This window comes from Acidithiobacillus sp. TH-A67, assembly GCF_057473545.1.
This window is the reverse complement of sequence record NZ_JBYCKU010000053.1, coordinates 1-56,844: the sequence shown is the minus strand read 5'-3', so window position 1 is coordinate 56,844 and position 56,844 is coordinate 1. Positions and strand designations below refer to the sequence as shown.

The 56,844-nt window shown below is 55.5% G+C and carries 53 protein-coding genes and 2 pseudogenes; 42 read left to right on the top strand and 13 right to left on the bottom strand.

Translation table 11 applies throughout. The annotated features are described in order from the left end of the window. The 4 genes and pseudogenes from AC2VNM_RS08415 to AC2VNM_RS08400 all read left to right on the top strand — a co-directional run. Window positions 1-809 (top strand): TniB family NTP-binding protein (locus AC2VNM_RS08415; RefSeq protein WP_486913147.1); only part of this gene is annotated, 809 nt, incomplete at its 5' end. Next, window positions 770-1,189 (top strand): annotated as a pseudogene (locus AC2VNM_RS08410) (TniQ family protein); the annotation flags it as partial. The gene AC2VNM_RS08415 and the pseudogene AC2VNM_RS08410, both read left to right, overlap by 40 nt. 198 nt (window positions 1,190-1,387) lie before the next feature. Then, window positions 1,388-1,900 (top strand): hypothetical protein, encoded by a 513-nt coding sequence (locus AC2VNM_RS08405; RefSeq protein ID WP_486913148.1) that lies wholly within the window; start codon window positions 1,388-1,390, stop codon window positions 1,898-1,900. Between the two features lie 596 nt (window positions 1,901-2,496). Continuing rightward, a complete protein-coding gene (locus AC2VNM_RS08400; protein WP_486913146.1) occupies window positions 2,497-3,357 on the top strand; it encodes a hypothetical protein in 861 nt (286 codons plus the stop codon). A gap of 1,462 nt (window positions 3,358-4,819) precedes the next feature. On the opposite strand, the gene AC2VNM_RS08395 is transcribed toward AC2VNM_RS08400, so the two are convergent. From AC2VNM_RS08395 to AC2VNM_RS08385, 3 genes and pseudogenes are all read right to left on the bottom strand, one after another. Further along, window positions 4,820-4,981 (bottom strand): transposase, encoded by a 162-nt coding sequence (locus tag AC2VNM_RS08395; protein WP_486913144.1) that lies wholly within the window; start codon window positions 4,979-4,981, stop codon window positions 4,820-4,822. A gap of 116 nt (window positions 4,982-5,097) precedes the next feature. After that, window positions 5,098-5,884: pseudogene (locus tag AC2VNM_RS08390) on the bottom strand (IS5 family transposase); the annotation flags it as partial. 58 nt (window positions 5,885-5,942) lie between these two features. After that, on the bottom strand, window positions 5,943-7,376 hold the full coding sequence (locus AC2VNM_RS08385) for a sigma-54-dependent transcriptional regulator (RefSeq protein ID WP_486913143.1): 1,434 nt from the start codon (window positions 7,374-7,376) through the stop codon (window positions 5,943-5,945). A 183-nt stretch (window positions 7,377-7,559) separates the two neighbouring features. Here AC2VNM_RS08385 and AC2VNM_RS08380 point away from each other — a divergent pair, with 183 nt between their 5' ends. The 14 genes from AC2VNM_RS08380 (at window position 7,560) to AC2VNM_RS08315 (ending at window position 23,756) form a co-directional block, all read left to right on the top strand. Beyond that, window positions 7,560-8,522 (top strand): NADH-quinone oxidoreductase subunit B family protein, encoded by a 963-nt coding sequence (locus AC2VNM_RS08380; RefSeq protein ID WP_486913142.1) that lies wholly within the window; start codon window positions 7,560-7,562, stop codon window positions 8,520-8,522. A 22-nt stretch (window positions 8,523-8,544) separates the two neighbouring features. Then, entirely contained in the window at window positions 8,545-10,143 is a 1,599-nt protein-coding gene (locus AC2VNM_RS08375) for a nickel-dependent hydrogenase large subunit (RefSeq protein ID WP_486913141.1), read from the top strand. An 801-nt stretch (window positions 10,144-10,944) separates the two neighbouring features. After that, complete coding sequence (locus tag AC2VNM_RS08370; RefSeq protein WP_486913140.1) at window positions 10,945-11,445, top strand: hydrogenase maturation protease; 501 nt, start codon at window positions 10,945-10,947, stop codon at window positions 11,443-11,445. Between the two features lie 412 nt (window positions 11,446-11,857). Beyond that, a complete protein-coding gene (locus AC2VNM_RS08365; RefSeq protein ID WP_486913139.1) occupies window positions 11,858-12,838 on the top strand; it encodes a hypothetical protein in 981 nt (326 codons plus the stop codon). 489 nt (window positions 12,839-13,327) lie between these two features. Beyond that, on the top strand, window positions 13,328-14,263 hold the full coding sequence (locus AC2VNM_RS08360) for a NifU family protein (protein WP_486913138.1): 936 nt from the start codon (window positions 13,328-13,330) through the stop codon (window positions 14,261-14,263). 2 nt (window positions 14,264-14,265) lie between these two features. After that, window positions 14,266-15,462 (top strand): NHL repeat-containing protein, encoded by a 1,197-nt coding sequence (locus AC2VNM_RS08355; protein ID WP_486913137.1) that lies wholly within the window; start codon window positions 14,266-14,268, stop codon window positions 15,460-15,462. After that, a complete protein-coding gene (gene hypF, locus AC2VNM_RS08350; RefSeq protein WP_486913136.1) occupies window positions 15,459-17,870 on the top strand; it encodes a carbamoyltransferase HypF in 2,412 nt (803 codons plus the stop codon). The genes AC2VNM_RS08355 and hypF overlap by 4 nt, the downstream gene beginning before the upstream one ends. Beyond that, window positions 17,861-18,154, top strand: a complete 294-nt coding sequence (locus AC2VNM_RS08345) for a HypC/HybG/HupF family hydrogenase formation chaperone (protein ID WP_486913135.1) — start codon at window positions 17,861-17,863, stop codon at window positions 18,152-18,154. The genes hypF and AC2VNM_RS08345 overlap by 10 nt, the downstream gene beginning before the upstream one ends. Before the next feature lie 127 nt (window positions 18,155-18,281). Beyond that, complete coding sequence (locus AC2VNM_RS08340) at window positions 18,282-18,848, top strand: D-sedoheptulose-7-phosphate isomerase (protein ID WP_486913134.1); 567 nt, start codon at window positions 18,282-18,284, stop codon at window positions 18,846-18,848. Between the two features lie 2 nt (window positions 18,849-18,850). Further along, window positions 18,851-19,999: a hydrogenase formation protein HypD gene (hypD, locus tag AC2VNM_RS08335; protein WP_486913133.1), complete on the top strand. Its 1,149-nt coding sequence runs from the start codon at window positions 18,851-18,853 to the stop codon at window positions 19,997-19,999. Beyond that, a complete protein-coding gene (hypE, locus tag AC2VNM_RS08330) occupies window positions 20,000-21,055 on the top strand; it encodes a hydrogenase expression/formation protein HypE (protein WP_486913132.1) in 1,056 nt (351 codons plus the stop codon). A gap of 9 nt (window positions 21,056-21,064) precedes the next feature. Continuing rightward, window positions 21,065-21,397, top strand: coding sequence for a hydrogenase maturation nickel metallochaperone HypA/HybF (locus tag AC2VNM_RS08325; RefSeq protein WP_486913131.1), 333 nt, complete (start codon window positions 21,065-21,067; stop codon window positions 21,395-21,397). A gap of 1 nt (window position 21,398) precedes the next feature. Further along, complete coding sequence (gene hypB, locus AC2VNM_RS08320) at window positions 21,399-22,295, top strand: hydrogenase nickel incorporation protein HypB (RefSeq protein ID WP_486913130.1); 897 nt, start codon at window positions 21,399-21,401, stop codon at window positions 22,293-22,295. 36 nt (window positions 22,296-22,331) lie between these two features. Further along, on the top strand, window positions 22,332-23,756 hold the full coding sequence (locus AC2VNM_RS08315) for an APC family permease (RefSeq protein ID WP_486913129.1): 1,425 nt from the start codon (window positions 22,332-22,334) through the stop codon (window positions 23,754-23,756). A 1,587-nt stretch (window positions 23,757-25,343) separates the two neighbouring features. On the opposite strand, the gene AC2VNM_RS08310 is transcribed toward AC2VNM_RS08315, so the two are convergent. The 6 genes from AC2VNM_RS08310 to AC2VNM_RS08285 form a co-directional block, all read right to left on the bottom strand. Then, on the bottom strand, window positions 25,344-26,873 hold the full coding sequence (locus tag AC2VNM_RS08310; protein ID WP_486913128.1) for a hypothetical protein: 1,530 nt from the start codon (window positions 26,871-26,873) through the stop codon (window positions 25,344-25,346). 375 nt (window positions 26,874-27,248) lie between these two features. Beyond that, the gene (locus AC2VNM_RS08305) at window positions 27,249-28,112 is read right to left on the bottom strand and encodes a YifB family Mg chelatase-like AAA ATPase (protein ID WP_486913127.1); all 864 of its coding nucleotides are present in this window, start codon (window positions 28,110-28,112) and stop codon (window positions 27,249-27,251) included. A gap of 5 nt (window positions 28,113-28,117) precedes the next feature. After that, complete coding sequence (locus AC2VNM_RS08300) at window positions 28,118-28,366, bottom strand: accessory factor UbiK family protein (RefSeq protein ID WP_483165784.1); 249 nt, start codon at window positions 28,364-28,366, stop codon at window positions 28,118-28,120. A 10-nt stretch (window positions 28,367-28,376) separates the two neighbouring features. After that, window positions 28,377-29,558 (bottom strand): FAD-dependent monooxygenase, encoded by a 1,182-nt coding sequence (locus AC2VNM_RS08295; RefSeq protein ID WP_483165783.1) that lies wholly within the window; start codon window positions 29,556-29,558, stop codon window positions 28,377-28,379. Next, on the bottom strand, window positions 29,548-30,792 hold the full coding sequence (locus AC2VNM_RS08290) for an FAD-dependent monooxygenase (RefSeq protein WP_483165782.1): 1,245 nt from the start codon (window positions 30,790-30,792) through the stop codon (window positions 29,548-29,550). Before AC2VNM_RS08290 ends, AC2VNM_RS08295 begins: the two co-directional genes overlap by 11 nt. Before the next feature lie 94 nt (window positions 30,793-30,886). After that, window positions 30,887-31,249, bottom strand: coding sequence for a DsrE family protein (locus AC2VNM_RS08285; protein ID WP_483165781.1), 363 nt, complete (start codon window positions 31,247-31,249; stop codon window positions 30,887-30,889). A gap of 130 nt (window positions 31,250-31,379) precedes the next feature. Between AC2VNM_RS08285 and AC2VNM_RS08280 the strand changes: the two genes are divergently transcribed. Genes AC2VNM_RS08280 through AC2VNM_RS08265 form a run of 4 tightly spaced genes read left to right on the top strand, consistent with a single transcriptional unit; the run spans window position 31,380 to window position 34,393 of the window. Then, on the top strand, window positions 31,380-31,982 hold the full coding sequence (locus tag AC2VNM_RS08280; protein WP_483165780.1) for a peroxiredoxin: 603 nt from the start codon (window positions 31,380-31,382) through the stop codon (window positions 31,980-31,982). Window positions 31,983-32,037: 55 nt separating this feature from the next. After that, the gene (locus tag AC2VNM_RS08275; RefSeq protein WP_483165779.1) at window positions 32,038-32,700 is read left to right on the top strand and encodes a YidH family protein; all 663 of its coding nucleotides are present in this window, start codon (window positions 32,038-32,040) and stop codon (window positions 32,698-32,700) included. Next, window positions 32,697-33,701: a tRNA dihydrouridine(20/20a) synthase DusA gene (gene dusA, locus AC2VNM_RS08270; RefSeq protein ID WP_483165778.1), complete on the top strand. Its 1,005-nt coding sequence runs from the start codon at window positions 32,697-32,699 to the stop codon at window positions 33,699-33,701. The genes AC2VNM_RS08275 and dusA overlap by 4 nt, the downstream gene beginning before the upstream one ends. Further along, entirely contained in the window at window positions 33,698-34,393 is a 696-nt protein-coding gene (locus AC2VNM_RS08265) for an HAD family hydrolase (RefSeq protein ID WP_483189500.1), read from the top strand. The genes dusA and AC2VNM_RS08265 overlap by 4 nt, the downstream gene beginning before the upstream one ends. On the opposite strand, the gene AC2VNM_RS08260 is transcribed toward AC2VNM_RS08265, so the two are convergent. Next, entirely contained in the window at window positions 34,325-35,239 is a 915-nt protein-coding gene (locus AC2VNM_RS08260) for a LysR substrate-binding domain-containing protein (RefSeq protein ID WP_483165776.1), read from the bottom strand. The two genes, AC2VNM_RS08265 and AC2VNM_RS08260, sit on opposite strands and share 69 nt — an antisense overlap. A 128-nt stretch (window positions 35,240-35,367) precedes the next feature. Here AC2VNM_RS08260 and AC2VNM_RS08255 point away from each other — a divergent pair, with 128 nt between their 5' ends. The 19 genes from AC2VNM_RS08255 to AC2VNM_RS08165 all read left to right on the top strand — a co-directional run bounded on the left by AC2VNM_RS08255 (window position 35,368) and on the right by AC2VNM_RS08165 (window position 53,675). Further along, window positions 35,368-36,786, top strand: a complete 1,419-nt coding sequence (locus AC2VNM_RS08255) for a form I ribulose bisphosphate carboxylase large subunit (protein WP_483165775.1) — start codon at window positions 35,368-35,370, stop codon at window positions 36,784-36,786. 39 nt (window positions 36,787-36,825) lie between these two features. Then, window positions 36,826-37,155 (top strand): ribulose bisphosphate carboxylase small subunit, encoded by a 330-nt coding sequence (locus tag AC2VNM_RS08250; RefSeq protein ID WP_215871695.1) that lies wholly within the window; start codon window positions 36,826-36,828, stop codon window positions 37,153-37,155. Window positions 37,156-37,246: 91 nt separating this feature from the next. Next, entirely contained in the window at window positions 37,247-39,682 is a 2,436-nt protein-coding gene (locus tag AC2VNM_RS08245) for an alpha-carboxysome scaffolding protein CsoS2 (protein ID WP_486913126.1), read from the top strand. Between the two features lie 9 nt (window positions 39,683-39,691). Beyond that, window positions 39,692-41,248, top strand: coding sequence for a carboxysome shell carbonic anhydrase (locus AC2VNM_RS08240; RefSeq protein WP_483165773.1), 1,557 nt, complete (start codon window positions 39,692-39,694; stop codon window positions 41,246-41,248). After that, window positions 41,245-41,496 carry an alpha-carboxysome shell vertex protein CsoS4 gene (gene csoS4 / locus AC2VNM_RS08235; protein ID WP_483165772.1) on the top strand — a complete coding sequence of 84 codons (252 nt, stop codon included), beginning with the start codon at window positions 41,245-41,247 and terminating at the stop codon, window positions 41,494-41,496. Before AC2VNM_RS08240 ends, csoS4 begins: the two co-directional genes overlap by 4 nt. A gap of 10 nt (window positions 41,497-41,506) precedes the next feature. Further along, a complete protein-coding gene (locus tag AC2VNM_RS08230) occupies window positions 41,507-41,743 on the top strand; it encodes a carboxysome peptide B (RefSeq protein WP_483165771.1) in 237 nt (78 codons plus the stop codon). A 36-nt stretch (window positions 41,744-41,779) separates the two neighbouring features. Next, window positions 41,780-42,076 carry an alpha-carboxysome major shell protein CsoS1 gene (gene csoS1, locus AC2VNM_RS08225; RefSeq protein WP_004871256.1) on the top strand — a complete coding sequence of 99 codons (297 nt, stop codon included), beginning with the start codon at window positions 41,780-41,782 and terminating at the stop codon, window positions 42,074-42,076. A 56-nt stretch (window positions 42,077-42,132) separates the two neighbouring features. Next, window positions 42,133-42,429, top strand: coding sequence for an alpha-carboxysome major shell protein CsoS1 (gene csoS1, locus AC2VNM_RS08220; RefSeq protein ID WP_483165770.1), 297 nt, complete (start codon window positions 42,133-42,135; stop codon window positions 42,427-42,429). A gap of 75 nt (window positions 42,430-42,504) precedes the next feature. Further along, the gene (gene csoS1, locus AC2VNM_RS08215) at window positions 42,505-42,843 is read left to right on the top strand and encodes an alpha-carboxysome major shell protein CsoS1 (protein ID WP_483165769.1); all 339 of its coding nucleotides are present in this window, start codon (window positions 42,505-42,507) and stop codon (window positions 42,841-42,843) included. 12 nt (window positions 42,844-42,855) lie between these two features. Next, complete coding sequence (locus AC2VNM_RS08210; protein ID WP_483165768.1) at window positions 42,856-43,302, top strand: ferritin-like domain-containing protein; 447 nt, start codon at window positions 42,856-42,858, stop codon at window positions 43,300-43,302. Further along, window positions 43,292-43,567, top strand: a complete 276-nt coding sequence (locus tag AC2VNM_RS08205; protein WP_483189502.1) for a hypothetical protein — start codon at window positions 43,292-43,294, stop codon at window positions 43,565-43,567. Before AC2VNM_RS08210 ends, AC2VNM_RS08205 begins: the two co-directional genes overlap by 11 nt. A 3-nt stretch (window positions 43,568-43,570) precedes the next feature. Further along, window positions 43,571-44,191, top strand: coding sequence for a ParA family partition ATPase (gene parA, locus AC2VNM_RS08200; RefSeq protein ID WP_483165766.1), 621 nt, complete (start codon window positions 43,571-43,573; stop codon window positions 44,189-44,191). After that, a complete protein-coding gene (locus tag AC2VNM_RS08195; RefSeq protein WP_483165765.1) occupies window positions 44,188-44,409 on the top strand; it encodes a hypothetical protein in 222 nt (73 codons plus the stop codon). The genes parA and AC2VNM_RS08195 overlap by 4 nt, the downstream gene beginning before the upstream one ends. Before the next feature lie 89 nt (window positions 44,410-44,498). Continuing rightward, window positions 44,499-46,850 (top strand): nitric oxide reductase activation protein NorD, encoded by a 2,352-nt coding sequence (locus AC2VNM_RS08190; protein ID WP_483189503.1) that lies wholly within the window; start codon window positions 44,499-44,501, stop codon window positions 46,848-46,850. Between the two features lie 87 nt (window positions 46,851-46,937). Then, window positions 46,938-48,626, top strand: coding sequence for an NADH-quinone oxidoreductase subunit 5 family protein (locus AC2VNM_RS08185; RefSeq protein ID WP_483189504.1), 1,689 nt, complete (start codon window positions 46,938-46,940; stop codon window positions 48,624-48,626). 4 nt (window positions 48,627-48,630) lie between these two features. Continuing rightward, window positions 48,631-49,404: a hypothetical protein gene (locus AC2VNM_RS08180; protein ID WP_483165762.1), complete on the top strand. Its 774-nt coding sequence runs from the start codon at window positions 48,631-48,633 to the stop codon at window positions 49,402-49,404. Continuing rightward, window positions 49,389-52,535: a DUF2309 domain-containing protein gene (locus AC2VNM_RS08175; protein WP_486913125.1), complete on the top strand. Its 3,147-nt coding sequence runs from the start codon at window positions 49,389-49,391 to the stop codon at window positions 52,533-52,535. The genes AC2VNM_RS08180 and AC2VNM_RS08175 overlap by 16 nt, the downstream gene beginning before the upstream one ends. Further along, complete coding sequence (locus tag AC2VNM_RS08170) at window positions 52,532-52,858, top strand: P-II family nitrogen regulator (protein WP_483165760.1); 327 nt, start codon at window positions 52,532-52,534, stop codon at window positions 52,856-52,858. The genes AC2VNM_RS08175 and AC2VNM_RS08170 overlap by 4 nt, the downstream gene beginning before the upstream one ends. 19 nt (window positions 52,859-52,877) lie before the next feature. Further along, window positions 52,878-53,675 carry a CbbQ/NirQ/NorQ domain-containing protein gene (locus AC2VNM_RS08165; RefSeq protein ID WP_483165838.1) on the top strand — a complete coding sequence of 266 codons (798 nt, stop codon included), beginning with the start codon at window positions 52,878-52,880 and terminating at the stop codon, window positions 53,673-53,675. 66 nt (window positions 53,676-53,741) lie between these two features. Here AC2VNM_RS08165 and AC2VNM_RS08160 read toward each other — a convergent pair whose 3' ends face one another. From AC2VNM_RS08160 to AC2VNM_RS08150, 3 genes are all read right to left on the bottom strand, one after another. Next, on the bottom strand, window positions 53,742-54,305 hold the full coding sequence (locus AC2VNM_RS08160) for an NUDIX hydrolase (RefSeq protein ID WP_483165759.1): 564 nt from the start codon (window positions 54,303-54,305) through the stop codon (window positions 53,742-53,744). Window positions 54,306-54,310: 5 nt separating this feature from the next. Beyond that, a complete protein-coding gene (locus tag AC2VNM_RS08155; RefSeq protein WP_215871711.1) occupies window positions 54,311-54,925 on the bottom strand; it encodes a BMC domain-containing protein in 615 nt (204 codons plus the stop codon). Window positions 54,926-55,012: 87 nt separating this feature from the next. Next, entirely contained in the window at window positions 55,013-56,248 is a 1,236-nt protein-coding gene (locus AC2VNM_RS08150; RefSeq protein ID WP_486913124.1) for a carbohydrate porin, read from the bottom strand. 146 nt (window positions 56,249-56,394) lie between these two features. On the opposite strand from AC2VNM_RS08150, the gene cutA reads away from it, so the two are divergent. After that, entirely contained in the window at window positions 56,395-56,718 is a 324-nt protein-coding gene (gene cutA / locus AC2VNM_RS08145; RefSeq protein WP_483189506.1) for a divalent-cation tolerance protein CutA, read from the top strand. Window positions 56,719-56,844 lie beyond the last annotated feature (126 nt).

Below are 56,844 nucleotides of genomic sequence, written 5' to 3'. Positions count from 1 at the left end.
ACGAGCCGCGTTGGATTGGTTATGCCCAGGCTAATCGCCTTTTGGATAACTTGCGCGGTTTAATGGAAAAGCCCATGCGCCCACGCATGCCTAATCTACTGATTGTTGGTGACTCCAATAACGGGAAGACAACGATTATTCGGCGCTTTCAGAAGTTGTATGGAGAGGGCTATGTCAATGAGAATTCGGAACCCGTTAAACCGGTCATTGTGAGCGAAGCACCGCCCAGCGCAGATGAAAAGGGTTTGTATATAGCGATTCTGGAGCGCTTTTGGACTCCATACCGGGCAACAGATCCGGCCTCCAAGCTACGCTATCAGGTGGTTCATCTGATGCGAGACTGCCATGTGCGAATTTTGGTTATCGACGAATTTCACTCACTCCTGACCGGGACGGTGACCAAGCAGCGCGAGGTCATGAACGCCGTCAAGTTGCTATGCAACGAATTGGCGATTCCCATCGTCGGCGTAGGCACCAGAGAGGCTGTCCGGGTTTTGCATACGGATCCACAGCACGCCAGCCGGTTTGATGTGGTCACGCTCCCAACCTGGGAATTGAATCCAGAATTTCAGCAGTTGGTGGCGAGTTTCGAGAGAGTGCTGCCGCTAAAAAAGCCTTCATTATTGCATCAGGCCGAAGTGGTTAGCCTACTCTTTGCAGTTTCGGAGGGGAATCTTGGTAATTTGCACCGGCTTTTGGTGGAATGTGCTGTAGAGGCTATCAAATCGGGTGCAGAAAGTATCGATAAATCCATCATAGAGGGGAAACAATGGCTCCGGCCTACTCGTGGCATTCGGGAGCTGGTGTAGATCGCTCGCGTTGGGTGCGTTCGGTGCCTCTGCTGCCCGATGAGATCATTTCATCGTGGTTGGTTCGGGCGGCGCTTGCACAAGGCTGTGATCCGATGGTGCTTACTGGTGAAGTATGGCCTAAATGGCGTATTTGGACGAGAGATGTGGACCGTTTTCTTGATGACGGCCCGTTGAGGTTACTGGTAGCCCCGTCCGGGATTTCATTTGGCTGCTTCCGTGCTGCAACACTTAAACCTATTGCTGCGCGGGTCACTACAGGACCTCTTCCTGGCAAAGCCGTGTGGTCATGGATATTGGCGCTGGGTGCCCGGAACACCAAGCGGCGAAGTGGCCTGCAGTATTGTCCAGTTTGTCTGCGCGATGACCGTATCCCCTATTATCGCCTGCAATGGCGCCTCGCGTGGCATGTGGGTTGCGAGCATCATCATTGTGCCCTACTGGACCGCTGTCCCCGTTGTGCGGCGCCCTTGGAGCCTCACCGACTGCACGCGGAGGATGGCCTTGCGGCGATTTGTGCGAGCTGCAGAGGCGATTTGCGGGGTGTAGGCGCTGTTACGCCCTGTTTGGACGATGCAATGGCATTCCAGAACGCAGGCGATGAGGCGATACGTCATGGCAGTGGTCAGTTTATGGCACACCGGACAGAGGCCGATGTATGGTTTGCCGGTGCGTCTTTTTTGTCCTCGTTATTACGAAGGGCTAATCGCAGCGATGCGGAGGCGTTGCACGTATTTCTGGAGCGGATGGGGGTTGCAGTCCCTGAGTTACCGCTGAATCCCGGCACAGGGGTTGAACTGCTCGGCACAGCGGAACGCCACCTGTTGCTGGGTGCACTATGGAAGCTGATGCGAGCCGACATGCCCGACGTGTCCCTGCGCCTGCAGGAATCGGGTATTACCCGCCAAGGCTTTGTGAGCAAGGGAGAACGGATGCCAGACTTGTTTGCTGAGCTTTTTGCGCAGCTGCCGGATAACGCCAGAGGGCCCAAAAAGCAGGCAGTACGCGATCCTGGCCAGCCACGGCCGCGTCACGAAGTAATACGTATGTGGCAACGATTGCAGCGCAAGCTGGAGATGCAGCAGCGATGATGGATACCATGGTAACGGCCTCGGCTGAGGTGAGGTGCGACGAATGTGGCAAGCGGGGGAAAAAGATAACGCGTGTTCACCTTGGCCATAAGTATTGTGCTACATGCTATGCACGAGAATTCAAGCGTCGACTTTGTCCGAAGTGTGGGAATTACGCACGGTTGCCGCGCAGGGATATGGCTGCTGTGTGTCGTCGCTGTGCGGTGGATCGGCCCTGCATCCGGTGTGGAAAGACAGACTTCCGAGTGGGACGGGTGACGCGCTCTGGTCCGGTATGTAATTCTTGTGCAAAATATTTCAGGGAGGCTAAGGCCTGTGAGATTTGTGGCAATTTGTCGAAAAGGCTAACGAGAGTATCTCGGTTCAATCACAATCTACGGCTTTGCCCAAAATGCGCCCATGCTGATTACGGAAACTGCCAGGGATGCCACCACCATAGATTACTAACAATGACTGATGATGGAATGCGGCTGTGCAAAGTCTGTCTCGATGGTGGAATGATCCCCTGTCAGGAATGTGGGCAATCTATGCCGGCTGGCAGAGGTACCCAGTGTGAACACTGCTATTGGCGAAATCTCCTGACAAAGCGGATAGCCATGAACCTGGCAGCATTTTCTACGCCGGTTATGGCGGATCATTTTGGGCGATTTGGTGCGTGGTTGGCCGTCACTGTCGGGGATAACAAGGCTGCCATTACCCTGAACCGCTATCTTTCCTTCTTTCTGGAGATCGAAAAAGTCTGGCAGTCCATTCCAGACTATAAACGATTGATTGCTTATTTCAGTGCCGAAGGGCTACGCAGGGTGAGGCTTCCCATGCGATGGATGCAGGAAACTGGGCTAGTGGTCAAAGATGTTGCTGTGCAGACAGAAGATTCCGAGAAACGGCAAATTACTGGTATGCTGAAGGCGCTGGAAGACGATCCGGCAGGTCTGCGGATACTGAAAGGCTATCACGACACACTTTTGGTGAATGTGAAGGCTGGAAAACTGAGTTTGCGCTCGGTGCGCCTTGCCATGGCGCCTGCGAAAGCCCTGTTGCTGGATATCCAGAAAATGGGGCTGGAGAAGCCGGATCAAAGGACAGTGGATGAATACTTGGCTAAGGTTCCAGGTCAACGCGCGAGTCTGACCGGTTTTGTGCGGTATTTGCGTGAGTCGCATTCTGTGGTTGTTGCGATGCCTAAAGCCAAAAATGGCGCGGCCCAGAAGGCCCGTCAGCGCAAGTTAGAACAGGAACTGCTGGTGATGATGCGTGATGGCGGGAAAGGCGAGGAGTTTTTGCGCCGGTGGGTTTCGGTGGGGCTGGCATATTTTCATGGGGTGCCGACCAAGGTGGGGCGTAGGATGGACCTGAAAACGCTGAAGGTTGATGGTGGGGATGTGGTTTTGGATTTTTCAGGAAAGTCATACTGGATGCCATTGCCCAAAGGAACCTCCAATAACCCCGATTTTTGAGTGGAGCAGCCCGCGAAGACTCGGTACGCTCCTGAGAGACGATTTCTTGATATGGCGGTTTGGAAGTGGCGACCTAACTTCATGAATCCGTGAATTTCCTGTGACGTCAGTGTTTGTGGTGCGTCAATTAGTGCCGATAGATGAACAGCTGGCAGCCTGTCGGAGAAAAGTATAACATTCTGTTTCTATTGCATTTATGGAACTTGCGCAAAAACACTGTGCCTAATGTAATCAATAGGTTGTAAAGACAATCCGACATAAGGCTGCTAGGTAGAACACATTCCCTACCCGTCGGTTTATTTCACCTCATGAATTATATCAGATCACTACCCGGCTCTCTAGGATTCTGAAGCGTGTTGAGGCTTCGGCGCAACTGCGTGTCCATCTGCTAACGCTGGCTGACAAGCAGACCGACTTTCATCTACATGGAACGTCGCTGTTTCCGGCGTTTCTGCGGACTAGAACACCCTCTAACTAGCAATCAACCACTTCTTCGTCCGCACACAGGACATTCTGCTTCAAGTAGATAGCCAAACCAAATGCCTTGACAATAACTACACCAATGTCCGTGAAAACCCACCCCGACACGGGCGCCTGCAGCTAAGTGACGGGCCATTGGTGAGTAACCCAACTCCCGAAAAGGCGTCGTCTCCTCAGACCCCTTTGCTCGCAGAGGAATGACGTTACCTAGGGATACCTTCTTCTTGCTGTTCATCGGAGCAACCTCCAACGTTGTCACGGCAATCACAGGACTAACATCATAATCTCTTTGGCGTTGCGATTCTAGAATGGGTGCTAGCCCAACAGGGTAAATTTGTTCTGCTAGGCCGCCCATGTAGAAACAATGGGTTAATTTCTGTCCGATCGACTCAAGAGTTATTGAAATCAATCAGTTACCGATAGAACAAATTTACCGTGGGGCTAGCCCAAAGGCGTAATATCCTCTTTGTCCAATTCTACATGGCACCTCGATCAACCCCTAAAAATTTGACCACACGGCTTGAAAAAGCTGTCTGCTACTCAAAAATGGCTGTTTTTAGCTAGATGTCCCGTGTTTAGGACGCATAACGCCCCCAGAAAGACCAAACAGCGCATATTGTAGACCACCGCTGCTCGCCTGGAGCGAAGCGGGGGCGAGTAGTCCCCGGCAGGCAACGCGGCGAGCTGCAACTGCCGAAACGGCCGCGCCAGCTGGGAGTGCAGGCGAGTGCTGTGCCGCATGGTTGTCGTCAGTGGGAGACGAGTGTACCGTTCGCGCCCCAACGTAGGCGGGACGGTGCGCCGGTGACCAGGACGTCCTGGGTCCATTTATCTAATCGCCAGCGCAAGGCCGATCGCGCATGGACGCGCGAAAAGGCATCTGATCACGGCGATTCTCCTTCCATTCGGGTCCGTGCCAGCTCTTTGTGAAGGACGCTGACCTCGCCTTCCAACTCCGTCACAGAGCGAGATCCTGGCGCACTCAGCGCTCAGGACTGCGAGCGTTGGCCACCCAGCCCACCAGTGTGCCCTTGGCAACCGGTAACCGCTGGGATGCCTCCCGCAACGATAAACCCTGCTCTAAAATCAACTGGATAGTTTCTGCCCGAAACTCCTTTGGGTACGGCGGTACTTTCCTGGTCATAGCATCCTCCTCGATCCATTGTATCCAACCGGGAGTGTCCACAAGACTCGGCTACCTCATCTCCGAGCATACGCAAGGCGGCTACACCAGGATGCTTGGTATCATCTGTGCCGTAGACCGTGCTGGCTTCCAGCGTTTTGTCTGCCCGGGGTAATGCGCTCGGTGCCGCCCACCTCATCCACAAGCTGTAGCGCAGCATCCACCTCCGCTGTCCCATCCGCCGTGGTGACCTTCTCTGCGGCAATCAAGCTATGCCGGTTATCCATGAGCACATGCCCCAGATACGCCAGCCGCGAGGCATCCCCGGGTGCCTTCTTGTAGAGGCGGCAATCGGGGTCCGTTACTGAGGCATGGGTGTCATTGCTTCCCTTCTGCCCACGGAAATCCGAGCCGTCGCCCTGCCGATCTTCGGGATCTTTGGGCTGAAAGGATTTTTGTGAAGCCCAAGCCTCCAGCAAGGTGCCATCCACAGAGAAATGCTCCTCGGACAGCAATCCCTGATGCCTTGCTTGCCCCAAGACCGTCTGAAAAAAGCGTTGCACGATCCCCGTTGTCTAGCAAGCGATCGCGGTTCTTGGTGAACACCGTGGGCACCCAAATCGGATCATCCATGCCCAAGCCCACGAACCAGTGGAACAGGAGATTGTAGTCCAGCTGTTCGATGAGCTGCCGCTCGGAGCGCTCGCTGTAAAAGACCTGCAGCAGCAGAGCGCGAAGCAGGTGCTCAGGGGGAATCGAGGGGCGACCCAGGTCTGAGTAGATCTGGTGGAAATGTCCGTCAAGCTCTGCTAGGGATCGGTCCACGATCACCCGGATAGCAAGTAGGGGATGATCCTTCGGCACTCGCTCCTCGGGGGACAGATAACTGAACAGCGCACCCGTCTCTACCTTGACTCCACGCATGAGTAACCCCTCCGTGACCTGTTCCGGCAATTATACCACGGACTTTTTCGGCAGCCTGCTAGGTTGAGATATTGTACCTCCTGATTTTATTTGCCAGTCCGACACGTGATAACCCTAGATGTGCAGCCGCTTTGCTTTGATTGCCTTGGAATCGGATTAACGCAGCAGAAACTAATGTTTTTTCCAAGGACTCTACCTGATCTTTTAGTGATCCAGATAACTCTGATGTGGAGATAATCTGATTGTGCTCGGTGTTATTGCGAATGGCTGCAGAAAGTTGTTTCGAGCCAATGGGCTCGCCGTTGGGGGTTAGAGCAATTGCTCTGCGTACTTCGTTTTCCAACTCCCTAACATTTCCAGGGAAGGCATAATTTTGCAGCAACTCTTGCGCTGTTTTCTCGAAACCTATATATTTTTTCCCCATAGAAGCGGCGAAAGATTGCGCAAAATGTTCGCCAAGCATTAATATATCCTCCGGTCTTTCGCGTAGAGGAGGTATTTTGATTTCTATTCCCTTGAGTCGATAGTAAAGATCTGCTCGAAATTTTCCTTGATCCACCAAGCTTTCTAATGAAAAGTTGGTGACGGCGATCACGCGGATGTCCGCCTTATGAATACGATCGCTACCAACGGGTTTGATTTCTCCTGATTGTAAAAAACGAAGAAGGCTTGCTTGTAGATGTTCGGTCATGCCTTCAATTTCATCTAGTAAAACCGTTCCACCATCGGCGGCAGAAAATAGTCCTAGGCGATCACTTATAGCCCCTGTGAATGAGCCTCGACGATGGCCAAAAAGCTCAGAATGAAGTAATTCCGGGGGAATGGAGCTACAGTTTTCCGCAAGAAACGCTTGGCTTTGCCGCCTACTATGGTAGTGAATACCGCGCGCGAGTAGCTCTTTTCCAGTTCCAGTCTCACCGTATATCAGTACGGGAAGGTCAGTTGCTGCTGCCTGCTTGGCCAGATTGCAAACATCCGCCATTGCTCGACTACAGTAGAACAGTTCACTGAATTTTTCTTGCGGATTGGAATCACCCCTTTCCGGGACGTTTATGTTCCCGGATTTGAGCAGTAGTTCGTGGCTTAAGCGACGATAGGAGCTTGCTAGTTCATTATATTCAACTGCACGTTTAAGGCTGATGGCGACGAGATCCGGAATAAGCGGTTTGCGGAGATATTCATATACTGCCGCAACATAAAGTGCATCGTGGATGGATCGTGAATCGGCAGCCATTCCAGATAAAAATCGGAGAGTTGCAGGCTGCTTTGTGCGCAGGGCAAAGAGGCATTCGCATCCCGCCATATCGGGCAATTCATCATCGCAAATCACCGCATCGACACGTCGTGTCGCTATGATTTGTAGGGCAGATGCCGCGTCATTGGCAATGATACACTCGTAGTGCGCGGATAGCTGCAAGGACAGGTTGCGCGCCTCTTGGTCATCGGGAAAGACCAGCAAGAGTGCGGGAGAAAGGGGGAGAGTAGAAGCCATCACCGTTCCGACTGTAAAGACTATTTGCAAGTGTTATAGCAACTTTCTTTGCTGCAACGCAAGAAGGCTGGGGAAACAGTAGACGGGTATTCGTAAAAACAAAGGGTTATAAGTTGGCATCGTTCTTGCTGCCTTAGCAGGGCACACCAATGGTGGTGATTGCATCGATAAGGAGGACTTCCCATGGCAAACCTTCTCTGGCTTCAGGGCGGTGCCTGTTCTGGAAACACTATGTCGTTCTTGAATGCCGAAGAGCCTAGCGCCTGCGACTTGGTAACCGATTTTGGTATTAATGTGCTTTGGCAGCCGTCGCTTGGAATGGAATTAGGCGACAACGTGCAAAAGATTTTGCGCGATTGCGTCTCCGGAGCGATACCGCTTGACATCTTTGTCTTTGAGGGCACGGTGGTCAATGCCCCAAACGGCACGGGGACTTGGAATCGTTTCGCTGGCCGACCAATGAAAGAATGGGTAAAAGAACTGGCGGGTGCTGCTCAGTTTGTAGTGGCGCTTGGCGACTGCGCTACTTGGGGTGGCATTCCGGCGACGGCACCTAACCCTAGTGACTCGCAAGGGCTGCAGTTCCTGAAAAAGGCGCATGGTGGCTTTCTGGGCGCCAACTACCGCAGCAAGGCAGGTCTCCCGGTCATCAACATCCCCGGCTGCCCCGCTCACCCTGACTGGGTGACTCAGGTATTGGTTGCGGTGGCAACAGGACGAGCCGGAGAGTTGGCCCTAGACGATTTGCAGCGGCCAAAGACGTTTTTTAAGAGCTTCACCCAGACGGGCTGTACTCGCAATATGCATTTCGCCTACAAGGTATCGGCGACGGAATTCGGGCAACGCAAAGGTTGCCTGTTCTACGACCTAGGGTGCCGAGGCCCGATGACCCATTCGCCCTGCAATCGCATCCTCTGGAATCGTCAATCTTCGAAGACTAGGGCTGGTATGCCCTGTTTGGGTTGTACGGAGCCGGAGTTCCCATTTTTCGACCTTGCACCTGGATCGGTATTCAAGACGCAGACCGTAATGGGTGTGCCGAAGGATCTCCCGGCTGGCGTTGATAAGGGCGCCTATATTAAGCTGACCGCAGCCGCAAAGAGTGCATCGCCGGCATGGGCTGAGCAAGACATTTTCGTGGTTTGATCTCTAATAGGAGAAAGCAATCATGGCAACAGCAGTTGAAACATTAGATATCAGCCCGGTCGGTCGGGTGGAAGGCGATCTGGATGTCCGTGTAGATATCCGTGACGGTGTTGTCGTAGAGGCCTACACTCAGGCCGAACTCTTTCGCGGTTTTGAGGTAATTTTGCGGGATAAAGATCCACAGGCAGGCTTGGTGGTGACTCCGCGAGCTTGCGGTATCTGCGGTGCTTCCCATCTAACCTGCGCTGCTTGGGCTTTGGACACGGCATGGAAAACCCAAGTGCCTCGTAATGCAATTCTGGCACGTAATATTGGGCAACTGTCCGAGAGTCTACAAAGTCTCCCCCGCCACCACTATGGTCTATTCATGATCGATGCAGTGAACGAAAACTACCGGCACAGCAAGTACTATGAGGAAGCAGTAAAGCGTTATTCTCCATTCACTGGAAAAAGTTACGAAATCGGAGTGACTATTTCTGGTAAACCGGTAGAAATCTATGCTCTGTTCGGTGGACAGTGGCCGCACTCCAGTTATATGGTTCCAGGTGGAGTGATGTGCTCACCAACGCTTTCGGATATCACCAGATCTTGGTCTATCCTCGAATATTTCCGGACGAACTGGCTGGAACCTGTATGGCTTGGGTGCTCGATGGAGCGCTATGAAGCAATCAAATCCTACGATGACTTCATTGCTTGGCTCGATGAGCGGCCTGAGCATGCAAACTCCGATTTAGGAATGTACTACCGTATTGGCGAGGATATTGGGCTGACGAAATTTGGAGCAGGATTGGGTAAATACATTACTTGGGGGTATTTGCCAGACGAGGATCGTTATCAGCGTCCGACGATCGAATCGCGGCAGCAGTCAGTGTACATGAAGGCCGGGGTCTATGATGCCAAGGCTGACAAGTTCTATCCTATGGACCAAGGAGTTACCCGCGAATCTACAACCCACGGATGGTACAACGAAGGTCCAGACCCGGTGCATCCATTTAATCGCACAACGCAGCCAATGCAGGCAAATAATCGTGATTTTAATGGGGCCTACACTTGGTGTACCGAAGTGGCGCATGAGCAGCTTGGACGTCTTGAAGCTGGTCCGCTATCCCGCGAGTTGATCGCGGGCGGTGACCTTGGTGAATCTTGGCAACATTCGGATCCCTTGGTTCTGGACATGTACAAGAAGATGGGACCAAGCGTGTGGCTCCGGCATTTTGCGCGGATGCACGAGGCGTGCAAGATCTATCGTCGTATCGAACACTGTTTGCGGGAGTTTCGGCTGGATGAGCCTTTTTATATCAAGCCTAAGGAGCAGGATGGCCAAGGTTGGGGGGCGACTGAGGCGATTCGTGGCGCGTTGGCCCACTGGATCGAAATCAAGGGGGGTAAGATCAGCAACTACCAGATTATCGCTCCAACGACGTGGAATGTCGGGCCGCATGACGCTCGTGGCGAGCGCGGGCCGATTGAGGAAGCTCTGATCGGCACGCCGATCCAAAACCCGGCGGACCCTGTGGAAGTTGGCCATGTGGCCCGTTCCTTTGACTCATGTTTGGTTTGTACGGTACATGCTCATGATGCCAAAACTGGCAAGGAGCTGGCGCGATTCCGGACAGCATAGCGGAGTCTTGTTCCGTCTAAACGCTCTTGACCCGCATAGCGGGTCAAGAGTGACCAACGGCTGATCAAAGGACCGCGACCATGAAAGACGAATTTCAACACGAGGAGCAGATTCGGGGCCAAATAGCTCAGCTACTGAGGTCTGGGCTACAAACAGAAACAACACCATTTCCAGAAGACAGTATGGCTTTCGCGGCCATTCTACATCGTATACGAGATGAAGCGGAAAATAACCTTACTAAAAAACTGATCATAAGTGGCTTTACGGATTATCCAGTAGGGGAAGATAGGCAACGTTGCCAGGAATGCATGTATTACTTAGTACATCGACGATGGTGCGATCTTCCAGAGCTGGACGTGCCAGTGGAGCCGGACTGGTGGTGCAGATTGTGGCGGATCTGACGTACTCTCGAAGATATGCAAGAGATGTGATGGTTGTGCAGAGTCTTAAGTAGGGGGTTTTTATGGTCGATGAACCGATAAATAAGAGTGCAGAGGATAGTCAATTGCGGCAGGAAATTGCGGAGCTCTTGCACGCCGGGCTGACGACAGACGTTGAGCCCCGAGCCTATGAATCAGAGATGATTCAGAGAATTGTGGCAGAACTACAAGATGTACCCCATTCCGACCTCAGAGGAAAACTTGTGAAAGCCGGATTTACCGCAGAACCATATCGAGGTGACGAAGGGATAGAAGAGGCCTGCGAAACCTGTATGTATTACCTATCGCAAAGGCGATTTTGCCAGTTACCAGAATTAATGTTACCGGTTGAACCGGACTGGTCCTGTCGTTTGTGGCGAATATGAAAGGACGAATGGTCATCGGTTGTGGTAATCTATTTCGGCGAGATGACGGTATTGGGATTCACGTCATAGAGCTACTACGTAAGGAGCGGGTTCCAAATGATGTCGAGATCTTCGATGCCGGAACCGCCGGACTAGAGATCATTTTTCAGGCTCGCGACTGTCGTGAACTGGTCATCATTGATGCATGCCGCAGTGAGAGCGAACCGGGTGCTGTATTCCAAGTGCCAGGGAACGAGTTGCCGCTGCCTTATACACCGACGCTTACGTTGCATGACTTTCGCTGGGATCATGCCTTGTACGCAGGTACGCGCTTATTCGGAGACAACTTTCCGCAATCTGTCACAGCATTTCTCGTAGAAGGCGGTGACTTTGGCTTCGGCGATAGTCTCAGTAGGGAGGTTCGTCAGGCGCTTCCCAAGGTGGTCCAGCAGGTTTTGGCCTTTTTGATATCTTCTCGTGAGGTTGGCGATGGAAGACTTGGCCCAAGTGAAACTTGAACTGCCGCTTCGCCGGGGCTTCCTTCAAATCCCTTTCCAAGCTCACCAACACTACCTTGGGGGGTGTGAGGTAGTAGCTTTCCTTTGGTGCGACCCGTGGGTCGAATGTATCCCGTTGCACAACGAGGCGGTGGGGGGGTTCCTGTTGAAGGTGTGCAACCGGGACGGGGACCGGGCGGTAGATCTTCGTGGCTTTCTCCGGGAATGCATGCTCGGTGATCCTGCTGATCAGGTATTGCTTTTTTCTTGGAACGCCGATCACGTCGCGTGGCGAACTCGGTGGGGTCCGGGGCCGGCAGATAAAAGATAGTTATCATTTTATGCAATCATAGTTGACATACCCCTTTTCTTCGACTAACCTTTAAATCGAAGGCTCTGCTTGGCAGAGCCGGGCGTTACTCATGGGGGCACCATGCCAGAAACACGAGCAACTACGGACTTCAACTCTGCAATTCGAGCAGCACGGGATCCGGGAATTCCTGCCGGGGAACGTGCGGAGATGCTGATGGAGATTGCGCTTGGGCTGCAACGGAAGCCTCGCGAACCTTCCGATCTGGGTTACGCAAACCAACTATACAATGAAGCTTTGCAGATCTGTCCGGAAGACGACCGTCTTCTCTATGGCCGCCTTCTGGCCGGTCAGGGCAGCGCGTTCATGGCTATGCCAGGAGGCTATGAACTTTTGCAGCAGGCGCTGGAGCGTTTCCAATCGGCAGAGGTGACGCTGCTGGATCTGGCAACTCCGGAGGAGCTTGCTGAATTGGAGATGAATATCGGTTTGGTTTTGCAGAGCTTGGCGGTGGAAGGGCAAGCCCGTTTTCCAGATGCTGTTCGTCGCTATCACAGTGCACTTAAGATATTTACCGCAGAAAATCATCCCCGAGAATTTGCGATCATTCAGAACAACATTGCAACCGCTTACCTGTCGATGACTATGGGAGATGATGCTGGTAAAATGCGCGAGGCGCTTGCTGTTCAGGCCTATGAAGCGGCGCTCAGGGTATTACGATTGGAAGACCACCCTGCCGAATATGCTATGCTTCAGAATAATTTGGGTAATGCGTTGCAATATGCCAGCAGCGCCCACCCTATAGAGAATAATCTGCGAGCGGTACAGTGCTATGAAGAGGCGCTTAAGGTGCGTACTACCGCTGATCGTCCCTTGGAATATGCAAATACTATAAGCAATTTGGCAAATGCTTTAAGTAATTTACCCGACGATTCTGAGCAACCAGAGCTTGGACAGTCCAAGAATCTTGACCGAGCCCGCCACCTCTATGCTGAAGCGGAAACAATATTTCGAGAGCACGGTGAGCTAGCTAAAGCTCGGCTGGTAGCTGAAACGCTCCAGGAGATCCGAGAGCATGTGTTTGGCGCAGATCGTGTGCATTAAAAGAAAGGAGGGTAATAACAATGTCTTTAATTTCGATGAATATTTCAGGAATGACGGTTGCCTGGGTAGTGGTTGGCACGCTTACTGGCGTCGTAGCTGGCGCTGTATCGGGAATGGTAATTGGAGGGAAAGCCTTAGGAGATTATAAACTCGCGGCCATGATGGGGAGCATGTACTCCGCTATGCCCGTGTTACCTGGGATCGTAGTCGGCGTTATCATTTTAGCCCTCTGTTAATTGCTCTGAACACTGGAGATCGCAAAAATGTGGGATATGGTTTGGAATTCTGCAGGATTATTCATTAAGGGAAAACTATTTAAGGATACGCGGAAGGTCTTGTTGCTCCTGGCGGCCAATATCGTCCTAGCTGCAATTCTGACCATAGGGGTTTATGTGGCCAGTGCCTCCTTTGCTGTGGCGTGCGTTGTCGCGGGGGTGATATCCGGGGCCCTACAACCGTTGCTGTTCGCCAGACTGAAGTACGCCTGAGATGGAAGCACGGCCTCAGACTGCCCACACGTCTTTGTCTGAACCATCCGGACAAGCTCACATCGAGGAGTCGGTCGATGCCCGAGATCTTAAGGTAGATCTAGCGCAGATTGGTAGCCTCGAAAAAGTTCTGGAGGGGTGGGATGAGACCCAAAAACGCACCGTGAAAGCGTTGGAGGATGCGTGGGAGGGTATCTACCGAGAGGCATTCCGAAGGCTGATCCGTTACCTTCGTGAAAGCCCGGAAGCGTTGCCTACGCTCCGAGGCGCCGCGCAAGACCCGTATCTTTATGCCGTATTACGCAGCCTCGGTCTGGTCAAAGCTTCTCTGCAGGAACGCATCGAAGCAGCGCTTGATGCAGTGCGACCAAGTCTCGAAGGACACGGTGGAAATGTAGAATTGGTGGAGGTACGGCCTCCAGATACGGTGGTTTTGCGCCTACTGGGTTCGTGTCACGGTTGTCCTTCCTCTTCGCTTACTCTGAGCGAAGGTGTGGAGAAGGCGATCAGAGATGCGTGTCCTGAGATCGTTCATATTGAAACAGCCAACCGCAATACTAATGGCGTTGCGGCCCCCTCCTCGGGCACACAGTACGTCAGTCCCTTCGCCATAGGTGGTCGACATAACTGGGTTTCTCTCTTTCCATTAAGCGATCTCCCCCTTCGCCAAACGGTTTCTCGCGAGGTTGGCCGGGAATCCTTGATTTTCTGGCGAAATGACCATGGCGCGGTGCATTGTTACCGCAATGCTTGCGGCCACTTAGGGATGCCCTTGGACGGTGGCGATGTTGATAGCGACGGAGTGCTTACGTGCCCGGCCCATGGCTTCCGCTTCCACTTGGATAGTGGGGACTGCCTAACGGTACCTGAGGTCCAACTTGACGCACGCGCAGTGCGGGTGCTGAACGGTATGGTTCAAGTGCGAAAGGAGGGGTAGAGATGGAGCTGTTCGTATCCTTGCGCCAGAAGCACCTATCTGCACGGTCAGGAGGAGGCGCTGCAACCGCGGCCTTTTTGCTCCCGAGCGGAGCACGAGTTGTTCTCGGTGAACAAATGCAGCCGAAGGGCGTTGTTAGTGCTGTGGTGCCTAGTCGAGAAACCCTCTTTGGGCCTAGAGGTGCGGCTGTCACAGCAGACGGAGCCCTTTGGATCTGCGATACAGGGCATCATCGCCTGTTGGGATGGAATGTATGCCCGAAGGAAGATGGTCAGGGAGCAGATTACATTATCGGGCACGCCGATTTTTCTTTGGAAGGGCGTAATGGGCATAGTAATGTTGGCGCAGCTACACTAAATGTCCCAACGGGAATAATCGGTGTTGGGCAGGGCTTCGCGGTGGCCGACGCCTGGAACCACCGTGTATTGATCTGGCAAGAAGCGCCGCGCAGAAGCCAGCAACCGGCTGATTTGGTTTTGGGGCAAGCCGATTTCTCGGGATCCGAGATCAACCGTGGAAATGATCGTCCTTCCGCGAATACCTTGTTTTGGCCATACGGGGTGCACTGGGATGGCGAACGCCTTTATGTCGCAGATACCGGGAATCGACGGGTGCTTTGGTGGGATGGATTGCCCGTCAGAAACGGCCAGGCAGCCAACGGAGTGCTAGGCCAGCGTGATTTTGTTTGTCGTGACGAGAACGCTGGCAGTGCTCCCTCCGCTATGAGTATGCGATGGCCTCACGCAGTCACGCGCTTCGGTTCGAATCTAGCTGTTGCGGACGCTGGTGACAACCGTGTCCTGATTTGGTCCCAACTGCCTGTTGCCAATGGGCAGCCCGCAGATTTCATCCTTGGGCAGCTCGACGCCACGGCAGATGCGCACAATCAAGGGGAGTATTACCCGACTGCATCCAGCTTCAATATGCCATATGGAATTACCGCCTTTGCTGATCTCCTAGTTGTGGCGGATACCGCGAATAGTCGACTGTTAGGTTGGCACTTGGATGAGATTGCAGAAGGGGCTCCGGCATCGGTATTGGCTGCTCAGCCAGATTTTAGTAGCAAAGGTGATAATCGTTGGGGTACTCCCCAGCGCGATAGTTTATGCTGGCCCTACGGTGTTCAGGCCGCAGATTCCACTCTTGTTGTGGCCGATTCCGGTAACAACCGAGTGCTCCTTTGGGATCGGCAGGCATGAGCACCGTGTTTGCTGATCGGCCGAATGGTGAGTGCATTCGTGTGAGCGGTCTGGTGCAAGGGGTGGGGTTTCGTCCCACCGTCTGGCACCTTGCGAAGGGGTTGGGTCTTACTGGGGAGATCCTTAACGACAGCGAGGGTGTCCTGATTCGAATTTGGGGGAAAGCGGAACACCGGGAACGTTTCCTGTCGTCATTGTTGGAATCCCTCCCACCGCTCGCACGCATTGATAAACTCGAACGCTCTGATTGGGTGGTTGGAAATTCGCCCGACACTTTTCGAATTGTTGCGAGCGAACGTGGGGCAATCCATACCGGCGTATTACCGGATGCAGCGAGTTGTGACGATTGCGTGCGCGAGACCTTGGATCCGTTCAACCGTCGCTATCGGTATCCTTTTACTAACTGCACCCACTGTGGCCCACGCTTTTCTATCCTTCGTACGATCCCCTATGATCGTGCGAACACGTCTATGGCTGAATTCCCATTGTGCGAGGATTGTCGATCTGAATATGAAAACCCAGAGGATCGGCGCTTCCACGCTCAGCCCACTGCCTGCCATGTCTGCGGGCCCAAAGCAAGATTGCGTCGCCGAGACGGTTCACCTTTCAGTCTGGATCGCTTTACATCCCTTGACGATATAGACGCTGCGGCTAATCTCCTCCGCAGTGGTGAGATTGTGCTCATCAAAGGAATCGGCGGTTTTCATCTGGCTTGTGATGCGGGGAACGCGAATGCCGTGACCCTGTTGCGTGAACGCAAAGGCCGACCACATAAGCCTCTCGCATTGATGGCACGGGATATTGAAGTCATCGCGCGCTATGCCGAGGTTGGCGAGTTGGATAGACGGGCGCTGCTATCTAAGGAAGCCCCAATAGTTCTACTGAAAAAACAAGAACCATCCTCGCTCCCCGACAGTATTGCTCCGGGAATGCGCCGGTTGGGGTTTATGTTGCCGTACACGCCTCTGCACCACCTGTTGCTACGCCGCTGGGAACGGCCCATCGTCTTAACTAGCGGCAATCTGACGGACACCCCCCAAATCACGGATGAGGTTGAGGCCGTCGAGGCGTTGGCCAGTGTAACGGATTGGATATTGTCCCACGATCGGATGATCGCAAACCGAGTGGATGATTCCGTGGCAGTCGTGGCTGCAGGGGAGTTGCGCCTCCTGCGCCGCGCACGGGGGTACGCGCCCGCCCCCGTGCCCCTACCTGAGGGTTTTCATGGGCTGCCGCAGATCCTGGCACTGGGATCTGAGCTCAAGAACACTTTTTGTTTGATCAAGGATGACCAAGCCATTCTTTCACAACACATGGGCGACCTCGCCGACGCTCAGGTATGGGAGGAGTACCAAAGCCAATTAGCCCACTATCGGAATCTCTTTGCTCACGAACCCGAGCGAATTGCCATTGATATGCATCCCCGCTATCACGCTAGCCAGTTAGGCCAGAGGATATCCGACGAAATGGGCTTGGTACTGGATAAAATCCAGCATCACCATGCTCATGCGGCCGCTGTGATGGGCGAACGGGCTGTACCTATGGACCACCCACCGATGCTCACTGTGGCTCTGGATGGTCTGGGTTATGGTCCGAACGGCGCCTTATGGGGCGGGGAGTTGCTCCTCGCTAATTACCGTCATAGTCAACGTCTCGGACGTCTGCTTCCCTGTGCTCTGCTTGGCGGTGAGCAGGCCATGCGCGAACCGTGGCGCAACACCTTGGCTCAGATCTTTTTGAGTATCGGATTGAAAAACTTTATCGGGGAATACTCTGGAGTTGCGATTGCCGATTGGCTAAAGAAGCAACCTCTTGCCGTCTACGAGCACATGTGGCGGCAAGGAGCCGTTGCGCCGAGTTGCAGCTCCATGGGACGGCTTTTTGATGCGGTGTCGGCGGCCTGCTCGATAGCGCCCAAGCGTCTGAGCTTTGAAGGCCAAGCAGCTATGCTTTTGGAAGCAGCAATCACCCCCGGGATGATAAAAGAAATCGACGAGGATGCTTATCTCCTGCCGGTCGTGACCGATGGGGAGCTCTTAAGCCTTGATCCGCGCCCGTTATGGGAACCGTTATTGAACGACCTTCGGCAAGATCTCGACTTGCCCGAGATATCGGCGCGCTTCCACGTCGGTCTAGCGCGATCGTTGTGTTCCTGGATAGCAGAGGCCTTTCAGCGTGTGCACCCAGCCAGTCGAAAAATTGTGCTTTGCGGTGGAGTATTTCAGAACGTAACGCTCTTGGAGCTCATGCAGACCCAGTTGCAAGAAAGTGGTTTTGAGGTCCTGGCTGCCGCTCAGCTGCCCTCCAATGATGGCGGACTCTCTTTCGGCCAGGCATTGGTCAGTGCTGCCCATGCGCTATCGGATAAGCGCGCCCAAACGGAAAGGAGAACGCCATCATGTGCTTAGGTATCCCTGGAAGAATTACCCGTATTGTCAGTACACACGAGAAACGTGCCGAGGTGGATATCAATGGCGTGCGACGTGAAGTAAATGTGGCCTGTATCGCCGATCCCGAACACCCTCTGGACCACTGCGTCGGCGAGTGGGTGCTCGTCCATGTCGGTTTTGCGATGAGCCGCATCAGTGAGGAAGAGGCTCGCCTGACACTGGAGGTGTTGACCGAACTTGGAGAGGCCCAGATAGAGATGGATCGCATACGAGAGAGTCATTCAATGGGATTGGCGAAGTAGAGTGACTGCCATGATGCAGGATGAGCCAATCCAGGGTCTATATCCCTTCCTGTACGGAAATAAAAAGGACCCAGTGCGGGATCGTGCGGCTTTGCTTACCTCTGTTGCCCATAAAGTGGAAGAGAGCGTGACGATCAAGCAGCGGTTCTTCAATCAGCAGGGATCCGAACTTGTCGAAATGGCCGAAGCGTTGGCCGGAGTATTTGCACAGGGCGGTATTCTCTTCACTATGGGTAACGGTGGATCCTCCTGCGATGCGGATCATTTGGCAGTAGAGTTTATGCATCCCATCACCACCGGTCGGCCAGCTCTACGGGCCCATAGCCTGACCGTAGAGCAAAGTATGCTTACGGCTGTGGGTAACGACATCGGATTTGCTCACATATTTCTACGACAGCTCTCTGCGCTAGCCCAAGACAAAGATGCCGTGTTTGGGTTTTCGACTAGTGGCAATTCTAAAAACCTGATACTCGCGTACCAGAAAGCGCGGGATCTGGGTATGCGTACTTTTGGTTTGGCTGGCATGGAGGGCGGAGCGATGCGCGAAAGTGGCTTGGTGGATCACCTTTTGGTTGTTCCCTCGGATAGCGTGCACCGAATTCAGGAGAGTCATGTGACGGCTTTCCACATACTTTGGGATTTGGTGCACACCTTGTTGGCGGATCATCGCGGAAACTTGGGTAAGGAGTTTTAATTATGCGCTTTGTCGATGAATTTCGTGATCCTAAAAAGGCGACCATTCTTGTAGAGGATATCCGCCGTCTCATTCAGCGTGTCCCCCAGGCACGGCATAGGCCGCTGCAACTCATGGAGTTTTGTGGTGGGCATACGCACACTATTTTTAAATATGGCATTGAGAAAATGTTGCCGAGAACCGTGGAGCTGGTTCATGGGCCAGGTTGCCCAGTTTGCGTTTTGCCTATGGGGCGAGTCGACGACTGCGTTGCTATAGCCGAAAAGGAAGATGTCATATTTACGACATTTGGCGACGCTATGCGAGTGCCCGGTTCACATAAAAGTCTGTTGCAAGCTAAAGCTGACGGTGCAGATATTCGCATGGTGTATTCACCATTAGATTCATTGGCTATTGCACAGAAGAATCCGGATCGGCAAGTGGTATTTTTTGGTCTCGGTTTCGAGACGACTATGCCTGCGACAGCCATTACTATTCTTTCCGCAAGGCAACGAAAAATCAAAAATTTCTCGGTATTTTGTAACCATATAACTACCCTTCCAACCATAAAAGCCATTCTGGATTCTTCCGATATGGAATTGGATGGTTTCCTTGGACCTGGGCATGTTAGTATGATTATAGGAGCTGAACCTTACCGTTTCATTGCGGAGCACTATCATAAACCTGTGGTCATTGCAGGTTTTGAACCATTGGATATCCTTCAGTCCTTATGGATGTTGGTGAAACAGTTAGCGGAGAGGCGTTGTACGGTTGAAAATCAATACCGAAGAATTGTTCCAGATAAGGGGAATCATCTGGCCCTAAAAGCTATTGACGAAGTTTTTGAGATCCGTGAATACTTCGAGTGGCGCGGGTTGGGTTCCATTGATCATTCTGGTGTCCGCATACGTGGCATGCTTGCAGAATTTGATGCAGAGCAACGCTTTGCAATTCCCAACGCTTCCATTGCTGATCCTAAAGCCTGCCAGTGTGGGGAAGTCTTAAAGGGTGTGATTAAGCCATGGCAATGTAAAGTCTTTGGTAAGGCTTGCACCCCTGAGACGCCGCTGGGGTCGTTAATGGTTTCATCCGAGGGCGCCTGTGCTGCCTATTTCAACTACGGAAAGCTGGAATTTGAGCCAGTTTCGGAATCGGCCGAGGAGGTACTCTAGATGACCACTACTCAAATTCGGCACCGTAAACGCCCTTATGGAGAATCCGTTAATCTAAGCCACGGCAGTGGTGGTAAAGCTATGCGTGACCTAGTTGAGGGGCTAATTCTACCCGCACTCGGAATTGAGACAGCTGTGCCGCTGGAAGATCAGGCCCGGTTATCCATCGCCCTCTGGGAAGTTGGCGGGGAGATGGCTTTTACAACGGATTCCTATGTAGTAGATCCCCTAGTTTTTCCGGGTGGGGATATTGGTACATTAGCTGTGAATGGTACGGTTAACGATTTGGCTGTGGGCGGAGCCGAGCCTTTGGTACTTAGTTGTGGGCTTATTCTGGAAGAGGGGCTCCCGTTTGCAATCTTGGAGTCAGTCTTATGTAGTATGGCCAAGGCTGCGAGAGCAGCGGGTGTTACAATCGTTACTGGCGATACTAAGGTGGTTCCACGGGGAAGTGCCGATAAGTTGTTCATCAATACCGCTGGCATTGGACGCATCCCGGCGGGACGAAAGTTGTCGATTTCGGCGATACAGCCCGGTGACGTTCTCTTGCTTAACGGCTATCTTGGCGACCATGGTGCAGCGATTATCAAAGCACGCGGAGATCTCTCTCTTGATGCAGACGTTGAAAGTGACTGCCAGCCCCTCCATATGGTTATTGCAAAACTCCTTGCGGCAGCCCCTAACGTGCGCTGCGTCAGAGACGTTACGCGCGGCGGACTAGGTACGGTTCTGAATGAGTTTGCGGAAGGCGCCGGTGTTGCCGTGCATATCGAAGAAAATGCCATTCCGGTGCGCCCGGTTGTCCGCGGCATTTGCGAATTGCTGGGGCTTGATCCTCTGTATTTGGCCAACGAAGGCAAGTTAGTGGCGGTGATTCCTAGAAATGAGGCCGAGAACGCTCTCGTCGCATTGCGCAGCGATCCAGCTGGAGTGAACGCAGCTATTATCGGCGAAGTCTTGCCAGGGCCTGCCGGAGTTGTGCGTTTGCGCAGCCATTTTGGTGGGGAACGGTTGGTAGACATGCTGGTAGGCGAGCAGCTACCTCGCATTTGCTGAGTTTTTGACATGCATGAATTAGGAATAACCCGGAATATCGTCAGTATCTGTAGTGAAAAGGCCCAGGGGCGTCAGGTAAAGCGAGTAAGCCTGGAGATTGGCGAACACTCTGGCGTGGTGTCCGAAGCGATTCAGTTTTGCTTCGGGGTATGCCGCGAAGGAACACCTCTCTCGGATGCAACATTAGAGGTGATCCTAGTGCCTGGTCGGGGCCTGTGTGAAACCTGCGGCAGTGAATGGCCCATGCCGGAAATTTTTTCTCGCTGTGGATGTGGTCGGCGGGGAGAACTACAGTGCCTTGCTGGTAACGATCTTACAATCAGAGAAATGGAGGTACAATGACATGTGTACGACTTGCGGATGTTCAGATCAAGCCAATCCTCGCCTTACCACTTTGGATGCGGACGGGCGATCAACCACCAAGAGCCTGCAGACTGAACCAAACTCACAGCCCAACAATCCGACGGTGACCAGTCAGGAGCATGAACACCCACATTCGCATGTACATACTCATCCTGATCACCACCACGGTGAGATGGAAAAAGTGGATTCTGGTCATCTGGTTACCCTCGAAGCGCGTGTCCTTGAGAAAAACGATCGATTAGCGGAACGCAATCGTGCTTGGTTAGCGGGGCGCGGAGTATTCGCGATGAATATCATGAGTTCGCCTGGGGCGGGAAAGACCACATTGCTCGAACGCACGCTTGCGGACTTATCCAAAGAGATCCCCGTGGCTGTTATCGAGGGCGACCAAGAAACCTTGTTTGATGCCGACCGAATTTGTAAAATCCACATACCTGTGGTCCAAGTTAATACGGGTCAGGGATGCCATCTCGAAGCAGACATGGTTGCCCAAGGTCTACAACAGCTTAAACCTAAGCCGAATTCCATGATCTTCATAGAAAATGTTGGAAATCTGGTGTGTCCGGCGCTTTTTGATCTGGGGGAAGGTGCTAAGATAGTAGTCTTATCTGTCACAGAAGGAGAAGATAAGCCAAAAAAATACCCTCACATGTTTCATGGTGCAGATCTTGTTTTGATCAATAAAATAGATCTGTTGCCTTATGTTGATTTTAACTTGGAACGTTGTCTGGCTTTTTTGCGTGATATAGCCCATCATGCCCATATCCTAAGGATTTCTGCAAAATCTGGTGAAGGTCTGACCGACTGGTACGATTGGCTGCGTGAGCGGCGCCGACATATGGAAACCAATCATTGGGATGCTATTTATGAGCGATAATCAGGGGGCCGCAGGGTTACCAAAAAGGGAAAACTTATGCAAGAACTGCATCGTTATTTTCAATTGTTTGACCTAGGAACCCTGTCGGTTTCCAGTGTTGCTCCTATATTTAGTGTTGCGGCTGCTGGATCGGTCATGGCTCAGGCTGCTGGCGCAGCGGTTCCACTTGCCATAGTGTTGATGGCTATCCCATTTATTCTCTGCTCCTGGATCTTCCTGTCCCTGAATCAGCATTTCCCGAATGCCGGCGCCTCATACCATTGGTCGAGGCGCATCATTGGTATCGATTTCTCCAATTTCCAGGCCTGGATCATCCTCCTCGCCTACTTTTGGTCCATACCTCCCATTCTCATACCCGCTGCTCAATTTACCTACAGGGCCTTAGGCATTCCTCATCCTGGTAATCTGCTGCAGATCCTGGGTGCCATATTCTGGGCAGGATTAGCTCTAATTGTGCTCTTATTTGGAGCGCGAATGACAGCCCGCGTGACGCAAATCTTTCTGGTAATAGAAGTCCTGTCGGTGGCGTTCATGGCCGTGATCGGGTACTCGCATTGGGGACCAGCTGCCGTTGGTGCCGCAGACTTCTCATTTAGTCACCTCAATTGGGGAGGGGTTATCGTCTGTATGGTAGTAGCGGCTACTATAGTGGATGGCTGGGAAATAGACTCCTATGCCTCCGAAGAAGCGAAAAAGCCACGCATTACCCCTGGGTGGGGAGGGATCATCGGTGCGGTGTCCGTAGTGGCGTACTACCTGCTGATCTGGCCCTTGCTCCTGCATCAGCTTCCTCTGGATAGGCTGTCCACTACGCCGGACACCTTGAGCCTCTGGGCTGGCACGGTTGCTCCGGGATTGCTTCCATACTTCCGCATTGCCATCATCTGCTCCACGGCTGGGAGTCTCTGGCTCACGACCTTCATCCTGTCCCGCGCTTTGTATGCCATGGGGAGGGATGGCGTCATGCCCAATTGGCTGGCAGGCTTGAACAGATTTGGGGTTCCTCATTGGCCAGTAGTGCTGCCAATCGGGCTCTCCATGATCGTTATGGCACTGCAGATGTTTTTCCCCAGTACACGCGATCTGTTTAATTTGGTGCTCAGTGCTGCAGGCTTCTTTCTGGTTGGAGAATTCCTGTTTGATGGCATCAATATGCTCGTGTTCCTCATCCGCAAACATGATGCCGTCCATCGCCAAGTGAAAGCACATCATCATCTTGTCCTGTTTGTCGCGGCTGTGTGCGTTGTAACAAGCCTAACGGCAGTAGAAGTCTTGTTTTTGATATGCGGTCCCAAATATGTTGCCGCAGGCGTTGACCAGACCGTTCTCACCCTGCTTGCCTTGGGCGTGGTCTATGTGCTTTGGCTGAAGTGGCGCGGAAAAGCAAGATCGACACACTGCTTTACTCCAGAAGAGTTGGATAACATAGCGGCCGTTGGCCCCGCTTTGGTAAGGGAATAACTCCTTGTCTGATACGAATATTGTTGGCCAAGTGACATGGCCTTGCAGCGCCACCAACGTCCTGGTCTCTTTAGGATAGATCTATGCCGCACACGAAACTGCACGAGCAGGCTGTGCTTGTTAAGCGTAATGCCTTGGGCAATGTGGAGATTGGAGAAAAGCTTACCTGTGAGGGTGCAGGTGATGGCCAACTGATATTGGCACCAGAGCTCACCAAGCCGGACTCGTGTCTGGTCTGGTCACTCGGAGTATGTCTGACTGAGTTCACCGCGCGATTTATGCGCCGCCGCCAGTATCCGCCTTCGTGTTCTGCCCTTTTGCGATGGATATAGATTATGGTCCTTGTTGCCGTATCGTCAGTATAAATGTGCATTTAGTGCTAACAGTTTCATTATCTGCTGCAGATCGCAATACCTTGCGCCTAATGTTGGAGCAATGCCCAATTCATAAGGCTATCCGTAATAATGTACAAATGAGAATAGAGATAATAACGGCTCCTCGACGTTTTGAGTGGGTAATGGAGGTATGATGGGGGGTGTCGTGGTGGTGAGCAGGGGGTAGCGATGATTCTGGGGCAGCAATTTTTCACGCTGGCGTTGGTTCCGCTGTGGCGGTGGATGATGTGCTTCCAGCATCCGCTCGTCATGCGCTGCACGCTTCTGCGGGTCTTGCGCCGTGGAGTGTCTTCATCTTCTGCAGAATGCGGTAGGACCTTTTGAAGTTACGCTGCAGATACCGCCATTGCCTCCACTCCGTCCAACCTTGTGCATGGGCCGCGCGGCTACAGGTTTCTATGGTTTTCCGTACCGCATCCAGCAGCAAGTTGATATCCGAAGGGTGATGCACCCGGGTTTCGACCACGAAAGAATCACAACGTGCAGCGAGTCCTTCGTCTGGTCTTTTTTAGCAGGACATGGCCCGCCTGCCACTACCTCCTGATTGATCCGATCCAGTATTTCTGGCGTAAACAGACTCAGATTATCTTTTATGGTTTGCAGGTGATAGGGTGCATCCGTATTTTCTGCCCATCCACCATGCCCCAGCATCTCCCGCACCCAGGACCCCGTCAAAGTCTTTCGTAACCCATTGTTTCTTGACGTGCACAGAAGCTTTAATCATGCTCTATCCTGGTGAATACATTAAGGAAAAAATCGAGGGTTATCGTCACGGACGTAAAATATTGACTATGGTTCTGCAAGAATAGCAAATACCAGATCCCGGAGCTCCGGTTGTGTATAAATGTGCTGAAGGCCACGCACGAGGCGTGGAATATAATCTCGTGACTTGGAGTCTACCCGAGTGGCAGAAATGTCAATTTGACCGAAGACCATCTGTTCGTTGATCACTTTTCTCATCGCGAAGATTTCCCATAGGAATACCAAACAGGTTAAATATCCATAGTTTCATTGGATATTCGTCACAGAAGCCAGGAAATGGTATAGAAAGAGAGAAAGCTGGTGCAGGAGAACCGTAACTTCAAATGCTAGCGTTATTGTAACATGCTGTATCTATAAGACAATAGCATTTTCGATCTACACTAATGTAGTAAACGAATGATGAAATTCTCCGCAGCTTGAAAGCAGGTCGTTATTTTGACAGATGCAGTAGAATGGTTTGTACAACATTCTCGAATGTGAAGTTTGCCGTTTGTGATGTCTTGTGCCGGTAAGCAAAAGCTTTGCCACCTTTCCATCTCTTTGCCAACTCTGTAACATGACCGTTGGCTAATTTTATTTTCTCGAGAAGAAAAAATAAAAATTTTTCGAAATCTCCCTCAACTTCCTTCTGGAAGGCCAAGCCTGCAAAATGCTCGCTTGTGGTATTGTATCTCTGTTGTATTTCTATGATGTAAAAATGATTGTTCTTTAAGACAACCTTTAATAATAGAAAACCGCGTCGTTTTGGTGGATTACCATATACAATAGGAAAGCGTTTCACACCATATCTTTTGGAATTAATGAGTTTGTTATTGCTGTCCACTTCTGTGTCATGATCATTATACGTTAACGGAAAGTTTATTAGTTGTGGGTATCCAATGTCTCGGAATCCTATACCAATAGTGTAATGATATATGCCGCAAATAATATCTGGGTGATCTTTTGCATAGTTGGTTAACGATTCCCACATATTCCATATCTGATCGATGAATTTTACCTCTTGGTCACTATGCGTAAGACCTTCTAAGACGTCTTTATTTCGTCCATAAGCTGTGCCAGCAGACACCTTATGAGAATGTGGTGCAACGTCTGTTATGGTAGTCATATTTTGCCTTTTATTTTTTTGTAATTTTTTGTTGGCAGGATCTTGGTCGATATGGCGAGTTAATATAGGCTCCTCATCAATCCAAAGGAGAGGTGGTTCCTGTAGTTTTGTTAACCCGCGGTCTTGAGATGGTGATTCGTCGTCAATCAATTCAGGGTTGGTATAGTTCGTCTGCGCTGTAATTTTTATAATTGAATTAGTTTCTGTTTCATATTCTGAGTTCTTTATGGATGATCTAGTCCGATAGATGACATACTTTGGATGAGCACTTAATCCTATGCCAATAATGTTCATGCAAACAAAAGTTTTTGTTATTTTAATGTAAAACCCGGAAACTTCAATCTTTCCTTTATGATTTGTCCAAGGAGCCACCTTTAAGAATAAGCGGTGATTCGGATCGCGTGATAGAATTTGTGACATGATCTGCTTTACTTGCAATTTTGCGTATTGGTCGTGCTTAATGTGTGAAATCAGGGGAACATCGGAGTCTATATAAGGGGTTGCTGGGTAAGTTCTCCATTCATCGTTCTCTTCTGGTGGTGGTATTTCATATAATTGTTTGAACAATTTGCCATCGATTTCATCCCATAGCGATGTCAAGAGAGTGCGCCTCAACCTTGAACTTCCATAACAGCGTGTAAAGAATTCCAGTGAAGGTATTACTAATGTGTCGCCATCGGCCAAATGGAAGCGAAGCATCCACGCGTCTGCAATTTCATCTCGGCATGGGTTAAATAGAGGGTAAACTGACGCTGGTATAAGCGGATTATCATCACCTTTGAGACAATAATGCTCCCAACCATTGGCTGAAAAATCAACCTCAAAGCGTTTTGTCGCGAGCTTTGCTTTGGCCACGATCTTTCCGTCGTGCCAAACAGATCCTATAGGCAAAAGTCCTAAACTGAGTGCAGATACCCTAGTGCAGCGGAACTGCCCGATGAGTTTGTTATCTCGCACGTCATGGAGTAACACTGTGGCTAGTGGTTGGGAAGGGTCATGCGTGTTTCTATGTAGCGCCCCATACCACATTACTGCCAGGTGCCGATGGCCTAGGGGGTTGCCGGCGAGCGAGCGAAGCGAAAATGGTGCGGATTGGCACTCTACTGATTCGAATTCGAATTTGCGCACTTGCTGTATTTCTGCCTCTCGCCAAAAAGCGTAATTCCCAGTGCACCCTTATTTCGGGTGGCTAGAATTCGTGTAGCATCAATTGGTAGAATGTAGCAACAATTAGTGGAAGTCACAACCGCCACCTACGAGGGCCGCCGCAGACACGCTGTGGTGTGGGCTGCGATAGGGGCGGCGTCGCCAGGTGGCCGGATCGAACAGCCCATGCAAACTGTGGATGGACGCGACTTCCAGTGCTTCCTCGTCGCGCAAAGGTGAAAGCAGGCTGGGTAGGCGGGCGGCCAGCATGCTTTTGCCGGTGCCGGGTGGACCGGAAAACAACAGATGGTGCCCGCCCGTGGCGGCAATGATCAGAGCCCGTTTGGCCTGCTCCTGACCACGAACGTCCGCAAGATCTCCGCCATCGATCGGCAGATCAGACGCGAGCGCAGGCGGCGGCACGTCGGGAATCGCTTGCTCGCCGCGTAAAATTGCCACCAGCTGTGCCAGGCTCTGCGCTGGCAGAAGCCGGCACTTCCCTGCCAGGCTTGCCTCACTTACGGTATCCCAGGGGAGGGCCAGGCGGTGACCCGCCTCCTGTGCAGCGAGGGCACAGGCAAGAATTCCGGGGACCTTGCGCAGGCTGCCGTCCAATGCAAGTTCGCCAATACATTCGAGATCTTCCAGGGTAGACTGCGGCAACTGCCCACTCGCACGGAGAATGCCGAGGGCGATGGGCAGGTCGAATCGTCCGCCTTCCTTGGGCAGATCGGCTGGTGCAAGGTTGACAATGATGCGCCGCGCCGGAAAGTCCAGGCCACTGTTCTGAATGGCGGCGCGTACTCGATCGCGGGATTCGCGCACCGCCGCTTCCGGCAAGCCCACGATGGCAAAGGTGGGCAAGCCCGGCCCCAGGTCGCATTCGACCATGACCTCCGCGGCCTGGATGCCTATAGGCGCGCGGCTGCGCACCAGCGCCAAGGCCATGGAGTTCAGCCTTCGCTCTGCTCTGGCCCCACTATTTTATCGAGACGGGCCTCAAGGGCCGCGACCCGTGCCGCGAGGCGGGTATTCAGCTCTTGCTGGATCTCGAATTCCTCGCGGGTAACCAGATCGAGACGATCTAAGGCGTTGCTGATGATGGTCTTTAGCTGCTTATCCAGGTCTTCCTTGACCGACCCGAAGCGGGCCACCGCGTCGCCGATGGCGGCGGCAATATCGTCGGCAATTCGGTGTTGCATCGTGCTCTCCTTACAGGCCCATGGCTTGGCGGATGAAAAAACGTTTGAGTGGAGGCGTCATACTGGTACCCCAGAGCCCCAAATCACGCAGCCGCGCCAAGGCGCCACTGCGATTCGAGAATAGATGATTCAGGCCACCGCAGGCAAAGACCGTCAGCAGATTGTCGGGGCGCCGCTGCCGTTGATACAACACCAGAGCTTCGCGGCGACCGAAATCCTCGCGTTTCTGGACCTTGTCGCCAATAAGCTGAGTGAGCGCGGCGACATCGCGAAAGCCGAGATTCACGCCGAGCCCTGCCAACGGATGGACACCATGCGCGCTGTCACCGATCAAGACGACGCGATCCTGCACGTAGCGATTGACATGCAGGGCGCTCAACGGGAATTTCCCCCGTTTGCCGATGTCGAGGAGCCTTCCGAGCTGCGGTCCAAAGGCATCTTGCAAGCGACACAGGAATTCTGCGTCGTCCATGGCAAAGAGCTGTCGTGCGCTAAGGTTGCGCGCACTCCAGACCAGGCTGGCCTGGGCCTGACCCTGGGCGTTGTCGGCAAAGGGGAGGAGGGCGAGCGGCCCGCTTGGCAAAAAGCGCTGATAGGCGATGCCGCTATGCGGTCGCTCGATCTGCACGGTGGCAACGATCGCTTCCTGCTGATAGTCCGCGCGATAGATGCTGGACTGAAAGATCTGTTGACGCAATCTGGACTGCCGCCCCTCGGCAATCGCCAGCAGACGCCCGCGATAGCCGGTGCCCCCCTGATCCTCCAGCTCAATTCCTTCGGCATCGCTATACGACATCCGCCATTGGCAGTCGTACAGCAGGCTACCGCCGGCACGGCAGAACGCAGTGCGCAGTGCTTGTTCTAGTTTTTGGTTCTCGCAGATATAGCCGAGAACCGTCTCGCCGACGTCTGCGGCGTCGAGCTGAATACTGCCAGCATGTTCGGCATCCCAGACGCGCATTCCCCGCACCGCTGTACCGAGGGAAGCGATATCGATTTCCTGTTGCGCAAGGAAGGCAGTCGCCCCTGCATTGATGAGGCTGCAACGCTGCAGGGGATCTGTGGCATCGGCTTGCGGCGCGGTGCGGCGCTCGGCTATGGCGGTTCGAAAACCTTGGCGTTGCAGAGCCAGACCCAAGGCACCACCGACCATGCCAGCGCCGGAGATCAGGATGTCGAAATCATCGGCCAAAACGGGTTACCTCCAGGGCGGGAATGCTGCTCGCGGCTGGCAGCTCAACGCCGGCCAGACGTGCCGCCAGCTGTTTCTTCAGCCATCCGTTGTGTTCCAGGGCCGACAGTGCGATCTCACGTCCCAGTCGCCAGGGCAGGGGGGGCAGGGCGAAGAGCTGGTTCATCCCTTCCGTGAAGGCGATCGTTTCTGTGCGATCCCGCCGGCGAATTCGCTGAAAATCTCGTAGCAAAGTCTCGGAACCCGGATCGACCCCTTGTGTTGCGGCCTCGCGCAACAGTGCCGCCAGCGTTACGGCATCCCGTAGGCCTAGATTGTACCCCTGCCCCGCCAGTGGATGTAGGGTCTGGGCGGCGTTACCCAAAGGAAGGATTCGACTGCTTGTTGGGGCAGAGAGTTGCTGAAAGTGCAGTGGATAGAGGGCGCGCCCGGCTAGCTGAGAAAAGCCGGAAAGACCGGGCGGCAGGTACCGATGGAGTTCCTGTAAAAATGCTGCGTCGCTGCCATTCATCAGGCGGCTCGCGGCGCTTGGCAACAAACTCCAGACCAGAGAGAAGATCCCGTCCGCGCGCGGCAGGAAGGCGAGAGGACCACTTTCGAGAAAATGCTCGTACGCCGTACCGGTGGAGCCGGAGATCGGTCCAACGCGGGCGGTGCAGGCATAGCGATTGTGATCCCAGCCGCGGCGTTGCAGACCGAGCAACGATTGCAGTTTGCCATGACCGCCATCGGCCAACACCAATAGTCGCGCAGATAGCCTGTTGCCGTCGGCCCAAGCCAGAGTCACGCGGTCGGGAAGCCAGGAAAAATCCGTCACCGGTCCCCAGCACAGGCGCTGGAATTCGTCGGAATCTGTGGGCAACTGCGCGATCAGCGCCTCTTGTAGATTGGCGAGCGGGATCAGCCTGCCGAGAACACCTTCCTGCGCCTGCAGTAGCTCACTGGACAGGGTTACTCGGTTCGGGCTACGGGCTTGGGAAATCTGTACTTGCTGAATCCGTCCACTGAAGGCATCCGAAATCACTACCCCGAAGCCGTGCAGTATACGTATAGAGGCGAGAGCGAGGGCGACACTGCGTTCCGGCGCGAACGCATCCTGGCCCGTACCAGTGTTGCTAAGCACTGAATGGGGTGTGGTATCGATGACGCGAATGCGAAGCGCCGACCCCTGGAGGGCCAGTACAAGGCTGTGGGCAATGGGTCCATCACCCAGGATGAGCAGATCGCAATCCATAGCCTATACTCTAGGGCTTCGCGTCTGGGGCGGCAAGCACCATGCGGAAGGGCGCGAGCGGTGCTTCCCCACACCGATGCGGCACGGTTACCGATCAGTAGTAGACTGGCACGACACCCGAGGCCATGGTCTGGATGGCCTGTGCGGCACCGGCCATCGTCGCTTCAGGAATGAAGTGCACCTCTTCCAAACCACGCTTCTTGTAGCAGCCAGCGCAAATCCAGAATTTGGCACCGTTTTGCACCAGAAAGTCGCGCAATTCCAGCAGCGGCGGAAAGGTCGGTTCCTGCATGCCATGCAGATAGTTGTCCGAGCGCGCAAGATGAACACCATCCAGCGATAGGAAAAGGGTGACTTCGTGTCCTTCCGTCAGGGCGTTCTTGGCGAGTACCAAACCAACGGTGGCGCGGTCGAGGTCATTGCCGGCGTGGGTAATGTTGACAAAAAAATGTGCCATGGGTGTTTGCTCCGTCATCAGTGGGTCGGTTTCAGTTTAGTACAATTCCAGATTCTGATGAAGTAGAGACAGTCGCAGGCGTCTGGGCTATCCTTAGAACCTCAATCTCAACCGGATCAGGAGGTATGTCATGGCCGTGCTCGTTGGTAAGAAAGCCCCGGATTTTGTCGCTCCCGCGGTGATGCCGGACAACAGTATCAATGAAAAATTCCATTTTTCGCAGTATATCAAGGGCAAGTATGCGGTACTGTTTTTCTATCCGCTTGACTTCACCTTCGTCTGCCCCTCCGAGATCATCGCCTTCAACCATCGCCTGTCGGAGTTTCATGCGCGCAAGACCGAGGTCATCTCCTGCAGCATCGACTCCCATTTCACCCACCTGGCCTGGAAAAATACCCCCGAGAACAAGGGCGGTATCGGCAACATTCAGTTGCCCATGGTTGCTGACCTGACCAAGCAGATCGCCCGCGATTACGACGTGCTCTTTGACGAATCGGTTGCGCTGCGTGGGTCGTTTTTAATCGACCGGGATGGCGTGGTACGCCATCAGGTTGTCAATGACCTGCCATTGGGCCGCAATATCGACGAAATGATTCGTATGGTCGATGCGCTACAGTTCTTCGAAGAACACGGAGAGGTTTGCCCAGCGCAGTGGGAGAAAGGCAAATCCGGAATGAAGGCCGACCCTGCCGGGGTTGCCAGTTATCTGGCGGAACACGCCAAGGATCTCTGACCCTAACGGATGGAGAATACCGATCCCGGTATAGCGGGATCGGTGGGATTGCGCCATGCTGCTCCGGAAAAAGTTGCTTGCCGTTCGCGAGCCACGTCTCTATCTCAGTATGGAGCGCAGTTATCTGGCGCTGCTCAAATTTATTATCGTAGCCTTTGGTGCTGGACTCCTGGCACGCAAGGCAGCCATGGCCTTGGTGTTTTTTCATGACCAGCGCCTCCGGCCTTTTTTTCTCGATCTTTATCATTTGCTGACGATTCCATCCGTTGCCGCGATTTTTCTGATCATCCCTATGTTCTGGCGCGACCTACGTTCGTTATCGCTGGGGCCAAGCGTGAGTGCGCGAGAGATGCTTGATCCCCGGGTCCATTTTTCGGCCGAAAGGACATTCCTGTCGTGGACCCGCACTGCCCTGAGCAGTCTCGCGCTCGCCTTCGTTCTGGCAAAATTTGATTTCTTTTTACGTAAATTTTCTCTGCTCTTGCACCAACCGATTCCTTTGCTCCATCGCTTGACCGGGACCAACACCCTCTTTATCGGTTTTGCTGTAGTGTTATTGTCTCTGGGGTCTTGGGGGCTTTTTGCCACCTTGCACGACATTCGACAGGGTGAGTGCGCCACGCATGTTTGGCGTTATCGCGTGTTCCTATTGCTCCTGTTTCTGGTCGGTGTGGGTATGCTGCGCTTGCTCTGGCTTCTCAGTGGGGCGCGGCAATGACCGCCGTCTACCTTTCTTCTGGTACATTGTCCGTCGCCCCCATGATGGATTGGACAGACCGGCATTGTCGCTTTTTTCTGCGACAGGTCTGCCCCAGCTGCGTGCTCTACACCGAGATGGTTACTACCCCTGCCATCCTGCGCGGCAAGGATCCGGCCCGCTACCTGGATTTTGATCGGCAAGAATCTCCTTTGATCTTACAGTTGGGGGGCGATGACCCCGAGGCCATGGCACGTGCCGCCCGCATCGCGCGCGATGAGTATGCCTATGCCGGGCTCAATCTCAATGTCGGCTGTCCCTCACCACGTGTCCAGAAAGGACGTTTTGGCGCCTGCCTGATGCGCGATCCGCTCCTCGTTCGGGAGCTCCTCGATGCCATGGCGAGCAGTGGTCTGCCAGTGAGCGTCAAGCACCGCCTCGGCCTGGACCGAGAGGAGCAGTATGAGGGCCTCGCCGATTTCGTGCGCAGCATTGGTCAGGGGAGCTGCAAACATTTTATCGTCCATGCGCGTAATGCCTGGTTGAAGGGTCTCAATCCGGCGGAAAATCGCGAGATACCGCCCCTGCGCTGGAACTGGGTGCAACGACTGAAGCAGGACTTTCCGGACTTTCGCATCGAACTCAATGGTGGGTTGCGCGATGCAGAGCAGGTCCTCGCCCTCTGGCCCAGTGTCGATGGCGTCATGCTGGGGCGCGCGGCATATCACTCGCCGCTGCTGCTCGCCCAGATCGAACAGGCCCTGGGCCGTCGTCAGGATCTGCCGCAACCGCGAGCGATACTGAATGCGCTCTTACCTTATGTAGATGCTTGGGGCGAACGCCTGCCGGCACCACGTCTGCTGCGTCATTTACATGGTCTTTATGCTGGTCTTCCGGGGGCTAAGGCGTGGCGGCGCCTGCTCGGTTCGGCGCGGCCGGCTGAGTCCGCTGCCGTGGCGCTACGCCGAATGCTGCTTGTCTTGCAGAGCTGGCAGCAGGATGTGGTGCTGGAGCTCGGATGACGGACTGGGTCGCCTTTGATCTGGATGGCACGCTTACCCGCGGCGAGACCATCGTCTCCTTCTACCGCACGGTGTTGGGTGAGGGCCGCGCCTTTCGCCTCCTGCTGCGCTCGCTGCCGATGCTTGGCGCCTACGCGTTGGGCTGGCGCAGTAATGGTGAGACCAAGGAGTGGGTGCTGCAACGCAGCCTTGCGGGTCGGTATCCCCAAGAATTCGAGCAGGGAACGATGGAATTCATAGATCGCGTGCTGCCCCGGCTTCTGCGCGATTCCGTATGGGATCGTCTGGCCCAGCACCGCGATCTGGGGCAGCGTCTGGTGCTGGTGACGGCAACGTTGGAACTCTACGCCCGCCCTTGGGCAGAGCAGGTCGGATTTGATGCGGTCATCGCTACCCGTCTAGCCACGGACGAATCCGGGCGTTTTACCGGTCGTTTGCAGGGCGCCAACTGTTGGGGACCTGAAAAGGCCCGCCGCCTGCGGGAAGATTTGGGTGTCAACAAACTGGCGTACGCCTACGGCAACAGTCGCGGAGATCGCGAGATGCTGGCCATGGCAGAAAACCCCGTGTGTATCTGTCGGGCCAACCGCTGGGGTGGCGACCTTCTCGCCTTGTCGGCCGAATCAGTCGCTAGCACGGTCATTACGCCCACTGTGCAGCAAAAACTCGAGAAAACTCCGGGTAACGGCTGAGGGGCTCTTGCCTTTGCGCTGCACCGCGTGCCATTTGCGCAGGATGGGAAAGCCTTCTACGTCGAGAATGCACAGGGCTCCCGAGGCGAGTTCGGAGCTGATGGTGTGGCGTGCCAGGATGCCGAGGCCGAGGCCGCCAGCAACGAGTTGTTTGACTGCCTCGTTGCTGCTCAGGGTCATGCGGGGTTTGAGCTTGATGCCCTGCTCCGCAAGATAATTCTCCGCCGTGAGCCGTGTGCCCGACCCGGCTTCGCGCAGGATGAAGGGCTCCTTTCCCAGACGCGCCAGGGGAATGGATCTCTCTGCAGCCAGCGGATGCGAGGCCGCGGCGATGACGACGATAGGATTGTCCAGAAAGGGTTGCGCAATCCCGTCGATCTCTTCGGGCACCTGGCCCATGATATAGACGTCATCGAGGTTCTCGCGCAGGCGCTCCAGGATACTGTTGCGATTGACGATTTCCAGATGCGCCTCGATTCCTGGGTGCGCTGCACAGAACGCACCGAGCAGGCGAGGGGCAAAGTATTCTGCGGTGGAAGTGATACATAGCCGCAGTCTCCCGCGTTCGAGTTGCTGCTCCGCTGCCAGCTCATCGAGTAGGGATTCGAGATGCCGCTGCAACTCGCCGCCGGCTGCGGCGACAATCTCGCCGGCACTGGTCAGAAACAGTTTTTTTCCGACCTGTTCATAAAGGGAAACCCCGAGATTTTCTGATAACTGTTTGATCTGTAGTGATAAGGCCGAGGGCGTCTGGTGCAATTCCGCAGCTGCCTTGCTCATGCTAAGATGTCGCGCCAGTACCGTAAAAATACGTAATTGGTGTAGAGTGACCTGACGAACAGACAAGGTTTTACTTCTCCATATGGTAACGTTAATTATATTTTACTTTACCTTACGGTAAAGCTTCTGTAAATTCGCGGCTGGAAGGCTATCTGCAGGTCAAATTGGTTTGGAACATTCTTTAGGAGGGATCTATGGCTGGTAAATATGAAGCCGGCGTGAAGGAGTACCGCCAGACGTACTGGGCTCCTGACTACGTGCCGTTGGACTCGGATTTGTTGGCGTGCTTCAAGATCGTGCCGCAGCCGGGCGTGGATCGGGAAGAAGCGGCTGCGGCGGTTGCGGCAGAATCTTCTACCGGTACCTGGACCACGGTGTGGACCGACTTGCTCACCGATATGGACTACTACAAGGGCCGTGCCTATCGGATCGAAGACGTGCCTGGCGACGACACGGCATTCTACGCCTTCATTGCCTACCCCATCGATCTCTTCGAGGAAGGTTCGGTCGTCAATGTATTCACTTCCTTGGTAGGTAACGTGTTTGGCTTCAAGGCCGTGCGCTCTCTGCGTCTGGAAGATGTCCGTTTCCCTTTGGCTTACGTGATGACCTGTAACGGTCCCTCCCACGGCATTCAGGTAGAGCGCGACAAGCTCGACAAGTATGGGCGTCCGATGCTTGGCTGTACCATCAAGCCCAAGCTGGGTCTGTCGGCCAAGAACTATGGCCGTGCGGTGTACGAAGCCCTGCGTGGCGGCCTCGACTTCACCAAGGATGACGAGAACGTCAACTCTCAGCCCTTCATGCGCTGGCGTGACCGCTTCCTCTTCGTTGCCGACGCCATCCACAACGCCGAAGCGCAAACGGGTGAACGCAAGGGCCACTATCTGAACGTTACCGCCCCTTCACCGGAAGAGATGTATGAGCGTGCCGAGTTCGCCAAAGAGCTAGGCATGCCGATCATCATGCATGACTTCCTGACCGGCGGCTTCTGCGCCAACACGGGTCTGGCCCGTTGGTGCCGGAAGAATGGTGTGCTGCTGCACATCCATCGCGCCATGCACGCCGTGATCGACCGTAACCCGCATCATGGTATCCATTTCCGGGTCTTGACCAAGGCCCTGCGTCTGTCGGGTGGTGATCACCTGCACACCGGTACCGTGGTCGGTAAATTGGAAGGCGACCGTGCCTCTACCCTTGGCTGGATCGACCTCTTGCGCGAATCCTATGTCCCCGAAGACCGCAGCCGCGGTATCTTCTTCGACCAGGATTGGGGCGCGATGCCCGGCGCTTTTGCAGTGGCCTCTGGCGGTATTCACGTTTGGCATATGCCTGCCTTGGTCAACATCTTCGGTGATGACTCGGTGTTGCAGTTCGGTGGTGGTACCTTGGGGCACCCCTGGGGTAACGCCGCCGGCGCAGCCGCCAACCGGGTAGCGTTGGAAGCCTGTGTCGAGGCGCGCAATCGCGGTGTCGAGCTGGAGCGCGAAGGTAAGGAAATCCTGACCAACGCCGCCCGCCACTCACCGGAGCTGAAAATCGCTCTGGAGACCTGGAAGGAAATCAAATTCGAGTTCGATACCGTCGACAAGCTCGACGTACAGAACCGTTGATTTTCTGGCTAATGCATTTGCTTCAGGAAGGAGTCCATCATGGCTGAAGTTCAAGATTACAAGCAGGTACGGCGTTACGAGACCTTCTCGTATCTCCCGCCAATGTCGGCGGAACAGATCCGCGCGCAGGTGCAGTACATCATCGCCCAGGGCTGGAACCCGGCGGTGGAACACGTGGAGCCGGAACGTTCCTTCAACCACTATTGGTACATGTGGAAGCTGCCCATGTTTGGTGAGCGGAACGTTGATACCGTTCTTGCCGAGCTCGAGGCTTGCCGCCGCGAGTACCCCAAGCATCTCGTTCGTTTGATCGGCTACGACAACTATACCCAGAGTCAGGGTCTGGCCTTCGTAGTGTATCGCGGCTAGTAAGCCGAACAGATCGATCATTGGCACCTGGCAAGCATGCCGGGTGCCAAGTTAAGGGGGACGTATGTCGGATTCATCAGCATCCGGTCCAATGCGGGGCCGGGCTTTGGCGCAGGAGAAGCGGCGCCAGCAGGCAATGCGTAGGCAGGGTGGCGGCGCGGCCAAGCCGGTCGTTGCGCCTTCCGCGCCAAAGTCTGGGAACAATCAGGAAACGCGGGTCGCTCCCGCTCTTGAGGTCCATTCCGAGAAGATGGCGATTCGTGGCAGCGGGCGTGAGGCAGCCTTGGCCCATCGCGCCATGCGCTGCGCTGGGGCTCAATGCTGGGCCGATCCGCAGCAGCGCCAAGTGCGTCATCGCGGTCAAAGACCCGCAGCAGTAACTCCGACGGTAACGCCAGCAGTCAGCGAAGAGGCAGCACCCGCTTTGATTCCCGGAGTAGAGGAGGAATTCCTGGATTCCGTCTGTGAACTCGTCGAGCAAAGCCCCGAAAGCTTTGGTTGGCGTGAACGCCCGGTGCGGCAACTCTGTCGCGCACGGCGGCAGACCCTGGCGCAGCGGGGCAAGGCCGCACTCACCGTTGTACGCGGTCTGAGTTCCGCGGCCGCTCGTTTGCGTTACCTGGAAAATGGCAGTGCGCGGGAGTTCGCTAAATTGCGGCGCGAGGAACAGGCGCAGCGGGGACGCGGGTTTGCCAAGGGTGGCGCTGATGCCGCCGGTAAACGACGTGCAAAGAAGTTTCGCAAGGTCGAGGAAGGCACGACCTTGGCTGGCTCTATGGTTACCGGTACGCAAGTGGAGCGCAGCGACGCGGTTACCGGCAATGAGATGGGCACTTGTCGGCCCATCACGGGAACCGAATATATTGGTGCTGAGCAATTTGATCAGTTCTGTGGCGAGCGTCCTGCGGCCAGTCCAGCCAAGGTAACGGTGACCAGTACCTCCGGTCGGCAACAGGTCTCTGGTACCCAGGTCGGACGCTCCGCATCGGTCACCGGTGACGAGTCCGGCGCATGTCGCAATGTGACTGGCTCGGAATACCTCAGCAGTGAAAGCTTCCAGAGCTTCTGCAATGCCAAGCTCCCAGAGCGTCCAGCAAAGGTGATCACGGGCAGCACGCAAAAGAATGCGCTCCCTGTAACGGGCAGTGATGAATCGCGTGCCAATCGTGTGACTGGCTTTGAGGCCGGGGCGCAGCGGAGCATTACGGGTTCCCAATACTGGGATGCGGGCGTCGCCAAGATGACCATCAATGGTGCTCCGCGTAAGGTGGCGGAAACGCATACCTTTGCCGGTCGCACGGTGTCTGGAACAGCGGTAGATGGCAGTCAGCGCATTACCGGTCTGGAGCCGGGTGCGTGTCGGCAGCTGACGGGTACCGAGTACTTGAGTCTGGAAAACTACCAGACCCTGTGTAACACCAAGCCGTCGCCGTCGCCGGCCAAAGTTGGGACGGTTGCGACGGACAAGGGGCAGCGGGTCACTGGTAATCTCGTGGATCGCTCCGAGAAGGTTACAGGCAACGAGCCGGGCTCTTGTCAGCGGGTCACGGGTACCGGTTACAACAGCCCTATTCTGTGCGGGGGTGGTGTTGATAAAGTCCAGAGCATGACCAGTCTCGCTGGATCGACCATTACCGGGACGGGGATGGATCATCGCCCAAAAATGACAGGTGACGAGCAGGGAGGGTGCTGGCCCGTCACCGGAACCGAATATCATGGGCAAGAGCAATTTGCCCACTGCGCGAGCACCCCGCAGGCGGAAGCAGCAAAGGTTGCCGTCAGTCGTACGGCAAAAGGTCAGTGGGTTAGCGGACCCGCTATGGAGCCGGCAGAGAATGTCACCGGCAACGAAGCGGGTGAGGATCTGGCGGTTTCCGGCACGCCCTACCAAGGTGAGGAAATGGGTACCGTGGCCACGGCACCGGCTGGCACTTGTGCTTGTGATGGCTGTTCCTACAAGCAGAAGGCTATGGCGTGGGATGCCATGCAAGGCGGCACGGCCGGCAGTCAACGCTTTGTGCCCGCACCAGCCGCATCGGCGCCGGTCGCTAGCACGCCTGTACCCGCTCAGGACTTCAGTATTGTCCCTCCTGCCCGGCAGGGGCGCAGCCGAATCACTGGTAACGCGTTTGAGCAGAGCGGTCGCATCACGGGACCGGTCAATCTGGCGCGCGGCCTGATTACCGGTACTCCAGAGTTTCGCAGTCGTGAGCCGCAATCGGACAGCGCCCTGCCGCCGGCAGCGGAGATGCTAGCAGCGCCTGAGGCCGCCGCACCAGAACGGGGTGCGTGGCAGATCACCGGCGATGACTGGAGCCGTAACGCTCGGGTTACCGGTACTGAAGGAGCCTGGGCGCAGGGACGCAATCCTACCCAGCGCGGCGCGGTTCGCAGCTGCGTGATGAGTGCCGGGGTCAACCGCAATCAGGCTCTGGCTGCACCGCTGAGCGATTCCAAGGTTACTGGCAGTAGTGGCAGCGCCCGCAAAGGCGCGGCAGTCACCTACTCTGGTGGCGCAAGGGGATAAGGCGCAGGTATGGATACGCGAAGAAAAATGCGGCACCTACGCCAGAGTGCTTCGTCTTCGGCGCCAGCGATGTCGATGGCACAACGCTACTCTTCGCAGGGGCAAGCGCCTCTTGCCGCAAATGGTATAGCAGCTGAGCATCCCGCCTGCACCGCACTGCCTCACCGCTCCTGTCGTCATCCGTTGACGAATGTGGTGGAGAATGTTCGGCTCGGTCACTGTGAGGACGGCGTCAAAGGTCGCTTTGATGCGATCCTGCCCGTATTGCAGGAAGTGGCCGCCCGCGGGCTGGGTAGTGGGTACGCGGAAAATGCACAACGCTTGGCTCAGGAGCGTCTGGGCTTTTCCTTCCCGGAAAATCTGCTCGAAAACGCCTGGGTCCGGGGTTTTGATATGCGTTCCCTCTTTGCCAGCGCCACGTTTGCTGCACTGGAACTGGGTGTGGCGCGTTTTTCTCAGCGTCTGCGCGAGGAATTGCAGGCCGGTGAGAATGTCGATGCGATGTTGGTGGACTGTGGTTTTCACGCCATGAACCTTTCGCTCTGCGCCGACGGTCGTCTGAAGGGTTTTTTGCCCTATGTGCTGCGTATGCCAGCGGGACACCTGCTGCGTCGCAGTGCTTTCGCGGGCACGCTTTTCGATGTGGAAAGGGATGTCGAGGACTGGCAGGCGACCGAATTGCGCCGGTATCGCGAAGGGTTCCCGACTACGGCAGATGTGCCGACCCGCTACCTGAAGGTTGCGGTGTATCATGGTAGCTCCCTCGATCCGACGCACGAGGGGTGTGCAGCGCATGGCAGCAATGAGAGCTTGGCGCTGGAAATGGCGATGCAGCGGCTGCAGGCGTTCCGTGAAGCCATCGAAAACGAGTTCTGTTGCGGTGCCAGCACCGACATTTTACTGATTGGGTTGGATACGGATACCGATGCCATTCGTATCCATGTGCCGGATGCCAAGGGCAACCTGAGCGCCTATCGCTACGTCGATAACGCACAAGTGTATCGGCAAACGCTGGAGATGGATGCCGACCGCGCCCGTCTCGCCGTCTACGAGGCGATTCGTGTCGCGGCTGAGTCATCAGGCTGGGGACAGGGGGAAGGCATGCCCCATGACGGTATGCGTCGCCTCATTGCCACTTTGTTGATCAATAATCTGAGCCAGATCGAATACGTGGCGGATCGGGTGGGTGGGTGGTACCCAGATGCTGGGCATGACGAGCGTTTTATTAGTGTGGGTGATGGTTTTCAGGAATTGCAGATGCGCAATGTCGCCTATTACGCCCGTCTCGATACAGTAGAAGAGGGCGCTGCGGATCTTGATGTAGGCATCAAGATCTTCAAGCATCTCAATGTCGAACGGCAGTTGCCGATTCCCATGGCGCTGCACTATCGCTATGACTCGCGCGTTCCCGGGAATCGTGAACGAGTAGTGAGCAAGTTGCAGCGGGTGGCAGATGCAATCCGTCAGCGCTACGCGCAGCTCGATCGTGATGGCTGGCTGTATCTGCATGGCAGCGTTCAGGATCTGCCTTTGGGAAGCGCGTTGGAGGAGGTGGATTTGGCATGAGAATCATGCGGGTGGAAAAGACACTGGTCTCTACCAATCGCATCGCCGAGATGGGGCATCGTCCTTTGCTCGTGGTGCAGGAAAAGGAAGGTGGTACGCGTTCGGTCGCGGTCGACGCGGTCGGCTGTATCCCTGGTGACTGGGTCATCTGCGTCGGTTCCTCGGCAGCACGGGAGGCCGCTGGATCCAAGGATTACCCATCGGACCTCACAATTATCGGTATCATCGACAACTGGACGCCGGCCTGAGATGGAAATCATGTGCGTTCAGTCCGATCTGGTTACGACACGCCGAATTCCCGGCTTGAAGCAGGCATCGTTACGGATATTGCGTGATAGTAACGGGAAGATGGTGGTGGCAACGGATCCGGTCGGTGTCCCCAAGGGCAAGTGGGTGTTTACCGTGTCCGGTTCGGCAGCGCGCTATGCGCAGGGTGATTTCGAGGTCCTCACTGACCTTACCATTGGTGGCATCATCGATTTTTGGGAACCCTGACGGGTTCGGGTTTTTCTCTGTAAGGAGGGGTGAATAATGGCAGATGTAACAGGTATTGCTCTCGGAATGATCGAAACTCGTGGCTTGGTGCCGGCAATTGAAGCGGCCGATGCCATGACCAAGGCAGCAGAAGTGCGCTTGATCGGACGTCAGTTCGTTGGTGGCGGCTATGTGACGGTCCTGGTGCGTGGCGAGACCGGTGCCGTGAACGCTGCGGTTCGCGCTGGCGCCGATGCCTGCGAGCGCGTCGGCGACGGTCTGGTGGCCGCACACATCATCGCGCGCGTGCATTCGGAAGTGGAAAACATCCTGCCCAAGGCTCCAACCGCGTAAAGCGGCTAGGTCGGTCAGGTTCCCAAAGATTTTTTGATTTTTGTTAGGAGATTACAATGGCAGATGTAACAGGTATTGCTCTCGGAATGATCGAAACGCGTGGTTTGGTGCCGGCTATCGAGGCGGCTGATGCCATGACTAAAGCCGCTGAGGTGCGCCTGATCGGTCGTCAGTTTGTTGGCGGTGGCTATGTGACGGTGCTGGTGCGTGGTGAAACTGGTGCGGTCAATGCGGCTGTGCGTGCCGGCGCCGACGCTTGCGAGCGGGTGGGCGATGGCTTGGTGGCTGCCCACATCATTGCCCGTGTGCACTCTGAGGTGGAAAACATCCTACCCAAGGTGCCGACCGTCTAATCTAGTTCGTGGATGTGACACGGCGGGCTGTCGCTCGTCGTGTCCCTCCTCCTAAACCCTAGAGGGAGATAGAGCATGGCAACAGTAACAGGCATTGCCTTGGGGATGATCGAGACGCGTGGTCTGGTGCCGGCTATCGAAGCGGCCGATGCCATGACCAAGGCCGCAGAGGTTCGTCTGGTCGGTCGTCAATTCGTTGGTGGTGGTTATGTCACGGTCTTGGTACGTGGCGAGACCGGTGCGGTGAACGCTGCGGTTCGGGCTGGCGCCGATGCCTGCGAACGGGTTGGCGATGGCTTGGTCGCAGCGCACATCATCGCGCGTGTCCACTCGGAAGTGGAGAACATTCTACCGACGACGCCTACTGCAGACGGTAGTGGCCGCGATGGCGACGTCAGTGCGGTGCAAAGCTAAGTAGAGGCGTTCGTGTTGCGACCGCATCCCCGTATCGCCGGTTTTCTCGGGCGAGCGCTCAGTCATGAGTTTCTGGCAGTGCAGCAGTACCTCGTGCAGTCCCGTCTGTGTCGACTCTGGGGCTGGCAGGACTGGGCCGAGAGCTTCGCCCGGGAATCTCGGGAGGAGTTGGAGCACGCGGGCCTGCTTAGCGATCAGCTGTTGCGCATGGGCATTGCGCCCAGTGCCGGCACCTTGCGGCCGTCGCGGCCGGGCAGGGATCTGCGGGAGATGCTCGAACAGGACGTGGCGATCGAGTGGTCGGCAGTAGAGCTTTACGCCGAGGCCCTCGATTTCAGTCAGCGAATGCGCGATGCACCCACTGCTTCGCTGTTCGCGCAGCTGCTGGAAGACGAAAAGGGGCATCTAATGCATCTGCAGGAAACCATCAGCTCTCTCGGGACCCATCATGGGCACTGAGACCTCCGCCGGTTGTCCCGATGGCTGGGAGGAGCGCGGCAAGCCGCTGTCCTGGACTCGACGTTTCAGTTTCCCGGATTATGCGGCTACCCGCAGCTTTCTGGATCGGCTAACGGAACTGTCCGAAGAGTTCGACTACTATCCAAACCTGAATTTTGCGCGCGATTATGTCGTGGTTGCCGTGCAATTTGATGGTGATCAGATTGACGCCCGGCTCGCGGGATATGCGCATGCCGCACAAGCGGCATACGCTGCGGCGGAATAGGGTATGGCGACGTTGCGTATCGCTCTGTTCAACGCCAAGGGCGGTTGCGGTAAGACGACCCTGGCGTGGAACCTGGCATCCGGGCTTGCGCAGCGCGCTAGTACCTTGCTGTTGGACGCAGACCCCCAAGGGAGTCTCCAACGTTGGGCAGATTGGAGCGAAGAAGATGGCAATGGTATGACGGTTGCCGGTCGGGAGGCGCTGAAAAGCTCGGGAATCGGTTCAGCACAGTACTGTGTCATCGATTGTCCTCCTGCCTTGGAGGCAGTGGAAACGCGAAAGGCTCTGGATCTTGCTGACGTCGTGCTGCTACCGGTCCTCCCTTCGCCTCTCGACCTTTGGGCGAGTCAGCGCAGTGTCGAAGCCATTGAAGAAATTCGAAAGAAGAATCCGAAGCTGCGCGCGGCACTTGTGCTGAATCAGGTCGAGGGGCGGAGCGCGCTGTCGCGGGCGGCCGAACATGCCATAGTAACTTTGGGATTGCCGGTTTTTCGCGGGCAGATCGCGAGAAGAGCGATCTATCGCAACGCTGCAGTCGAGGGCAAAAGCGTTTACCAGATGGGGAAACGAGCTGATGCTGCGGTTGCGGAAATTGAGGTACTGATCGAGGAGGTTCTCAAATGACTAGCCAGTTGGAAAACAAGCTCAATGCGAGCATGCAGAGTCCACGTCGGCGCAGTACCAGCAAGGCTGATACTCTGGTGCAAAGCAAGGCGCCAGAGTCTTCAAGCGGTAGCGTGAAGAAGGCTCCTCCGAGCAGTGAATCCAAAGCAGAATCTGTTGCGGATCTCAATGCTGGCGGCGGACGCGAGTTGAATCCACAGCGTATCTGGCCGGACTGAATCCGCCAGGCAACAGCGCGCTATAAACCAGCGACGACGACCGGGGGCCGAGGCCCCCCTTTACCGGAGGGCGAGCTGAGCAGCTTCTTATGGCAATCCTGCTGACCGACTATCCCGATATCCTCGAAGAACTGGGTCCCGACGCATCGGCAGTTCTCGAAGCGAACTGGCACGAGGCCGCGCGGATCTTTACCCAGCGCGGTCTGGAAGCCTATCTGGAGGGTGCGCGCAGCCTCAAATCCTTGGGGCGCGGGACGGAGCTCGTGCTCAGTTTCATTGAGGCCGGTCCGCATGTGGCACGGGAAATTGGCGAGCAGGCGGTTTTCGAAATGCTGTCCACCGCCATCCGCATGTTCTCCAAGACCAGCTCCGAGGTCTTGGTCCTGTTTTTTTCGACTGCCCCCATTGTCGCCCAGCGTCTGGGAGAGATCGACCTTTTCCGCGGCTATCTCCTGCTTCTCGATCAATTGCTGGCGCAGGCCCCGCGAGGCGTGCGCCCTATGTTGGGTAAAATCGAGGTGCTCCTCGAACAGATGACCCTGGGTGGGCTGCGGCGCTGGGCCAACTGGGGCATTTCCGCCTACCGCAACGATTTTTCGGCGCAGGCGGAGTTTTTTGGCCTGGAAACCCCACAGGCCCTTGCCGTGTTGCAGCAGGAGCACCGTGGCATCCTTTTTGTGGACGTGCAGCGACGCCTGAATATGTACCTACGCGCTTTGTGGGGAAGGGATTTCTTTCTGCGTCCGACCTCCGGCGATTACGAAAGCCGCACGGGTTATCAGCCTTACATCGAGGACTATTTCATTTTTGTTCCCGATGCGTACGACGATGCGGTAATCGCGGACGACGACAAGGTGCCTGCTCTGGAGGTCTATCGGGCAGCGGTCGCCCATGCCGCGGCGCATGTCGTTGAGTCGCAGTTCGATACCCGTCTGGAACTCGCTACCCCGCTGAAAAAGCTCTGGATTGGAGTTTTGGAAGACGCTCGGGTGGAGACCCTGGAGGGCCGGCGCTTCCCGGGACTTCTGCCCCTCTGGCGGCGCCTCGGGCAAACCGAGGCGGTGCGGCAAAAAAAGGCCGACGCGCGGCTTGGCGAACTTGCCGAACGGGCTGCCTATGCACTCATCGAGCCCGATTATCAGGACGAGCATCCGTTGGTGGCGCGTGTCCGGAGTCTGTTTCCGCGGCTCCTGGACGAGCAGGAAGATCGGTATGGCGTTCTTCTCTCTGCCGCCGAGGAGCTTGCCGAACTCAGCAAGGAGCTGGGCCTGGAGTTTTCCGCGCAAAAGGATCAGCCGTCCAGCCCCTACCGTGACGACAACCGCTATCTGTGGACCCCGCCCGCGAGCGCAGTCGATATCCTTAACGGTAGCCAGCCCCAGGTACGCAAGTATGTAAATCTGATGGAGATGATCAACACTCTCGATGTGGAGTATGCTGGTGATGACGCCCAGGAGATCTGGATTCTCGCCACCGAGCTCTATGACGACGACGGCAAGACCTTCAACGAGAAGGAGGGGAAGGAGCCGGTCGCGCAGCCGGTGAGCTATTCCGAGTGGGATTACCAGACACAGCTGGAACGCCCGATGTGGACTACGGTCTACGAGAAGCGCCCGAAAATGGGAGACCCAGCGGAAATCGAGGCTCTGTTGGAGCAGCACAAGCCTTTGGTGCAGAAGATCGGCAAGATGATCGAGGCCATCCAGCCGCAAGGTGTGGTGCGTACGCGCAAGGTGGAAGATGGCGATGACATCGACATCAATGCGGCGATTCTGGCGATGACCGATATCCGCATGGGACAGCAGCCCGATCCGCGCATCGGCATTCGTACCCGGCTGCACATTCGTGACCTATCGGTGACCCTGCTCATCGACCTTTCGGAATCGACCAACGACAAGCTGCGCTCGCGCAGCGAGGGAGATGTCACGGTGTTGCAGCTGGCGCGCGAGGCTGCCGTATTGCTCGCCGGCGCTCTCGACCGGATTGGCGATCCCTTTATGCTGTGCGGCTTTGACTCCAACGGTCGCCACGACGTCGAATTTTACACCTTCAAATCCTTCGCTGCGCCTTATGACGAGAAGGTGAAAGGACGCCTGGCCGGCATGACCGGCAAACTCTCCACGCGCATGGGTGCGGCATTGCGCCACACCGGGCATCTGATGGAGCAGTATCCGAGCCAGAAAAAGTTGCTGATCCTGCTCACCGACGGCGAGCCGGCAGACAATGACGTGCGTGATCCGCAGTATCTGCGTTTCGATAGCAAACGGGCGGTGGAGGAACTGGCGCGCAAGGGAATCCGCACATTCTGCCTGTCTCTCGATCCCTACGCCGACGAGTATGTCAGCCGTATCTTTGGCCAGCGCAACTACTTGGTGCTGGATCATGTCGATAGTCTTCCGCTGAAATTGCCGCAGCTCTATGTATCGATGACCAAGTCCTAACGGGAAATCTTTTGGTAACACTGGCAGGGAATCCTACCTCGCGGGATCTGGTGGATTCCCCTGTGCCTCGGCAACAAGGAGTTTTTGATGGACACCCTAGCGATTGTGATTCCTTTCGTGCCCGTCCTGTCGGCAGCGATCATTTTTCTGTTCTTGCGTAACCGCAAGGGAACAGCTGCGCGCCTCAGCGTGCTGGCCACTTTGCTGACCTTCCTGCTGTCGCTGTCTTTATTGGGTGACTACATCACCTCGCAGGTGGCGAGGGTGGAATGGATCGGACAGATCTGGGGGAGCATCTGGCTGGATCCCCTGGCCTTGATCATGTGGACCTTCGTATCGGGAATCAGTCTCCTAGTACATATGTATTCGGTCCGCTATATGGTCGAGGAGCCGAATTATCCGCGCTTCTTTGCCCTGCTCGATCTGATGACGGCAACCATCTTTTTCATGGTCTCCGCAGCGGATTTGATTACCCTGTTGGTGGCCTGGTTTTTGGTGGGGGTGTTTCTCTATTTTCTGCTCGGACACGACACCGATCGTTCGGCATCCGGGCGCTATGCCTTCTGGACGCAGATTACCTATCGCTTTGGTGATCTACCTCTCTGGCTGGCGGCGTTCATTCTGTTCAAGGCCTATCATAGCCTGTCCTTGCCGGTCATCTTCGCGCAGGTGGCGGCCGCGCCGAATGCCGTGCAGCTCTGGGGCATGCCTGTCCCGGCCTGGGTCGGCATCCTTATCGCCATCTCCGCCTTTGCCCGCTCGGCGCAGTTCCTGCTGCATGGCTGGCTACCCTACACCATGGACGGCCCGACACCCGTCTCGGCGCTGATGCACGCCGGCATCGTCAATGCCGGCGGTTTCCTCTTCAACCGCTTTGCGCCGATCTTTGAGTATACCAGTCTGGCCCTGCACATCGCCTTTGTGGTGGGACTGATCACCGCGGTCTTGGGATCGGCGTTGATGCTGATTCAAAACGATATCAAGCGCTCCCTAGGTTATTCGACCATGGGCCAGATGGGTTTCATGGTGATGGAGTGTGGTCTGGGTGCATTCCCGCTGGCAGTATTCCACCTCATCGCCCACGGTTTTTTCAAGGCGTCGCTCTTTCTGGGAGCGGGCAACGCCATTGGTGAGGCCCGCGCCGCGGACGGCGTACCCCCAGACCCCGTCTATGTCTCGGTGGTGGAGCGTCGGCCCAATAAACCCTCCCGTCTACCATTGATTACCGCCGCGGCACTCACCATTCTCGTACCAGTGCTGGTGCTGAGTCTGTCGCACTTCTTTGTGGCCTCGCACCTGTTCTTCGAGCAGGGGGTCATCATTCTGCTGTTCTTCGCTTGGGTTACTGGCGCGCAGGCGCTATTTGCCACGCACAAGATGACCCACAGCAATCCCTGGCAGGTCATGGGTGGGATACTGGGCTCTTTCGTGCTCGTGGTGATTGGCTATACCTTGATCAGTCACTACTTTGGGAACTTCCTCTATCCGGAGCACGGGGCCAGTAAGCGGCTCTTTGCCTCGGCAAGTATCGGAGTGCTTTCGTATGATGTCTTGGTCATCATCTTGGCCCTGCTCTTTGTTGGCGGCTGGGCGCTGACTTTCTTTGCCGACGCCCGCGATTGGGGACAACATCTCAGCGAAAAATGGCATGGTACCTATGTGGCACTGTATGCGCTCCTGACCCGCGAACTCTATCTGAATGACTTTTTTGTGCGCATGACACAGGTGCTGTTTGCTGCATCCCGTCGTCTCAACGTCTGGTTCCGCTGGAGTTAAGCCCATGGAATGGATCGTTCTTCTGATTAGCGCAGTTCTGCTCCCCATTTTTCCGCTGAGTTTGATTTTCAATCGCTTGGTGGCGACGGCACCGGGACCCTGGGGTAGGGCATTGGCGCTTCTGGTCTTGCCACAATTGGGGATTCTGTTGCTGTACCACACCGGGCCCTTCTTGCCCTTGCCCGTACTCGGGCAACGGATCTGGTTGATGATGGTACTCTTCACCGCGGTTTTTTATGCCTTTCGCGCCGTGAGTGCACGGGAAATCAGCGTCTGGTCGCGTCTTAGTGCGAGTTCCGGATTGACGCTGACTTGGTTGCTGGTGGCCAGTGGTAGCCCGGTGCATCTGACGCAACTGTTCGTCCTGGCTTGGTCCGTGCCGGCGGCCTTGCTCATGATCTGGGCGGGTCTGCTGAGTCAGCGGATGGGCGGTGCCTATCTGGGGTTGCGTGGCGGACTCGCCACGGAACTGCCGCGTCTTAGTGGACTGATCACCGTTACTGCGTTGGCTCTGGTGGCGACGCCGGTATTCCCCGGGTTTTTTGCAATGTTGCAGGTATTTCACTTGCTCAGTTTGTCTTGGTTGTGGCCTTTGTTGCTGCTCTTGATGATCTGGGGATGGTCGATCGGTAAATTCCTGCAGGATCTGCTCTTTGGTATTTACCAGGGGGAGCCGCTGACGGATATCGGGGGCACGGTGACCAGTGTGGGTGCCGGAGTGCTGTTCCTTTTCGCATTGTTTGGACTCGTCTGGAGTGGCCTATGGATAGGAAACTGACCCTGGGCGATCGCCTCAAGGTGCGCTCAATGATCTACGTTGCGGGCGAGCCGATCCCGCGTTTCTGGCCCATGCGTACCTTCATCCATCACAATCCGCTCTTTGGTCTGGAGCATCTGCCTTTTCCGGATGCGGTGGAGGAGGGTAGCCGCCTGTTCCACGGTCGCGGATACCTACCCCGCTCGCATTATCAGGGATATCGAGCCGAAGGCAAGGTGGATGACGCCGCCTTGCGGCGCTATCTGCAGGGTTTTCTGCGCGAGCAATCTGTCGATCTTCCTGGCATCGATTTCGAGGCCTGGTTGTGGACGATCATGACGGAATGCCGCTCCGAACGTCTGGTCCAGGCCAGTGACTGGTTGGATGGGGAGGTCTTGGCCGCTGCCTTGCAGGGACGGCCGGCCCCCGAGCTCGACGAAACGGTGCTTCTGGAGCGTTTGCGGACCGTGTTAGGACGCAAGATTGCCAGTGATGGCCCCCTGTATGACAACATCGACCGCCTTTTCGGAACGAAAATTGGCGATACCCTGGATGAGTTGCTGGTAAAAAGCTGCCTGGATTTTTTTGACGAAGGACAGTCTGCATGGCAGGCCCCGAGTCGGGAGAAAGGCTTTTTTGCCTCCTGGAAGGATGTTGCCCAGCACAATCTGCGCTTCACCCTGCTTGGGTTGCACCTGCGTGAGCTGTTGGCATCCAGTGAGAGTCCCGAGAGTACCATTGCGCACATTTTGCATTTATTGAAGATACCGGAAGACCATTGGCAAAAATACATTACCCGCCAACTCACTCGCTTGCATGGCTGGGCGGGTTTCATTCGCTTTCGCAGCACGGCGAAGCATTATTACTGGGCCCAGCAATATCCCGCAGATCTGACGGATTACCTTGCGGTACGCATGGTGCTGGGTCTGTCTTTGGTGCAAGAGGCTGTCCGTCATTACGGTTGTCCGGGAGATGCAGAAGCTCTGCAGCAATTTGTGCACGACGATCCGCATGGCGCGTATCTGCGCAGTGAGCTCCATGTCGGGACGATCTTGCCGGCCTGGGCGCAGCGCGTGGATGATGCGCTCGCGCGTCGTTCTCGGAGCGGCTATGCGACTCTGGCCAAAGAATACATTCAGGCCAAACGGACGCACGAGGCAGAGCGCAAAACTCGCGTCTTACGCGCTTTGGCGGGGCGGGTGGGAAGCGGTGCCCTATCCGCATTGCAGTCCCTGGCCCCGGAACAGGTAGCTGAATTCGTGAATGTGCTGCGCCGTTGGGAGCGAGCGGAAGGGTTTGCCTGGCTGCGCGCCATGGAGTCGCATTACATCACGGATTTGGTGCGGAAGGTGCGCCTGCCGGAAGACCATCCGAAAAAACGTCCCTTTGCCCAGGCGTTTTTCTGTATCGACGTGCGCTCGGAGCCGATCCGCCGCCATCTGGAGGCGCTGGGTGATTATCAAACCTTTGGTATTGCCGGCTTCTTTGGTGTGCCCATTGGCTTCCTGGAATATGGCAAGGGCAGCGAGGTGCATCTGTGCCCAGCGGTACAGACCCCCAAAAACCTCATCGTCGAAATCCCGGCGGAACTGGAGCTGGAAGAGGAGCCACTCTATGGAGCGCTTGAACACGTGCTGCACGATATCAAATCCTCGGTTTTATCGCCTTTTGTGGCCGTGGAGGCCGTCGGCCTGATCTTCAGTCTGGGCTTGATCGGCAAAACCGTGGCCCCGGTGTTCTATCACGAAACGCACGGGCATCTACATGCCGCTAAACCCGTCACACGTCTGCTGGTCGACAAGCTTAATGCTGAGCAGGCTGGTTCCATCATCCGTGCGGTGCAACGGGCCATGATCGTGCGCGCCCTGCAGCGGGAGCTGGGGATGCACCGCGAACACGTAACCGACGATGAAATCCGTGAACTCCGGGAAATTGCCCTGGGCAATCTGAGTGGGAAAAGTGCGTTGGCGAATCGCCTCGCTTTGACTCCGGAGGCAGAAGCCGAGTTTATCGACAAACTCCGCAGCGTGTACCGCGTAGATCGATATGAGACAAGCCTGCAGATGGAACGGATCGCTCGCCTCGGATTCAGTCTGGACGAGCAGGTGCATTACGTGTCGAACGCCTTGTTGTCCACCGGATTGAGCCAAAATTTTTCCCGCTTTGTGCTGATGGTGGGGCATGAAAGCCAGACGCAGAACAATCCCTACGAGTCAGCGCTGGACTGTGGTGCCTGTGGTGGTGGCCGGGGACTACCCAATGCTCGGGTTATATGTACCATGGCCAACAAGCCCGAAGTGCGTCGACGCCTCTTAGAGAAAGGCATTGCCATACCGGAAGATACTTGGTTTCTACCCGCCGTTCATAACACGACTACGGATGAAATCACCTTGCATGATCTCGACCTCCTCCCGGCGCGCCACCTACTCTATCTCGAGCGCTTGCAAAATGGCCTGACTGCGGCAACCCGGCGCACGGCTGCGGAGCGTATGCCCACCTTGGGTGCTAGTCAGGCTCTGGCTGCTGAGCCCATCGCGGCAGCGGCCCTGGCGCGCCGCCATGCCCATGATTGGTCGCAGGTGCGCCCCGAGTGGGGCCTTTCCCGCAACCTCTATGGCATCATTGGTGCTCGTCACCTGACCGAAGGGGTGGACCTGCAGGGGCGATCCTTCCTGCAATCCTATGACTATCGCTTGGACCCGAAAGGCCGCTTCCTGGAAAACATCCTCTCGGCGCCAGTGGTGGTGGGCGAGTGGATCAATCTGGAGCATTACTTTTCGACGACGGACGTGCATCACTACGGCAGCGGCAGCAAGGCGTATCACAACGTTGCCGGTCGTTTCGGGGTAATGACCGGAAATCAGAGCGATCTGCGCACCGGCTTGCCCATTCAGTCGATGTATCGGGAGGGTAAACCCTACCACGAGCCGGTTCGCCTCATTGCTTTGGTCGAGGCGCCCGCGGGCTTCGTCCTCGCTGCCGTGGGCCGTCTGCCCAAGGTGAAGGCGCTGATCATGGGCGGCTGGCTGCGGGTCATCGTCATCGATCCCGAGGACGATTACCGTTGTCTGGTGCTGGAAGAAGGCGAATTTCAGGTGCACCCGGAATCGGGTAGACAATATCGGCAGAGCTTATTGGAGGCTAGTGCATGAACACCCTCAATCTTCATCCATTGAAAAAGATCGAGATCATTCTCGAAGGCGCACACCGCGATTTTGCCACCGATCTCCTCGACCGCGCGGGGGTCAAGGGCTATAGCATCGTCGGTAATCTTTCGGGCAAAGGCAGCCATGGCATCTACGAGGGCCATTTGATGTTCAACGAAGATGATGTTTTGATCATGATCATCGTTGCCGTGCCTGAAGACTTGCTCGCGCCGATTCTGGAGGGCTTTACGCCCTTCTTTGAAAGACATCAGGGGGTGATGTTCGTATCCGACATTCAGGTGAGCCGCTTGGTGAAGTTCAAGAATTGAGAAGGAGATGTTCGTGAGTATGGATCAAGAGCAGTATCAAATTACCGAAGAGCCTTACTACAAGGAGGTCCATGACGAGATCTCCCTCTTCGAGGCGGCTTACGCAGCGCGTTTGCCGATGATGGTAAAAGGGCCGACGGGGTGCGGCAAATCGCGATTTATCGAGTATATGGCCTGGCGTCTGCAGCGGCCGCTGATCAGCGTCGCCTGTAACGAAGACATGACGGCCTCGGACCTGGTGGGGCGCTTTCTCCTCGACAAGGACGGCACCAAGTGGCAGGACGGGCCCTTGACCACCGCCGCGCGTATGGGCGCCATCTGCTATCTGGATGAAGTGGTAGAGGCACGGCAGGACACCACGGTGGTGATTCATCCCCTCACTGACCATCGCCGCACCTTGCCCCTCGACAAGAAGGGCGAACTACTGCACGCTCATCCCGATTTCCTGCTGGTGATTTCCTACAATCCTGGCTATCAGTCGTCGATGAAAGACCTGAAGCAGTCCACCAAGCAGCGCTTCGGTGCCCTCGATTTTTCCTATCCCGACCGCGATCTGGAAATCGAGATCGTGGCGCACGAATCGGGGGTCTCCACAGAGATGGCCGGCAAGCTGGTATCGATTGCAGAGCGCTCGCGCAATCTCAAGGGCCACGGCCTGGATGAAGGGCTGTCAACGCGTATGCTGATTTACGCAGGTTCTTTGATTGAGAAGGGCATTGAGCCGCTGGCTGCCTGCAGTGTGGCGTTGGTCCGTCCGATCACCGATGACCCTGATATGCGTGATGCCCTCGACGCAGCGGTGACGACCTTCTTCTGAAATGGACCTTGGGCGGATGGTGCCACGCTGCTGGGACCACCCCCTCCCCATAGGGTGGTGCCAGACTCAGCGGCGGTGCTGCCGCAGCCACTCCTGACTTTTGACCAGAAGCCGGTGAATGGAAAGCTCGCGGTTGTAGCTATGCACTTCGTGTAGCGGCACCCAGCGTAACTCATGGGACTCGCTGTTGCCGATTAAGGGCAAACGATCGTCGATTTCCATCAAAAAGCGGATATCGAGATGCCGATGTTCCGGCTCTTCGCGCCGCGCCGGGATGCGGTGAATGTCGATGTCGAAAATCTGCCTGGAAAGGAAATGTATCTCTTCGGTGGGAAGGCCAGTTTCCTCGCTGCACTCTTTGAGAGCGACCCGCAGGACATTTTCATCTCCATCGCTATGGCCGCCGGGCTGAAACCAGCGTCCCAGCTTGCGGTGCAACATCAATAACGTATGATCCCCTGCGGGATTGAGTACCCAGCAGGACGCGGTGATGTGTAGGCCCGGTCCATTGCGCAGAAAACAGTCCACTTCGCTGGCCAGGAGGGCGCAACCCTGGCGCGCATACGCCGCCTCTTCGGGGTAGCGCGAGCGGTAGTGACATAAGGCGTGCTGCAGTTCCTTCCGATCCATCCCAATCAGCTCCAAGAGGGATTCTGGACAGCATGGACCGCCGCTGCTGCCGCCTCGTCGACGTCGGCCTCGCGGCCAGCAATGGTTAGACGACCGTAGGCGCCGACCGCACGGACATCGATGAGGGTGATGTTGGCTGCTTTTTCCGCCTGATTGGCGGCGTAGATCACATAGCCTGCAGGTTCGGTTTCCAGAATGAACATGCTCTGTTCGGGTAGAATCATCGACCCGCGGCGATTCTGGCGATTGATGAGCACGGTATGGTCCGGCATCATGCCGCGGATGATCTCGTTCCAGGTGACGCGGCAGACCGCACGGTCACTCTGTTGCGCGCCCATGCGCTGCAGTACCACGCGCCCCGCCTCGCGGACATCGCTCTGATCGCGATGGTGTACCACCATGGTACCAAATTCGCGCTCCACCACCTGCTGCGAGAGATGCACTCGGGTCGCCTTGAGAGCGATGTCGGTCAGACGATGCACTGCCATGCCTGGCGATACCTCGATCCACAACGCCGCGTCCCCAGGCACCGGTAAGAAGCCCTGGGAGACCGAGGCCATGTACGCGGCAAGCTGGGGTTGCAGAGAATCGATGTAAACGTAGGTGCGAAGCTGGATCATGAAAAGGACTTTGACATATCTTCCTAAGTATAAGCGAAACATGCTTCTATTTATAGCCGCTTGTATGTACCGCTTTTGCCCCTGTAGTTATCCCCAGAGGCTTCCGCGCCAACCGACGCGCAAGATGCCGACCAAAGCGTTGGGTAGGGTATTGCCCGGCGCATTGGCGCCGGGATTGATCACGTATTGCAGGTCGGGCTGGATATAGAAATTGTGAAAGACCGGCTGATACCAATTGACCTCCACTGAGGTTTCCGCGCCAGCTTGCCGCTGCCAGGCGCGGGCAAAGCCCAGGCTCAGGGTGCTCTTGGGTGAGGCGGGCAGGAAATCTCGCAACCGCAATCCTGCTCCCACGTAGGCGTTGATGGGAGAGGTACTCGCGGAATTGGGCGCAGCACCGGCCTGCACGAAGGCGCCCCAGTCCTCGCTATTACCGCTCTTCCAACGGTACTCGGCCGTGCCGTAAAAGCCTCCCTGACTGGGTGCAGGGCCAATGGCAATCGCGTTACGCAAGTAGTCGCTGCTGACGTGGTTGTAATATCCACCGGCCTTGAGGGCCAACTTGTCGGACGCCAGTGCCAGATTTTCGTCGATCTCGCCGTAATAGATCTGCCCTTCTCCCCCCCAGGGCGCGCGCAGATCGGTGTAGCCGTCGGCATTGAAGACCCCAGCCTGCAGGGTGGTCTCCTCCACCGTATAGGCAGCCATGACTCCCAGACTCGAATAGGGATAGGTGGGTGTGTAGGGAATGTTGCCTGAAATGACGGGATAGATGCCGAAAGAAGCGTTGAACAACTCCGCAGCGACTCCGGTATCATTAAAGTAGTCGTTGGGATTGATTAGACCCACACGAAATGTGAAAGGCCCCAGATTTTGGCGGTAATAGGCCTTGTAGAGACGAGCGACGTGCGCGGTAGGTGTGGTCAGGTTGGACACTGACTGTACATCGCCGACGTAGCGATCGGGATCGCCGCTGTTCGCCACCAGTCCTTCTACCAGAAACAAACCTCCCTGCCACCAGCCAGCCTTGTCAGTATGCAGGGCCAATGCTCCCTTCCACAGGAAGGTGCCGGCGCTACCGCGGGCCTGACCGCCTCTGAGATTGGCAACTCCCTCCAGGTCCACGTGATTGACCAGGGAAAGACCATTCCACCAGTGGATGTGCTGCTCTTCGGGAATGGAGCGGGAGAGGGGAGCCGCTTGTGCCAGGCTACCGGCGGTCAGGCAGAGAGTAGTTGTAAGGAAAAGTATTGGCGGTTTCTTTGCGATGCCGGTAGTCGGGAAAACGCGTGGTAGCGCGATCAATTGGCGGGGATTTGGCATAGAGAGGCTTTCACTGAGGCTATGCAACCTAGTTGCATAATTATCTCGTGAAAGCCCCTGAAACGTCAATTCATATACTGTCGCGATTTGCCCGCTGCTCTTCTGCTATGCTGCATTGAGCTCAGCCGATCTGGATGGAGCAGGGTATGGCAGAAGAAATAATCATAGTGTTCTGTTCGCTGCCGGAAGAGGCAGATGCCGTGCGGCTCGCCGGGATCCTGGTGGAGGAGAAACTTGCGGCCTGTGTTCAGGTCTTGGCGCCCATGCAATCGGTATTTTTCTGGGAGGGGCAGGTGCAAGTCGCGGCCGAAAGGCTGTTGCTTTGTAAGACGCTCGCGAGCCACTACTCCGTTCTGGAGCGGCGCCTGTTAGAGTTGCACCCTTACGAAGTCCCGGAAATTCTTGCACTGCCCGTGACTACGGCGCTGGCCTCCTATCGTGGCTGGATGGATGACGTGCTGCGTGGATGAGTACGGTCTGAGTCTTGCTAGGGATAAGGGGTGACATAGCCTTCATCAAACTGGGGAGCGGTGCATGAGAGTTGGGGAATCAAGCGGATGGCATAGATCCTGGTGGGAGCATCGAGATCGTCTGAG

Coding starts and splice junctions, on each gene's coding strand:
- AC2VNM_RS08375 (WP_486913141.1), top strand. CDS start 8,545: ATGGCAACAGCAGTTGAAACATTAGATATCAGCCCGGTCGGTCGGGTG.
- AC2VNM_RS08165 (WP_483165838.1), top strand. CDS start 52,878: ATGGATCAAGAGCAGTATCAAATTACCGAAGAGCCTTACTACAAGGAG.
- AC2VNM_RS08160 (WP_483165759.1), bottom strand. CDS start 54,305: ATGGATCGGAAGGAACTGCAGCACGCCTTATGTCACTACCGCTCGCGC.
- AC2VNM_RS08170 (WP_483165760.1), top strand. CDS start 52,532: ATGAACACCCTCAATCTTCATCCATTGAAAAAGATCGAGATCATTCTC.
- AC2VNM_RS08185 (WP_483189504.1), top strand. CDS start 46,938: ATGGACACCCTAGCGATTGTGATTCCTTTCGTGCCCGTCCTGTCGGCA.
- AC2VNM_RS08290 (WP_483165782.1), bottom strand. CDS start 30,792: ATGGATTGCGATCTGCTCATCCTGGGTGATGGACCCATTGCCCACAGC.
- AC2VNM_RS08175 (WP_486913125.1), top strand. CDS start 49,389: ATGGATAGGAAACTGACCCTGGGCGATCGCCTCAAGGTGCGCTCAATG.
- csoS1 (WP_483165770.1), top strand. CDS start 42,133: ATGGCAGATGTAACAGGTATTGCTCTCGGAATGATCGAAACGCGTGGT.
- dusA (WP_483165778.1), top strand. CDS start 32,697: ATGACCGCCGTCTACCTTTCTTCTGGTACATTGTCCGTCGCCCCCATG.
- AC2VNM_RS08245 (WP_486913126.1), top strand. CDS start 37,247: ATGCGGGGCCGGGCTTTGGCGCAGGAGAAGCGGCGCCAGCAGGCAATG.
- AC2VNM_RS08355 (WP_486913137.1), top strand. CDS start 14,266: ATGGAGCTGTTCGTATCCTTGCGCCAGAAGCACCTATCTGCACGGTCA.
- hypE (WP_486913132.1), top strand. CDS start 20,000: ATGACCACTACTCAAATTCGGCACCGTAAACGCCCTTATGGAGAATCC.
- AC2VNM_RS08285 (WP_483165781.1), bottom strand. CDS start 31,249: ATGGCACATTTTTTTGTCAACATTACCCACGCCGGCAATGACCTCGAC.
- AC2VNM_RS08275 (WP_483165779.1), top strand. CDS start 32,038: ATGCTGCTCCGGAAAAAGTTGCTTGCCGTTCGCGAGCCACGTCTCTAT.
- AC2VNM_RS08255 (WP_483165775.1), top strand. CDS start 35,368: ATGGCTGGTAAATATGAAGCCGGCGTGAAGGAGTACCGCCAGACGTAC.
- AC2VNM_RS08265 (WP_483189500.1), top strand. CDS start 33,698: ATGACGGACTGGGTCGCCTTTGATCTGGATGGCACGCTTACCCGCGGC.
- AC2VNM_RS08305 (WP_486913127.1), bottom strand. CDS start 28,112: ATGGCCTTGGCGCTGGTGCGCAGCCGCGCGCCTATAGGCATCCAGGCC.
- csoS4 (WP_483165772.1), top strand. CDS start 41,245: ATGAGAATCATGCGGGTGGAAAAGACACTGGTCTCTACCAATCGCATC.
- AC2VNM_RS08230 (WP_483165771.1), top strand. CDS start 41,507: ATGTGCGTTCAGTCCGATCTGGTTACGACACGCCGAATTCCCGGCTTG.
- AC2VNM_RS08345 (WP_486913135.1), top strand. CDS start 17,861: ATGTGCTTAGGTATCCCTGGAAGAATTACCCGTATTGTCAGTACACAC.
- hypD (WP_486913133.1), top strand. CDS start 18,851: ATGCGCTTTGTCGATGAATTTCGTGATCCTAAAAAGGCGACCATTCTT.
- AC2VNM_RS08395 (WP_486913144.1), bottom strand. CDS start 4,981: ATGACCAGGAAAGTACCGCCGTACCCAAAGGAGTTTCGGGCAGAAACT.
- AC2VNM_RS08205 (WP_483189502.1), top strand. CDS start 43,292: ATGGGCACTGAGACCTCCGCCGGTTGTCCCGATGGCTGGGAGGAGCGC.
- AC2VNM_RS08280 (WP_483165780.1), top strand. CDS start 31,380: ATGGCCGTGCTCGTTGGTAAGAAAGCCCCGGATTTTGTCGCTCCCGCG.
- AC2VNM_RS08155 (WP_215871711.1), bottom strand. CDS start 54,925: ATGATCCAGCTTCGCACCTACGTTTACATCGATTCTCTGCAACCCCAG.
- csoS1 (WP_004871256.1), top strand. CDS start 41,780: ATGGCAGATGTAACAGGTATTGCTCTCGGAATGATCGAAACTCGTGGC.
- AC2VNM_RS08385 (WP_486913143.1), bottom strand. CDS start 7,376: ATGGCTTCTACTCTCCCCCTTTCTCCCGCACTCTTGCTGGTCTTTCCC.
- AC2VNM_RS08240 (WP_483165773.1), top strand. CDS start 39,692: ATGGATACGCGAAGAAAAATGCGGCACCTACGCCAGAGTGCTTCGTCT.
- AC2VNM_RS08325 (WP_486913131.1), top strand. CDS start 21,065: ATGCATGAATTAGGAATAACCCGGAATATCGTCAGTATCTGTAGTGAA.
- hypB (WP_486913130.1), top strand. CDS start 21,399: ATGTGTACGACTTGCGGATGTTCAGATCAAGCCAATCCTCGCCTTACC.
- AC2VNM_RS08365 (WP_486913139.1), top strand. CDS start 11,858: ATGCCAGAAACACGAGCAACTACGGACTTCAACTCTGCAATTCGAGCA.
- AC2VNM_RS08195 (WP_483165765.1), top strand. CDS start 44,188: ATGACTAGCCAGTTGGAAAACAAGCTCAATGCGAGCATGCAGAGTCCA.
- hypF (WP_486913136.1), top strand. CDS start 15,459: ATGAGCACCGTGTTTGCTGATCGGCCGAATGGTGAGTGCATTCGTGTG.
- parA (WP_483165766.1), top strand. CDS start 43,571: ATGGCGACGTTGCGTATCGCTCTGTTCAACGCCAAGGGCGGTTGCGGT.
- AC2VNM_RS08150 (WP_486913124.1), bottom strand. CDS start 56,248: ATGCCAAATCCCCGCCAATTGATCGCGCTACCACGCGTTTTCCCGACT.
- AC2VNM_RS08300 (WP_483165784.1), bottom strand. CDS start 28,366: ATGCAACACCGAATTGCCGACGATATTGCCGCCGCCATCGGCGACGCG.
- AC2VNM_RS08400 (WP_486913146.1), top strand. CDS start 2,497: ATGAACCTGGCAGCATTTTCTACGCCGGTTATGGCGGATCATTTTGGG.
- AC2VNM_RS08360 (WP_486913138.1), top strand. CDS start 13,328: ATGGAAGCACGGCCTCAGACTGCCCACACGTCTTTGTCTGAACCATCC.
- AC2VNM_RS08180 (WP_483165762.1), top strand. CDS start 48,631: ATGGAATGGATCGTTCTTCTGATTAGCGCAGTTCTGCTCCCCATTTTT.
- AC2VNM_RS08405 (WP_486913148.1), top strand. CDS start 1,388: ATGGCATTCCAGAACGCAGGCGATGAGGCGATACGTCATGGCAGTGGT.
- AC2VNM_RS08380 (WP_486913142.1), top strand. CDS start 7,560: ATGGCAAACCTTCTCTGGCTTCAGGGCGGTGCCTGTTCTGGAAACACT.
- AC2VNM_RS08315 (WP_486913129.1), top strand. CDS start 22,332: ATGCAAGAACTGCATCGTTATTTTCAATTGTTTGACCTAGGAACCCTG.
- csoS1 (WP_483165769.1), top strand. CDS start 42,505: ATGGCAACAGTAACAGGCATTGCCTTGGGGATGATCGAGACGCGTGGT.
- AC2VNM_RS08370 (WP_486913140.1), top strand. CDS start 10,945: ATGAAAGGACGAATGGTCATCGGTTGTGGTAATCTATTTCGGCGAGAT.
- AC2VNM_RS08190 (WP_483189503.1), top strand. CDS start 44,499: ATGGCAATCCTGCTGACCGACTATCCCGATATCCTCGAAGAACTGGGT.
- AC2VNM_RS08250 (WP_215871695.1), top strand. CDS start 36,826: ATGGCTGAAGTTCAAGATTACAAGCAGGTACGGCGTTACGAGACCTTC.
- cutA (WP_483189506.1), top strand. CDS start 56,395: ATGGCAGAAGAAATAATCATAGTGTTCTGTTCGCTGCCGGAAGAGGCA.